The sequence below is a fragment of the Demequina flava genome (genome assembly GCF_000975035.1).
Taxonomy (GTDB): Bacteria; Actinomycetota; Actinomycetes; order Actinomycetales; family Demequinaceae; genus Demequina; species Demequina flava.
Genome location: NZ_BBRA01000002.1, coordinates 673,379 through 724,822 on the forward strand (window position 1 = coordinate 673,379; position 51,444 = coordinate 724,822).

Here is a 51,444-nt window from a genome sequence, read left to right on the forward strand (position 1 = left end):
CATCCACGGTTGATGCGCTTCTCGCGCTCGCGCGTGACCTCCGTCACGACCCCGTCGTGATCGTTGCAACAGTGCGCACACCGTCCTCCGACAGTGCCGCCTCCCACCTGAGCAACCTGTTGAGAGTCCCGGGGTCACGCCACCTGGCGCTGGGACCGCTGGAGTCCGATGCCCTCGAGGGTTTGCTCAAAAGTTCCATGCCACATGCATCACCGGCCAACCGCGCGGCGGCGCTGGAGCGGTCCGGCGGGAACCCGCTGTTCGCCCAAGAGCTAGCGGCCCACCTCCACTCGGAGTCTCCGGGATTGCCAGACCAGGTAAGTGACACCTTCGCCCCCGCAATCCAGACATTGCCGGACGCGGCGCGCGCGGTCGTGGTGATCTGCGCGCTTGCCGGCGGAACCATCACCCACGATTTCCTGGCCCAAGCGGCGGGCACGCCGAGTACGGAACTACAGGCGAGCATCGGCGCTGCACTGCAGTCACGCGTGCTCGTCAAGCGGGCCAATGGCCGCCGGTACAGCCTCCGGCATCCCCTCATGGCGGAGTTCCTCGTGGAAGCGACCCCGTATGACGAAGCGCGATTCATTCACCGGACGCTGGCCAACCTCCTTGACGAGGATCCTTCGCTCGCGCTTCACAGCGCCCCCGAAGAGATCGCCCATCACTGGATCAGCGCCGGCGACGTGGACCGGGGCGCTGCGGCATCCGTCGCTGCGGCTCGGGACGCGCAGCGGCTTGGCGCACAGGGCGCCGCCGCACACCACCTGGAACGAGCCGTGGAGTTGGCCGAGTCCGCGCAGGCCACCTCCACGCCACCGTTAGGCGACTTGCTGAGCGATCTGGCGATGAGCGCCGAACTCGCCGGCCGCAATAGTGATGCCGCTCACTATGCACGCCGAGCCGTCGATGCTCCTGCCGACTCCGATGAGGTCCGAGCGCTCCGAATCCTGGTGCTCGCTGAGATCTTGCGGCGCAACCCGTGGGCGGGCTCCGCTCAGCAGGCGGCGAGTCTTGTCGATGACGCTGCGGAGCTGATCTCTGACGGCACGCCGCAGGCAACTGCCCGCCTTGGCCTCGCACGCACATGGCCCTGGGATACCCACCCGGAGGCGGTCGCGGCCGCATCACAGGACGCCCTCGCCGCGGCTGAGGCAGCTCAGTCTCCAGCGGCAATGTGCCAGGCGCTCGCCCAGACCGGGGCAGCGCTGGGCATGCTCGGTGATCACGCGGAGGGACTCAAGCGGCTGCGGAGTGCGCACGACTTGGCTCAGGCCGCCGGCTTCCGTGTGGGCGTCCACTCCGTCCGCATCCCCACCGCGGCGATGCAGACCTACACCGGAGATGTGAACGGCGGCGCGGATGCGGCCATCGCCGCACTGGCGGAGCTGCGTGGAGTCTCCGATGAGGCGCTCTTCCGCGAGGCCCTGACGGGTTTCGCGGTCCAGGCATTGTTCCTCGCCGGGCGCTGGGATGAGGCCGAGGACGCTACGACCGACGCCACCGGCGACGGGCTCTACACGACGTGGCTGCTCATTTGGCGGGCCCGCCTCGCTGCGTTCCGCGGGGACGCCGCGCTCGCAACAAGCGCCCTGGAGATGGCAGCCGAACGCGGAGCGCGTCGCACCGTGTCCTGCATGACAACGCAGCTGTGGCGCGACCTGCTCACGGATTCCACACGCACCCCCGATCTGGCTGCGGTATCCCGCGCGGCACGCGACCCGTGGGCAGGGCACGCGGGCGCCGTGAACGAACTCATCTTCGTCTCAATCGCGCAGACGGCCGCAAGCCCCCTGGGGTCCGTCCGCAAGGCCGCCGCGACGTTGGTGCCGCTACTGCGGGGCAACCCCGGTGGCGTACCAGAGGCCGATGCTTGGGCCGCATCCGCGTGCGCTTACGCCGCGATGGCGGGCGTGGCGCACGAGGACCCACGCCAGGCCTGGAGGGACGCCTTGGCAATGTGGGAGCCCCTGGACGGGTGGCGTCACGTCACGGCGTTCTTGTCGATCAGGCTGGCTGAAGCACTCAGTGGAGGTAGTGAAGCGCGTGCGCTCCTGGATGATGCCGCGGACACTGCCAAGGAGCTCGGCTCTCCCCCGCTCGAGCGCTTGGCGCGCTCCGCAGCCGTCCACACCTCAATTGTCTTGCCGCCCCAACCCGACGCTCCGCGCGAGCGTCTCACGCCGCGCGAGGACCAAGTGTTGGGCCTGGTAGCTCAGGGCCTGTCCAATCGGCTGATCAGCCGAGAGCTCGGGATCAGCGAGAAGACCGTGTCCGTGCACGTCTCCAACGTCCTCAGGAAGTTAGGAGTCGCGTCGCGCACGGAGGCGGCGCTGCTCGCCTCACGCGAGCGATAAAGAGTGCGGACCTCTACGTCTGCTGAACGCGCTCCGTCTTCGTGAGCGTCTCGCGCAGTTCGTCGGCGTTCATCCGTGGACCATAGCCGGGGGTGTCACGCTCAATGCGCCAGCTCTCCGACAGGCCGCCCATGTCCACGGCGTCGTAGCCAAGCGTGTCCAGGAAGATTCTCGCGATGTCCTTCGCGCCCGGGTCTGAACCCGCGATCGCGAGCGCACGCCGGTCCTCGGTGCCTGCTGGCAGTCCGTCGGTGGGGATCTGCGCGGCGTAGATGTGGTTGAACGCCTTCACGACGTGCGAGTGCGGGAGGTGCTTCTGCAAGAGCTCGGATGTTGTCATGAGGTTGGCGTCGAGGTCCGCAATACGGCCGTCGCGCTCTGGGTAGTAGTTGTTCGCGTCCAACACGACCGTGTCCTCAAGCGGCTCCTTGGGAAGGGACTCGATGGCATGGAGCGGGATCGCGACCAGCACGAAGTCGCCGGTACGCGCTGCCTCGTCGACAGTGCCAGCCTTGGCCTTGTCGCCCAGTTCCTCGATGAGACCCTTCAAGGTCTCAGGCCCACGCGAGTTCGCGATGACCACGTCGTGACCGGCAGCAACAGCCGCCCGCGCCACATTGGTTCCGATGTTGCCTGCGCCAATAATGCCTACTGTGCTCATGTGGGCGGAACGTGTGGGGTGGGGTCAGGTATTCCTGCCGCACAGTGTCACAGGTCCGTGGTGGGATCAGACCCGTGCCTCACGAGAACTACACCGCACGGGTTGCCACAAGTTCCTGCTCCGGCGGCCAGCGGGTCGCAACATCAACTAAGCTGTACGCCATGCCTACCCCTGCCGACGAAGGATTCGAGTACATCGATCTCTTTGCGGGCATCGGAGGCTTCCATGCGATGCTGAAGCACGCAAATGGGAAGTGCGTCTACGTGTCCGAAATCGACGACAACGCGAGCGCGACGTATTTCAGTAACTGGGTCGAGCCTCTGTCCGCAGACGACCGTCCAGTCCTCAATCGTGACATCACCACAGCAGCGCCCGAGGACGAGACTGTCCCGATCGAGGTCCCTGCGCACGACGTGCTCGCTGCGGGCTTCCCGTGCCAGCCGTTCTCCAAATCAGGTGCCCAACGCGGAATGGACGAGACTCGCGGAACGCTGTTCTTCAACATCGCGCGCGTGCTGAAGGAGCGCCGGCCCGCAATCGTCATGCTCGAGAATGTCCGGAACATAGCGGGCCCCAGGCACCGCTATGAATGGCTGACCATCATTCGCACTCTTCGAGAACTCGGCTACCGGGTGTCCGATCGCCCAACGGTGTTTTCACCGCACCTCCTTCCACCAAAGCGCGGCGGAACCCCACAGATTAGAGACCGTGTCTTCATCCTCGGCACCTACATCGGTGCGGACAGAGTTGAGCAGGAACTCGCCGCTGGGGCGGCACCTGATCCAGTCGTCAAGCGCGCGCCCGTCGATGACTGGACCCCGGACATGTGGAGAGCGGAGTGGATTCTGGACTCAGACGACTCGATTAGCAACCTGGGGGACTACGAGCTCTCAGAGATGGAGAAGACTTGGGTGAACGCCTGGGACGACCTGATACATCGATTCCGTGCCGCTACAGGAACCAAGTTGCCAGGCTTCCCGCTCTGGAGCGCCGAGTGGCGTCGCGAGTCAACGGTTAGCGCTGAGGAACTAGATGCGCTTCCAGCGTGGAAGAGGAAAATTGTTCTCAAGAACATCAAGTTCTACGAGCACCATCATGCACTCATCGACTCGTGGCTCGCTGACCATCCTGAGTTCGCCGACTTTCCAAACTCTCGCAAGAAATTGGAGTGGCAGGCCCGCGAACTGGAGTCGCTTTGGAACACTGTCATGCACTTCCGTCCGTCCGGCATCCGAGCAAAGCCTCCCACATACCTACCGGCACTAGTTGCTATCACCCAGACGTCGATTTACGGACCACGTCAACGGCGCTTGACTCCACACGAAGCCGCTCGACTTCAGGGCCTGCCCCGAAAGTTCAGCTTCGGAATTCAACGCGATGCTGCGTCATACAAACAGGCTGGTAACGGCGTCGCGGTTGGGGCGGCTTGGCACGTTTTCCGTGAGCACGTCATGCGAGACAAAGCGGATCTACCTTTGTCACTTGTGACGGCAGTTGAGCGCGCTGAACTGGCACCGCCGGTCGCGGTGTCGGCCCCACCCTCACTTAGGCCGAATTCCGATTCTGCCTGAACAAGCCAAGAACCTTGCTTGCGGCCGACTCGAGGTCTGTAAGCGGATTGAGGTCGCCGTCGATCTGATCTGGTAGCGAGATCCTGAAACTGAGCGAGTCCAGGTCGAGGTGGACATAGTTGACAAGGTCCTGCGAAGAAGGCAACTCAATCCTGGGATCGGCAAGCTCGTAGAGCCGCTCGAACGTCGTGTAAAAGGGTCGCTTCCATTCGGCCGAACTCATGGTCGGCGCGTCTGAATTTTGGAGATCTCCGTACCCAGCCACGGCGGTCTCGAATAGTTGCCTATCCGTCGCATGATCCAACATTGCCCGGATGCTCTCGATTATTCCGGGAAGCGAGTCCCCGTACGTCGCGTCGAGGTCTAGCCATTTCAGGCCCACACTGAGCAGAAAGAGATCGGTTTCTGGCACCGAGTCGACGGAGACCCCGCACTCGATTTGGGCGATGCCGTTGATGTGGTGCCTACTCGCAGCACCTGTCGTCGTCTTGACTTCTACCCCGACGGAATCCAACTGAAAGTCGCGGGTTGTGCGACCTGACCCCATCCATGCCGCCGCAATGAACCCCCGCTCCTCGGGTGCCGCACCCCGGAGAAGCGCACGCAGGAACAGCAGTTCCCCCGCGAGCCCGAGAACGAACGGGCTACCGGCGTGTGATTCCTCAAAGGCCAACGCGATAAGCGGTTCGATATCCGCGTACGCCTGCTGGACATTATCGTTGATCCCTGCGGCGAGCAGCTCAGCCGAAATGAAAGCCGCGACGCGGTCGAAGTGCGGAGCATTGGGGAGCCTGATACGACTTGCGCGCACTACGCCTCCGGTGTTGGATGACCAATCACCGTGCTCTCTTGCCGCTTGCACCACCCGGCTCTTCCCGTGCAGTGGCGGACCCGCCAAAAAGAGCTCGACACGACCGCCCGAGTCACGCGATAGGCCGAGTTTGTGGTCGTTGTCGACCCACTGAACCACACGCGAGCGATCGTCACTCGCGACTGTGAGTCCATCGACCTGCTCACGAAGCCACTCGTACTGGGGATCAAGTGCGTATTCGCTCATGTCAGCCACGTGGGGTTCCTCTCATAGCTTGCACGAAGTCTGGCCCGCCTCGAGGTATCGAGTATCCAACCGCGATCGTCGGCTCCTCGGGCGACCGATCAATGACGTGGAACAGAATGAGGCCATCTTCGCCCACGAGCCGTGTTCGATCTGCTGCCGCGCGAGGCTCCCGCCGAAGCGCCTCGTAGTCGAAAAAATCGTCTCCTCGAATTGGCCCATTCTGGGAGCCCCATGCAGGATCAATAGTCCGGTCATTGTGGACCGTACGGGCCATCGTGCCGACAGGAATCGAGAGATCTCCCAGAGCGCCTGTCGTGACCGGCCCTCCGGGTCCGAAGCGAACTGCTACATTGAACTTTGCAGTGCGCAGAGCGCGTGCGTTGGCGTCGAGTGTTCGCCACATTAGGGGCCTGTGATCTGTCGTATAAAGGCCCGGCACTCTTCGGTTGAGGACCGCCGCCCAAAAGCGGAGGTAGGCCGCCACGGAATACGGCGATGCGTTCATCTCGCAAAACGGCGTATCCACCCGCGGAGCCCGGTATAACTCGGGCATGGTCGGGCTCAGCCCCGCAGCCCGCGCGGCGGACTGCCAACGAGACGCTTCCACACCGTCGCGGTCAGCACCGTGTTCGGTGTATCGCAGACGGTCGAGGAGATCGGCCGCGTCAGGCAGCGACAGAGTCCTGGAGCACAGATAACCCCTCGGGTGACGCGTAGGTCCCACCACGGTGCCCGGTTCGCTCAATAGACTCGCCACGAGAGCACGGTTGTCTTCGTCGGCCTGTGGCCTATTTAGAAGTGGGAACAGTTGACGGCTACCAGGCGACAAGCTTATGCCGCGAGTGTTCGCGATCTTCCCTGTTGCCAGGAAACTCCTCCCCTGCAATACGACTGGGTCGGAGACCCCTCCGCCCTCCATCGCTGCCAGAATGTCTTGTCGCAAAAGTTCATCGTTGTCATGAAAGCGCGTGAACAGGTCAATCTGCTCTTCTCTCATGAACACGCGACACAGGTCGAGATATGCACCCCGGTATCCGAACCACCGCTGCATCTGCATCTGGGTATCCGCGAGCGGATGCTCGGCCGTTCGCGTGAAGACTGTCGTAAGCAGACCTTCCAATGTCAAACCCCGGGACATTACGTTGCCTGACACGAAGATCGTGGACAGGTTTGCTGGCGCACGCCATTCGCCATCGCTTGAGATGGGAGAAAACTGTGGGCGTTCATCGGCGTTGTCATCGCTATTTATGACGGCCAGCGACGTCGCCGGAACAATCTCGTCAATGATGACCTTGCTCACGTCTAGCCATTGATCACTGGATGGCACCGTGCGGTTGCCCGCACCGGGTAGGGCCGCCACTGCGCTGGCAGATCTCCCATAGTTCTCGAGCCAGTGAATCCATTGCGCCGGCTTTCTAGCCATGTCGTCTCGAACACCATCGACACCGAGGTCACGACTTGGCCTCTCCCACAGGGGAGTTTGGGCCTCAACAGCATCCAATCCCATTGACCACGCATGAATCCGCCCTGCTACGTCAAAGTGGTCGCCCAATCCCGACGATGGATTAACCAGCATGCTTGCGACAGGCGGTAGATGGTGCTGCGCAGCCTCCAAAGAGTCGAAAGATGCGCGCTTGGCTTCCGCAGGGGACATCAGCTCAGGCTTGCGCATTCGACGAATTGCAGCAGCCACCAAGAACGCCCGTACTCCGTCGACGAGTTCTTCATCACTGTCTGTACTCGCGACACACAAGGGAACTTTATCGAGCGTCTTATAGAAGGCTTCCCCGCCTGTGTACCAGGCATTAACGCCTTCCGGGGCCTTGTACGTACTCGTTCGCACATCGATGTGGCCATGCGGACCCGGCGTGCGCAGGGCGACGATGAAGTCCCGGGGTGCCAGCGCGTTGTCTTGCTCTTGCAGGAAGTTAGCTTGCGGTGTGGCGGTGTACGCCATGTATGTGGCATAAAGGCTCGCGTCCAGCGTTTGGTCGCTCTGTTTCCGCGACTGCCACAGGTCCAGAATTCTACGCGGAACCTGTTTGGTCTCCACTGTTGCCGCGTCGCCGCCGGGAACGTCGATCAAATTGTCGATTGACGAGTCATCCGCCTCATCATCGATCACAAGCACATGGAAAGGGCGCCCCGCCGCCGCAACTTTGGGCGCGACAACACGTGTCATGAGCACTGAGAGCCGCTCAAGGTGTGCCGTGTTTTTCATCGTGACGGCGATGACAGGCCGTCGCGCCGCGATCGACTGCTTCATTGCCGGCCGAGTCAGCGTGTAAAGACCAGCCGGTCCGGGCAACGCGTCCGCGTCCGCTATCAACGATGGGAGGGGCATCAGCGTGCGGCGCCTCAGCTTGTCTGGATGCGAGTCGACTTGCCCGACAAAGCGTTCAAGGGTCTGCAACCACAGCGAGCGGCGCGTGCCCGCGAGAATCACAACAAAGTCGACACCCTTGTCCAACGCGAGCGCGGTGACGGCCATCATCGACGCCGTTTTGCCTGATTGGACCGCCCCCATCACGACACCGGTGCGCTGGCGTGTCGAGTTCCACGCTTCGGCCCCTGCCTCCGCAACGCACTGGTCGACTATCAGTCGCGAATCTTGCTCGATTGCGGCCCGGCTCGTTTCGCTAATTCCACTCCGCTTGAGTTCATTGGAGTAGGCACCCCACCAGCTCGACGGAGTGGGCGTTAGAGTCTCCTGATCCGGTGGCGTCGGCACAACCATGACCACTACTCGTCAGTCAAAGTCGACATGCGCACGAGCCGGTCGAGACCGGACGAGCCATAACGAGAGACAAGCACATCATGCGCTTCGTCAGGGTCAACATCCAAGATCTCCATGATCGACGCAACGACGCGTCCTGTGTGCTTCCACTGCTCCTTGGACTGGGTCTTTCGCGGTCGCCGCCACTGCTCAGAGGCACTGGCTTCAGCAAGTGCGTTGAGCCGTGCGTCCACAATCGACCGAGTGTCGTCGCCATAGGTCGCGCAAGCCGCCGCAAGTCCGACGAGGGTTCCTACCAACTGAAGCTCTTGCCACTTACCGTGCTTAAAGCCCGGAGCCCACGTTTCCGCCGGAATCACGGCCAACGCGTCAACCGCGTGATCCAAAAGCAGCATCGCATCCAGGACTGTTTCTTCGTCTCGGAACTTTGACCGCCTGTTGTCAGCGACTTGCTTCAACATGAGGTTGATGTGCGCCGCAGTTGAGCGCGTGATTTCCTGAGAGTCGTCTTGGACGACGAGCGCGGCAAGGACCCAGGAAAGCACTTTGGTGCGCTTGTACCCCGCTTTGCCGAAGCCGTAATCATCGAGGACAACTGGAGTCGATTGGAGGTCATCCCACTCGGCCGCCAAGAATGGCGCGACCAACTCAATGTTCTCGCTATCGCCGGCAGTGATGAGGAGCCCGCGCATGAGAGCCAAGTGGTGATACAGCGCGTTGCGGATCTCCTCAGCGTTGAGGTGCTTGCCTTGCTTGTTATAGAGGCTGAAAACCTCGTGAACCTGCGCGGGTGTAGCCGATTCGTACACGATGACCGGAATCTTATACTTCGAGACCTGTTCAAACAGCGAATACAACTTGCGCTTTTCGCCAACGATGGTAATCGCATCCTTGCGGATCTCTGAGTAGTAGTGCCCTCGGAGATGTTGGAGATCACCATCAAGTGACTTGACGTTGCCCTTGCGCAACGCGAACGGGAAATAGTTGCGTCGCTCGACCTTCGCAGTCAGACTCTCGAGTTCGTGTTGCTTCCACAGCTTGCGGAACTTCGGATAGTCCTCATGGAAGATGTCCTCGAGGCCATCAATACCCCACTCCAAGGCCTTGGCGCGGACAGTTTCCAGCGCGACTGGGTGCTTCCCGGTGAATCGAAGAAGTGATGTGAGGCGCTGTTTGCCGTCGACGACGTCGTACCGTGTGCCGTCCTCGGTCAGTTCCTTGAGCAAGATGATGGACGGAAGCGGAATCCCGCGCAAGACTGACTCAATAAGTTGCTGTGCGTCTGCGGTCGGCCACACATCCGCGCGTTGGTACGAGGGACTCAGTTCAAGATCATCATCGGAAGCAAGCTGCACAAACTCAGAGATCGGCCACGTGTCAGCGGAAGCCACAATTGGACCTACGCTCTCACTCTCTTCCTCTTCTTCGAGACCTTGCCAGGCCTCGTTCCATTGTTGGGTTGCAGACCCAATTGTCGCCCCGCCTTCAGACGATGCTTCCAGAGCATCCTCGAAGGCCGTGCGCAGTGTGGCCGCCAGTTCCAGGCGCTCGACCAATCGAGCCGCCACCGCCTCCGTGTCGACGGCATTTGGGTCGAAACCGAGCGCCCTAGCCAGACTTCGATCAAACTCCTCGGCAGACGTCTGATCCAAGTCTTCGGGCAGTGCCAGCCAACCTTGCACGCTCGCCAGGTGGGCACGCCAACTACCGTCCGAAAACTTAACTTCGTCTGCCAGGAGGTTAGCCGCGATAAACTCACGCCCGTTAGGTGCGTCACCTTCCTGGCTGAGTTCCGCGATGAACTCGGCAATGCTGTTTTGCGTGTCCGCCGCGATCGTGTCCATGTGAAGTCCCTTTCCTTGTCCCTCGCTGCCGCGAGGCACGGGTGCGAGGATCATGAGTTCGCGCACCAAGCGCTCTTCTACGCCAGGCTCAGCGGCAACCATGTGCTCGACCACTCCATCAACCAAGCGATTCATGCCCGTCAAAGTGATGGTGTCTCCTGCGCTGAAGCACGTAGCGTCCCAGTTGACACGAAGTCGTGTGGCCAGTACACGACCGCACTCGGCCTTGGTCGAGACTTCGCTGAGGTCAAGCATGATCGCACGAGCCAAGGATTCGAGCGCAGACCGCTTTTCCTTGCTGCCGGGTCCGAGCGCCTCGGGGCCGCGACCTCCCAAGTAATACATCCGCGCTACTGCATCCGCCTTGCTAGCGGCAGTTTCGTACTTCGTCACTCTTGTCCCCTCAGAATGGCGTCGCGACACGATCGCCAGTGTGCCGGCTCGAAAACGAGGCTACAGGTTGTGACCGACGGCGGTCGATCTCGCGCACCGTGTTGGGCAGGAGCCACGAAGGACTCAGCATTTCCTGCGCCTTTGGTGGCCCAGACGCCAAGGCGCTCTGCTCACGTAACTGGCCGGATTACTACCTGGACGTCGAGAGCAAACTCGGTTGGGCATCCTCCCCGAGCAGATGCTCAAGCGATGGACACGGCCCCCTAAATTTGCTGGCCGGTAAGCAACGACCTACCTTCGTCGCGCAACGTGGGCGGCTGACCATTGGATCAGCACCGCACCCTCCGCGAATCTGTGTTGCCGCTACCGACTCCGCTCACGCGGAATCTATAGCACCCTCCGTTCAGCCGCGTGAGCGAGACCGGAAGCGGTTCCCTTGCCAACTCCCGTACGGCCGCTAGCGCGACAGACCACCTCGTGACATCCCCCGCGGTACGGAGTTCTACGTCATGAGCCGCGCCAAATCAGCGGCAAATTGTGGCGCTGTCTCGTCGAGCGTCACGATGAGTTCAAGCACATTGGTCGGAGGGTTTGCATTCTGAGCGAGCATGTCATGCAACGCATGAATGACTGCGACCTGACCGAGGTCCAGCAGATCTAGAAGGAACTCGTCCGGGTGAATCGCCGTGATTCCGTACGGCTCCAGGTGCTCCGGAGCGAAGTCCTTGAGGTTTGCTGTCACGATCAGCCCGGTATTTGCGCGTACCGCCGCTGCCAGCACGTGACGATCTTTGGGGTGATTCGTCATCGCCGGAATGAGGTTGGCGTGGCCGGTGACCGTGGCGTCGGGGAACGCCCGACGCATGGTATCCACCCGCTTGGCAGCTCTTGCTGGCTCCACGTTCACGTGCCTGATGAGGTTCCGCTCGGTTTCCTCGAGAATGCCATCGGACCACAGCGGGCGGTACAGGCCCTTGTCCGCGCAACGAAGCAACACATCGAACAGTGGATACGGGATGAGCACACAGGCATCCAGTACCGCCGAGTACATCGACCGTCCTACCGCGTCTGAACGAACCCGGTCGCAGTGGGCCCCTCGGTTGCCTCGCGCGTCAACGCGTCGAGTGCCTCGCGACGCTCGGCAGCCTGACGGCGCTGGAACGCGTCGAGGTCCACGAGACGCACCCGACGGTGCCGGCCCGGCTTCGTGTACTCGATCTGGCCATCCTCAAGCAGTCTGACCAGGGTCGGACGCGAGATTCCTAGGAAATCTGCGGCCTGCTGTGTCGTCATGATCGTGTCGCGCGGCACGACCGAGATGCCCTTGCCTTGCTGCATCGCGTCTACGACATCCGTGAGAATCTCAAACACATTCAGCGGCAACGTGATCTGCTCGCCATCTGGCCCCACGAGCGCAGGCATGTCATGACCGTGGAGGATGCGCGAGACCGACGCGAGAGCCTCAGACTCGTCTGGCGTCGCAAACGTCACGGAAACTGTTTCAGATGCGGTCACGGCTCAAATTCTAATCGAAAAAAACGAAAGTGGGTAGTGCAGGCTTGGCTCGCCAACAAGGCATCTCCGCCCGCGAACGAGATGGGCATCCCACGCCACGTTACTTCCGTCACTCGCCAGGCTGGGGCACCCGGGCCCCACGCCGGCTCACCCTCCCGAACAGGAGGTAGACGACGGGCCCGAGTGGAAAGGCCAAGACGACGGCAACGGCCCACACCCACTTCGGCAACACTTTCACATCACCACGGGCAATATCTATGAGCACCACAGCCACCAGCGCGAAGATGATCAGTCCCATGCTGGACAGGCCCAACGTCTGGACACTTCCCACGATCTCGGTCGTCATTCATCCCCCAGGCATCAGCGCAACTACGTGCATGCAATGACCCCAAGGTACTCCAGTCGCGGCTGCGACCCGCTACAACGGATGCGTCAGCCGCCGCACAAACTGCCGCGTCCGCTCCTCGCGCGGAGCGCCCAGCACCTGCGACGGCGGGCCCATCTCGAGCACACGCCCGGCGTCGACAAAGGCAACCTTCGCCGCAACCTCACGCGCAAACTGCAGCTCGTGCGTGACGACGACCATGGTCCATCCCTCAGCGGCGAGATCGCGCATCAAGAGCAGCACATCGCCCACGAGCTCGGGGTCTAGCGCGGACGTCGGCTCGTCGAACAGCAACAACTCGGGCTTGAGTGCCAACGCGCGCACAATACCCACGCGCTGTTGCTGGCCTCCGGAGAGCTGGTGCGGGTAGGCATCGGCTTTCTCAGCCAGTCCTACGCGGTCCAACAGGACCAGCGCATCAGCCCGGGCCTCGTCACGCGAGCGTCCCTGGACCACGACGGGGCCCTCGATGACGTTCTCGATGACCGTGCGGTGTGGGAACAGGTTGTAGTGCTGGAAGACCATGGCGGACTGGTCGCGCAGCGAGCCCTTGGCCCGCTCAAGCGCCTTCACTCCCCCACGCCCCTGGCCTGCGGAAGCGAAGTCCACGGAGACGGCGCCCACGGATACCACCCCAGCATCGGGCGTCTCCAAGCCATTGAGGCATCGCAGCAGCGTGGTCTTTCCGGAGCCAGAGGCGCCGATGACGGCCACGACCTCGCCGCGCGAGACGTCCAGATCAACGGACTTCAGCACCTCGTTGTCACCAAAGGACTTGGTGACGCCGCGTACCGACAGCAGCGCTGGCGCGCCACCCACAGATGAATCAGGCGACAGCGACATGGCGATCCAGCCTCCTCTCGAGCCTCATCTGTCCAGAAGACAGCGCGAGGCAGATCACCCAGTAGACCAAGCCTGCCTCGATGTACAGAAGCATGAACTCCTGCGTGAAGGCGGCGATCTCTTGGGCCTTGCGGAACAGCTCGGTCACGAGAATCAGCGATGCGAGCGAGGTGTCCTTCACCAGCGAGATGAAGGTGTTGGACAGCGGCGGCACAGCCACGCGCGCGGCCTGGGGCAGGATGACCCGCCTCAGGGCCGTGCGGCGCGACATTCCGACCATGTAGGCCGCTTCCCACTGCCCCTTGTCAACGGACAGGATCGCGGCACGAACAACCTCCGCCGCGTAGCCGCCGACGTTCAGCGACAGCGCGATGATGGCGCTCGGCCATGGGTTGATGACCAGTCCCAGCGAGGGCAGCCCGTAGAACACCACGAACAACTGCACCAGCAGCGGCGTGCCGCGAATCACCGAGATGTATAGCCGCGCAATCGCGGACACCAGCCGGTTTTTCGACAGCCGCATCAGCGCAGCGCCCACGGCGAGCACCATTCCGAGCGCGAACGATGCCAGCGCCAGCGGGATGGTGCCCACCAGCGCGGCCAGCGCCAGCGGTCCTAGGGAGTCCCAGAACAGGGACCAGTCAATGCCCATTAGTACGTCGACTCCACGGAAACGTTGTCACCGAAGAACTCACCGGACAGCTCGGCCAGCGTTCCGTCGGAGGCGAGGGTGTCGAGCGCCTCGGTCACTGCATCGGCCAGCTCAGAGTCGCCGCCGGTGAATGCGAAAGCGCTGCGCGAGCCGTCCTCGGTCTCGAGCGCGACCTTCAAACCCTCGGCGCCGGTGTCGACCTTGTAGTCCAGCCACGTGAGCTTGTCGTTGATGGTGGCGTCGACGCGGCCCTGGTTCAGCAGCTCGATCGACTGCGCCCAACCTTCGATGGCTTCGATGTTTGCGCCGGACTCCTTCGCGAGCGTGCCGTAGGAGGAGGTGAGCGACTGCGCGAGCGTCTTGCCCTCGATGTCGTCCCAGGTGGTGATCTCCTCGTAGTCGTCGCGGACCACGACCACGCCGTTGGAGAACGTGTAGGGCGCGGAGAACTCGTAGACCTCTTCGCGCTCGGGCGTGATGCCGACCTGGTTGGCGACGGTGTCGAAGCGGCCTGCCTCGAGTCCAGTCAGCAGGGCGTCCCACTGGGTCTCTTCGAACTCGACGTCAACGCCGAGCTCCTCGGCGACCGCGCGGGCCACCTCGACGTCGTACCCGGTCAGGTCGCCGGTGCCGTCTGCGTGGAAGGTGAAGGGGCGGTAGGTGCCCTCGGTGCCGACGACGATGACGCCGGCGTCCTGAACGTCCGTGAGCGAGGTGTCGGTGCCCGTGGCGCCGGTGGCGTCTGCGCTGGTCTCGGTGTCGCCGCCATCCGTGGAGCAGGCGGTGAGAGCGAGCGCGGAAGCGAGACCAAGAGCGGGCAGAGCGGTACGGATCTTCATGGGGAATGCCTTTCGTGGGGCGTGTCAGTGCGCATCGGGGGCCTGGGTGAGGGCCGATGCTCAGGTATTGCCGGGATGGACCGGCAAATGCCGTATGAGGCTGGGGGGCGCGCAGCAGCGCGGCGCGCAAAGGGTTGAGTGGCCGGCAATGCGGCGGGCGCGTCTAGAGACAGCGCATGGGAGCACCACAACAGCACATCTCGCCGCGCGCGGTGAGCGAGGGGCGAGTGTGAGGGCTGAAGTGGATAGTGCTCATGACGGGATCTAACCACGGCGCGGGGCCGCGTATTCCCGGACCTTGGGCCCGGAGTCACGGAGTAGATCTGCCCCGTATCCGGCCCGCAGAAATGACAAGAGGCGGGGCCGATGAGGTTTCCCTCATCGCCCCCGCCTCCCATGTAGCGGACTTCAACTCAGCCGCTACGAAGACTTACCAAAGGCTTAGAACCAGTGTTTGCGCCCGCCAATGCTCTTGCCAGAGCGGCCCAGCAGCATAAACACGAGTCCGACAACAAGAAGGACTGTTCCGATCGTGGTCAGGAGCGGAACTCCTACAAGAAGACCAATGAGCAAGAGAATAAGACCGAGGATTATCAAGATAGATCCAATCTGTCGTGGGTCCGCGTGGGACCTGTGTACTCCTGTCGAGGGGGTTAACACGCAAAGTGCGAGGTATGTTCCCGCAGGGAGGGACGCCAGGGTCGTTCGACGCCCGGTTTCCAACTCGACTCAGTGCACCTCGGGAACGTGGGAATCAGGGCCGATGCTGGGAAAAGCCGGGGTTGTCCGGCAAGTGCCGTATGAGGCTGGGCGCGCACAACGGCGCGGTGAGCGAGAGGCGAGTCTGAGGGTTGATGTGGAGAGTGCTCATGACTTGACCTCATCACGGCGCAGCTCGAACTATTCCCGTAGCTATGTCCCGACCTTGTTAAAGAAAAAATGCGGGCGGACTCGGTGAGAGGGGGATCACCGAGCCCGCCCGCGGAAGGCGACTTACGAGTTGTGTCGTCGACGCAACACGATCAGAACGCCGCCTGCTGCGAGCAGTAGGACAACGATGACCATGAGTTGCGTCACTTGCGCACCGGTAACCGGCAGCGAGTTGCCTTCCTGGTCCGCCGGGGTCACATCTCCTTGGTCGGGAGATGCGTCGCCAGACGGCTCTCCAGGCGCCGGATCGACGCTTGGTGAGGGCGTGGGAATGGTGGGGCTCTCAGGCTCCTCGGCGCCGGGTGGAGTTTCCCCTGGTGGCTCCTCCCCCGGGCTCTGGTCATTGGCCCGCACGAAGCCAAAGTCGAGGGTGAGGTCCTGGGCACCGTCCTCAACCAGTGAAAGCGACGAGGCCGTCCATTCGGAGGAGTCGCCTTCGCGGTCACCAACGGCAGGAACCGTGGGTTCATAGGCTTCGAGCGCGTCCGCACTCGCCGCGGGGTCGATCGAGACCGTGTACTGCTGGCCTTCCTCAAGGACTGGAAGTCCTGTGAAGAGATAGCGGCCATCGCCATCAGTTGAGACCGGCTCAACGGGCGCGCCCGTAACATCCGTGACGGATTCGCCTTCCGGGCCCGTCAGCACCATGACCACATCACTCAGACCTGGTTCGTCATTGTCCTGACGGCCATCGCGAGTGATGTCCAGCCACACGAGGTCCCCGACAGATACCGACGGCGGAAGCGCGACAACACCCGCGTCCCACGTGGGGTCCACACCGAGCAGCGCCTTCACGTCCGCGTGGGGATAGTTGTCATTTGCAACCAACGCAGACTGCTCGGGATCGAGTGTGAACACCTCGGTCAGGCCAGTCGCCCGCACAGCGTCAGAGTCGTCTTCATCGCTCTGACCGATGTTGACGTCCGTGAACATGTACACCGCCTGCTGCTCGTCTGTCAGCGTGAAGCGGACTTGGTAGTCGCCTGCCGGGAGGAGGTCGAACAAGTAGCGACCATTGGAGTCTGTCGTTGTGGTGTTGAGGACCTCTCCCGTGACGCCATCGAGAAGCTCTACCGTCACACCGGACAGCGCTGGCTCGTCGGCATCTTGGATACCGTCTGCGTTTTCATCAATCCACGTGTAGTCGCCGATCGCCATGAGGGCCTCGGGGTCGTTGAAGAGCGTGACCGGGTTCGACGTCCCCTCTGGTGAGATGGTCGCAATGACCGGGTCCTGGGAAAGTTCGTAACCTGCCGGCGGAACCGTCTCAGTGATCGTGTACTTACCAGCTGGCACACCATCGGCTGCCTGCGGGTCTTCGGGGATCACGATGGCGCTGTCTCCGCCATCAGAAGACTCGACCGCGAGCTGGCCGTCAACCACGTAGGCCGCATCGGTGATGGTTTCACCGTCCGGCCCCGTCACGGTGAAACGTGCGTCGCGGTCTGTGATGAGAAGGCTCGGGCGTTCGGTGTCGACCTTTGCCACAGAGAGCGGGTATCCATCAGACGGCGTAATGGTTGCCGATGCGCTACCAATTCTGTTCACAACCGGCAGATCCTCGGTGAACTCGGTAATAGAAACCTGGAAGTTCGCGGATACCTTGGCGCCTTGAGGAAGGGTGGTTCCAGGTGCCTGCTCGATTTCAACAGTCCGGTCCTGCTCATTCCACGTTGCAGTCACGTTGCCGCCCATGTCGACGCTGTCGCCTGGAAGAACGGTGCCGGACTCAAGATCCGCGTCGCTCACGAAGCCGTTGAAACGCATGCCTTCTGGGAGCACATCTTCCAGCGGGATGATCGCAACGCCAGAGTAGTTTCCGTGAGGGATCAGCGACACGCGGTAGATGAACGTGTCGTCGACAAGCGAGCCGTCCGCTGCCAGTTCAGCACGCATGCTTCCGGTCCACTCGCCATCTCCGCCGTACAGAATCTTCTCAACTTCGAGCTCGTCGCCGTAGGTCGTCGCTTGGCCGGACGCTTCCGACACCCATTCGTATGACTCGAGGCCATCGGACTCTACGCGCGCATTGTTGGTGATCTCGAGAGTCTGCTTGCCGTTGATTGGGTGGGTCGGGAGAACCACGCTTACCGTGAGGTGATCGGTCAGCTCTCCGTCGACGTCGACCCAGCTCGGCAGGTCCGCACCGAAGGTGTCCGAGAGGGTGATGACCAAGTCATCTTCGTTCCGCTCAACGACAAAGTCGCTCGACGACAGGCCGTCGGCGTACGCGTAGGAACCTTCGATCGAAGCGTGAATCGCGTCGAGGTCGCTGAGGTCAAACACCACCGTGTCGACCTCGTCAATGAGTCGCGTGCTACGCAGATCTTCAACCGCGCCGTTTGCGATCACGAAGTCGTACCGGATTTGGGCGGACTCGCCCGGTACCAGCACGACCTCTCCTTCCGTGCTCTTCGAAAACTCACTAGGGTCGTCGATCACGCTGCCGGGGGCCTTCGGCTCAGTCAACGTGTCGCTCACGCGTGAACGGCGTGAGGATGTGTTGTCGCTGTAGTCAAAGTACGCGTCGTTAACCGCGGTGTATTGCGCTGCGATCTGCGGAGCCCACGAGGGCTCTTCCGTCACGGGAAGCCCCTCCATCGACACCCACTCCGCGCGAGCCTTCACGGTGGTGTTCACCATGGTGTCACGCCCCATGTTGATCATGAGTGTCTGACCCGCATCAACGTAGTCGTACTGGTAGACGCACTCGTCAGCGGAGAAGTCATCTGCCGCAAGGCACTGGTCAGTTGCAGGGTCGAGATCAACCGAGGACTCCAGCTCGGTCGTGGTGTCCCACCGAGCCGAATCCCTCAGCGTGTCCGTGACGACCACGTTCTTGGTGAGCTCGTGCCGGGTGTCGGCAAACTCCGCGAACTGCGTGAGGTTGAACTTCAATGAATACGTGACTGGAACGGGTTCCAACAGGTTGCCGGCGTCATCGGTCCTGATCTGCGTCGGTGACGCGAGGTCGGAGGTCTTGCGGAAGGCCGCGCCCACATTCGGAGCCGGCTCAGCTGCGATCGACCCGCTCATCGTCACAGTGGCGCCTGACGTCGCGCCGGACAGGTCGAGATCGTTTTCGAACTTGATCGAGTAGGACCCACCTGAGACAGGGTCGACTGCGTCTGCGGATTCTTGAAGCTCCGCTTCGATGGCGTCAACCTTGTCAGCCTTGACATGCGCGTGGTAGCTAATTTCAAGCTGTGACTGTGCGGGGATGTCGACGTTCGGGAACGTGACGGCGTTCCCGGCAATCGTGGGCGCACCCAGGTCAAAGTCCGTCACGGTGCGGTTGAAACCGTTCTCGTCCCAGGTCGTCAAAGCGGCAGAGAAACTCTCCAGGTCGTGTTCGAGGTAGTCGCTCAGCGTGTCTACGAGCTGTACGCCGTCACGAGCACTTTGGCTATCGATACGCACCGTGTAGGGGATCTCGACCGATGTCACTGAAGGGTCGACGGCCACAGTGCCGTCTTCGTCACGCGAAATCTTGCTGTTGAGGTGGTGGCCAATCGCGGACTTGTTGACCGAGTCTGGGATCATCGGGCGAAGTGCGTCGTCTGAATCGCGCACGATGATGTTCACCACTGTGACCTGCTGATCGCCTACGGTCCATGTCACTTCGCGCAATCCTGTGCCAGACTCCGGCTCGTCGAAGACGAAGTCGAACGCGACAATGCCCTGGTCGATTGTGTTGTCGAGCGGGTCTGTGAACGCCATGACAACGTCACCTTCAGCATTCAGCGCCAGAGACTCAACAATCGTGTTTCCGCTGGGAACTACGAGGCCCGCCTCGGGCACGGTGATGCCATCGGGCACTCCGATCACGACCGACCCGCCGGGGGTCAGGTTAGGCACCGAATACTGGAGGCGTGCTGTGTAGCTGGACCCCGGAGCGACCACAGTGTCTCCGCCGTAGGTTTCGCCGCCGTACTCGACGGTCAAAGTCACGCCGCCACTCTCAGCCGCCGTTGCGCTGGGGACAGCCAGTCCCCACACCGCAAGCAACGACACGAGTGCGAAAGCAAGCGCGCGCACCGCGCTTGACGACGCTCGTCTTCCAGGTTCAGAACTAGTCACTTCAATCTCCAAAATCGAGTTCCCTCAGCGCGACATGTGTCGCAGGCCTTTTACTGCGTCTGTCGCAGGCAGGCGTCGGGGCATCACTGCGCAAGCGGGGTTACGCCCACGGAACGGCGCAGAGCATGGCGCGAATGGTGCTCAGAGGCGACCAGACGGACGGGGCCGATTGGCCTCCGTTCCCAGCAGTAGAGCACCGGAAACCCGGCAAAAACCGTGGTGGTAGGGAGAAATCACCCCCGCAGTTCATCCCTTCTCAGCGGGAAACGAACCGGATCCGGATGGCCGTGAGTTACGGTCAATATGGGGGGTGAATCTAGAGAGTTAATGCCGGATGCCGTTCGTTGCGCCGGCCCACCGAGTTGCTGAGGGAGACGTGGAAATGAGGGCCGACGACGCCGAGGGCGCGAGACCCAACTCGTCCGCTTCACCGTGGATTGAACTGCTGCGAGATAGCGCAAAAGTGCACCTGGAAGAACTGCCCACACTCACGGTGATCGCGACGCTGCCCACGTGGGGAGCGTCCACGTGGATGCGACAGTGCGACGATTTCCTTCAGAAGTCTGACGGCGCAGTCACACGCCGGCTGTCGTCGCGACGAGCGTTGTGGGACGCCGCCTCCCAAGGTAAGCAAGCGGCGGTCGACGTGTATTTCGTTAATATCCCGGCGATCACCGATATCGACGATGTGTGGGACGGGGTATCGGCGCTACTTGCCTTGGCAGGCCGGCCCCGCGTCGTTATCCGCTCGCTCGATCATCCTCCGGAAATGGGATGGTCGTCCGTCGACGTTCTGACAGAAGCCGACCTGTCGATGACCGAAGACGAACTCCATGCTCTCGCCCGCGTCAATGGTGTAGAGGGCCCCCCACACATCATTCGCGGTTTGGCTACTGATTTTCGGGGTCACCCCGGTCTCGCTCGGCGCCAAATCGAACTCATGGCAAGTAGCCGTGGTCAGTCCCCCTGGTCAAATCCGGATGCGCGTCTAGACACTCACCTGGCGTCGATACTGATGACTCGCTATCTCGGAACCCACGCAGGCACCCCGCTCAACAGCACCATGTTGACGGTGCTACTTCGCGCTTCTCGGCAACGGCGCGTGACGGCCAATCGACTTGTGAGGGCTGGCGACAAGCCAGCGCGAGTTCACTCATGCTTTGAGCGCATGGCGTGGTTACCCCTGGGCACCGTTGATGTTGACACCGAGAGCGGCGAAACGGTGTTCGAATGGCGCCCGGGGGTATGGAATAAATACATGGCAGAACGAACACCCGAGGAGCAGTCGTCGGTTCTGACGGAAGCTCTCACCATTGCGCGCTCCGAGGGCCACCTCTCGATGCAGGTCTACTACCTCATTGAGTTGAAGAGGTTCAGCGAAGCCGAAGCCATTGTGTGGGCCAACCTCAGACATTTTCTCCTTGCACCACCCGACACAGTCCAACGTGCCATTACCGAGATCTCGTGGGATGACGTCTCGACGCACCCCTCCCTCCTGCTCGTTGCGGGGGAATACCGCTCGCGCGCCACGGCCGACCCCATGCCCTGGAAGCACTACTTCTCGACGGCCCAAGCGTTACTGAACCTGCGCAAGCCTTCGGACGCCTTCGAACATCTCCAGGTCAGCGCCCGTGAACTCATGGCCACAGCGTCGATGGGCAACCGCAAAGAGACCGTGCGACTCCTCGCGACCATTGAAGAACTGTTGCAAGACGAGCGCGAGCCGGGCCTGCTGTCACGTGCCTCTCAAGACCCCGATATAGCGCGCCGGCTCGCTGCGGAGATGTACGTTCCTTTTTGGGCAGCGACACAAGTCGATGGTCAGGCACAGGCGTTGCGCTTTACCCAGGTCATGCGGACGCACTCAAATCCGTTGAGTCTTTCTGCTGAAGCGGACCTGTCGACTGTTGTCACCCACGAGGTTCACATGGGGGTCTCCCACGCCGAGCGCGAAGTGCTCGGAGGCGGGTATACCGACGGTTTCATCGCACTTGAGCACGGAGACGATCAACATGCCCTCGAGCTCACCCGCTTTCTTGAAGCGAGGGCGACTCAGGCTCCCTCACGATCCGCTGCCGAATCCTTCGTTCTCGCTATCCGCGCCCTCGTTGCCCCGGAGACCCTCGACCGGCGCACAGTCATGGGCTCGCTCGAGAGGAGTCGGAACTATTGGGACGACGGACGCCCTAGCAAGGCCATCGTGGCGGCGACAGCCTTCGCGCTTCTCACGATTGGGGACGTCGCGGAGGCTATGAGGCTCGTGCGGGACTACCCCGCAGAACACTGGTTCGGGTTCTTGTCCCGAGCGTTGGTGCTGCTAGCGCTCGATCGTCCTGGTGAAGCGATGGACGCCATCGAACTCGCTGACCGTCGGACCACATCGCCCCGACCTCGGGCCATCTCCGGGGCGATCGCGGCCGCCGCTCACGTTCGTATGGGCTCGGATGTAGCCGCGATCGAAAGACTCGAAGCCACATTGCGGGGCACAACTCCTGGCCTCATGCGAGTGGCCTTGAGGTTTATTCCTGCCGAAGACTTCGATGAAATCGCCTCGCACCAAGGCCGCGCATCACGACAACTCGCGAAGGTGATCGAAGCTTCGGGAACTGATGTCCGCCACTGCCACCGATCCACCGCGGCGACGCTCACGCGTGTGGATCGTGAAAACCTATGGGCCCTTCACTCGGGCATGTCGAATAAAGCGATCGCAGAGCATCGCTTCGTCTCGATCAACACAGTTCGCACGCAAATGCGCATGCTCTACAAGAAGCTTGGGGCCTCGAATCGACTCGACGCTGTTGCATGCGCGGAACGGCTTGGAGTGTTCGAGACGTCGCTGTGACTCACATCTCACTGCATTAGTACGATCTTGCCCACGTGCCCACGCGTGGCAAGTTCTTCCTGCGCAGCGGCGGCTTCAGCGAGCGGGTAGGTCCTGGCGATGACAGGCGAAATGTCGCCGGTACGCGCGAGGTCCATGAGCTCGGCAAACTGCGCGGGTGTGTGCATTGTGGAGCCGATCACCTGGAGGTTTGCCAGGTACAACCGCCGCACATCGAAGTGGACGTCGTAGCCGCCCAGGGCTCCGGCGACAACCCAGCGGCCGTTCTCGCGGAGGGTCTCGAGCCCCTGCGACAGCAAGTCGCCCGCGACGACGTCGATGACCACGTCGATTCCACCGGGAGCGACCTGCTTCACCTGGGAGAGGACGTCGCTGCCGCGGTCGACGACCTCGTCTGCGCCCGCGGCGCGGACCTCGTCGATCTTAGAGCCGCTCGAGATTGCCACGACGTGCGCTCCCCTGGCCTTCGCCAGTTGCACTGCGGCCAGGCCCACTCCGCCGGATGCGCCGGAGACCAGAACCGTCTCCCCCGCCGCGACTCGGCCGCGAACGACCATCCCGGTCGCGGTTCCATACGCGATGGGCAGTGACGCCAGCTGGGCATCGCTCAGCGGCGAGCCCGTGACGTCGTAGACGTGAGTGGCGGGAGAGGTGACGTACTCCGCGTAGGCACCGTCGCGCTCACTACCCATGAGCCCCACGAGTGTCCCCTTCTCGCCGTATGTCGCTGGGTCCAGCACGACGCGCGCGCCCACCAAGCCCTCATCCCCGGCCGAGCCGACCGCAACCACGGTGCCCGCAGCATCGGCCCCAGAAATGCGCGGGAAGTCGACAGGCCCAAGCCACCCGGCCACGGCATCCGGATCGCCTGGCAGTCCGTAGGCGCCCTCGCGAGTCCAGATGTCCGTGTTGTTGAGCGCGGCGGCCGTGATCTTCACGAGCACCTCGCCTGGCTGCGGCTCGGGGACGGGAACCTGGGCCTCTTCGAGGCGATCAAGGCCGCCGTGGGCAGTGAGGCGCATCGCGCGCATGGTCGCAGGGATTGGGGTGCTCATGGCACAGGGAACCGCCGCGGGACCTGTGTGATTCCCGCGCGCTCTCGCTCAATCGCCTAGGGGCAGTACGGCTGCAGCGACGCCTCGTAGCCCGCGACGGCCAGCGCGTCGATCATGTGCTGGCCGTGCTCGGCCTCATTGGGGACCGCGTACCAGGTGGCTCCGTCGCCAACGACTTCCAAATCAGTGGCGACGTAGCCGTTCTCGCAGGCCTCCGCGCGCTCCTCGGTGTCGACGTTCCAGTCGAACGGCAAGACAACCGGCATCGGCACGTCGTCGACATAACAAACAGTGCTCGAGCGCTCCAGGTCGCAGTCCAGGTCCGCGGCCGCGAGCGCTTCGTCAAGGTTCTCGTTCGTGACCGGGGTCAGCCCGCTGTCACTGCCGTCTTCTGACACGGAAGGCGCTGGGCTCGCCGATGCGCCCGCTTCCACCGAACTGTCCACATCGTCGCCGCCACTGCTGCACGCAGCAAGGACCACCGCTGCCGCCGCTGCGGCAGCCAGCATTCGCACCCGCTTCATACCCATGTCTCCATCCTGCCAGCCGCGCCCGGGCATGGCACCCAAGCAAGCATCGGCCCTCCCCTCGCACGCCACGTGCGACCATCAGGCGCCCACGCCCCAGCGTGGCCCAACCGACAGGACTTCCTTGACTGAGACCCCTCCGCGACGCACGCACGCACGGACCGCCGCGATTGTCGTCTTCACGCTCGGCACCCTGCTGTGCTTCCTCGGCGCGCCCATCGCCGTTGATGTCTTCACGGACCACGAGCCGTGGGCCCTGATCACGCTCGCGCTAGTGGAGCTCGCGCTCGCTGTCGCGATCGTGGCGTGGTGGTTGCGGCGGCGCAGGCTTGGGGCCGATGCCGTGGGAGCCACCCGCGCACACTGGAAGCGGGATGCGGCCTGGGGTGCGGCGACGGTGGTCCCGCGCTTCCTTCTCGAGTTTGCGATCTTGATTCCGCTGGCTGGCGGCATCGACAACGACGGTGTGCAAGAGGTGCTGCGCAACATCGCTGACGGCGCACCGGCGTTCGCGGCGGCGCTGATCCTCGGCGTCGTGGGCGGCGGCATCGCGGAGGAACTGTATTTCCGTGGCTTCCTCATCGGGGCCGTGCCGCGTGAGTTTGCGAACCGGAAGCGTGCGCGCGCCGTGGCTATCGCGGTGTCGATTGTGCTGTTCTCGCTGCTGCACTTGCCGGCGACCATGCCGGACCTAATCTCGATCCTGGTGGCCTCGGTCACCTACGTGGCGCTGTTTGCCTGGACTGACCGCCTGACCGCGCCCATCGTGGCGCACTCGCTGTGGAACATCGTTGCCGTGCTCGGCGTCGCGGTGATCTACGGCTGATTTTGATCGGCTAAGCCGTGGCGGCGCGGTCCGCGCGCGCCCAGAAGTCTCGTAGCAACGCGGAGTGGCCTTCGGGGTTATCCAGCCAGGGCTGGTGACCCTCGCGATCGCGCACCACCACCGTGGATTGCGGTGCCTCTTGTGCCCACTCACGCACAGCATCGGGTGTAGCAAACGGATCCTGATCCCCCACGATCCACAGCGACGGCATGGGGAGGTCGCGGAGCGTCTCGGGTCCGGGCGCCCACCCCGGCCGCAGGCCCCGCCAGTCCGCGCCAAGTCCCAGCGCGGCAAGGTCGTGGGTGTAGGTGTCGGTGTAGCGGGCGAGGGCCACGCGCCAGGCCTGTTGCTCGGGGCTCAGGCCACCGCGCGCGAGCAGTTCCGTGTGGCCCATCGTCTTGAAGGACCGCTCAAAGTCACGTTCCGTGACGGGCCAGCGCGCCACGATCGCCGCGACGGGCTTGAACGTTGCGACCCGCATTGCGCGCGGCAACGTCATGCCCTGCACCGCCGGGACACCCTCGAGCGTGAGGCTGCGCACTAAATCCGGCCGGTGCTGCGCGAGGGCAATCGCGGCCATCCCGCCGGCAGAATTGCCGACCACGTGCACGGGGCCGTCTCCCAGCTGGTCGGCGACGGCAGCCATCGCAGCGGCGATCTGCCCCGAGGCACCCGTGGGCGTCAGTGTCGAGGTGTCGAGCGGTTCGCTCAGCGCGCAGCCAGGGCGGTCCAGCACAATGCTGCGATACCCAGGCACAACGGCCACGAGCGGCACATAGACGCCACCCGCCGTCGGCGTGCCATGGATGAAGAGAACGGAAGGCCCCTCGCCGGACACCATCGCGCGGACCCTGATCCCAGACTCGGGAACCGTCACCCAATGCTCTTGGGGCTCCAGACCTTCACTCGCCCACAGCTCAGCCTCAGCGGCCCTGTAGCGAGCATCGTCCCGCTTGGATCGCATCGGCCCTCCCCCGTGCTGTTCCGGCTGTCAGGATCTACTCTCGCACGGCTTAGTCGACCGAGGTCGCGAGATCGTTCTCCTTGACGAACAGCAACGCGATGAACGCCGTGATCGCCAGCGGAATCATGAGCGCGAAGATCGGCAGCAGCGCCTCGTTGTAGGACTCGATGATGGGGACGCGGATCGCCTCGGGCAGCGAGTTGATGAGCGCGGGTGTGAAGGAGTTCGCCGACTCCCCGGTGGACTGAGCAGCCTCGCCCAGTCCGGCGAGGTGCTCGTCGAGTTCGGCGGTGAGGCGGGTCGCGAAGACAGATCCGACTACTGCCGATCCCACCGTCGCTCCTACCTGTCGGAAGTAGTTGGTGGAGGCGGTCGCGGTGCCGACCATGGAGTTCGGGAATGAGTTCTGCACAATGAGCACGATGATCTGCATGCCCAGGCCAATGCCGATACCGAACACGGCCATGTAGGTGCACAGCAGCCACGTGGGTGAGTCGACCTGGAGCGTCGAGAGCAGGTAGAGGCCGATGCCCATGACGACCGCGCTCGCGAGCGGGAACACCTTGTAGCGGCCGGTGCGCGAGACGGCCTGGCCGGCGGCAATGGAGGAGACGAGCAGTCCGCCCATCATCGGCACCATGAGCAGGCCCGCGACTGTTGCGGAGACTCCGGTCACCATCTGGATGTAGGTGGGCATGTAGCCCACGGCACCGAACATCGCGATGCCGATCATGAGGCCGGCGATGGTCGCTGCGGTGAAGTTGCGGTCGCGGAAGAGGGCCAGCGGGATGATGGGCTGCTCCGCGCGGCCCTCGGCCCACACAAACAGGGTTGCGAGGACGACGGTCGCGCCGATGAGGCCCAGCACCTGCGGGCTATCCCACGCGTAGGTGCCGCCGCCCCAGGTGCAGACAAGAACCAGGCTCGTTGTCGCCGCGGACAGCAACGCCATGCCCAGGTAGTCGATGCGTTTGCGCTCGGTCTCTTGGCGCGGGGGAAGCTTGAGGAACGCGAGCGTCGAGGCAATCGCGATCAGGCCTAGCGGGATCGACATCCAGAAGGTCCAGCGCCAACCCGGGCCTTCGGTCATCCAGCCGCCCAGGAGCGGACCAATGACGGAGGAGACCGCGAAGACGGAGCCCATGATGCCCATGTACTTGCCGCGTTCGCGGGCGGGCACAACATCGGCGATAGCGGCCTGGGACAAGATGATGAGGCCACCGCCGCCGAGTCCCTGAATCACGCGACCCGCGATGAGGAGCTCGATGTTGGGGGCCAGCCCGCCCACGATGGAGCCGGCGATGAAGATGGTGATCGCTGTGAGGAGCGCGGGCTTGCGGCCGACGATGTCGCTCAGGCGTCCGTAGATCGGCATCACGATGGTGGACGCCAGGATGTACGAGGTGATGACCCACGTCATGTGATTCATGCCGTCGAGCTCGCCCACGATGGTGGGCAGCGCGGTCGAGAGCACTGTCTGGTTCAAAGCGGCCAGCAGCATGGTGATCATGAGGCCGATGAACAGCAGGGTCAGGTGTCGTTGCGCTTCCGGGGTGCGGGTGGTTGCCGGGCGCGCGACGTGGGCGGTCGTCACTCAATCTCCTTGCGTCTTGGGGTCGCAGGACCTTCGTCCTGCCTTAGTGCAGTTTATGCACTAGTGCAAGTATTTCCAAGTCGGGAGAATAGGGCCGATGCTTGGGTGGCCTTAACGCTCGCCGTGCAGCAGGCGCGTGAACAGGTCGATCGTGTCGTCGATCGTTTCCTGCGAGCGCGGCGTGGTGGCGGTCCCGTCGGGGCCGTCCGTGACCTTGAGGACCGCGCTCGCGAGCAGCACGAGTGACCGGAGTGTGCGCGGGTCGTCGCTCAAGCCGAGGTCGTATCTGGCGTTGCCTTCCACGATCACTTCCGCGACCTGGTCCTCGACCGCGCCTGCGTGCTCCCCCATCCGGCCGCGTACGGGAGGGAACTCATGGACGATGGCGCGGCGGGCGGGGCGACCAATGTCCACGACCACTGTGGAGCGCCACACCGAGGACACCAGCTGGATGACCGCTGGGAAGAGCGACTCCGGGGCCTGCGCGCGGAATGCTTCAACGGCTGAGGTGGCGACCTGCGGGGCGTTGAGCCCCAAGATCGCGTCTTCTTTCGAGGGGTAATAGTTGAAGAAGGTTCTGCGGGAAACCCCTGCACGCTCTGCGATGGCCTCGATCGTCGCACCCTCAATACCGTGCTCGCGCGCAAGCGCCACGGCAGCCTCGTGAAGGTCGCGCCATGTCCGCTCGCGTTGCCGCTGGCGCAGGCCCGGACTGTCCGACATACCCCCATTCTTGCACTGGTGCATCCGGGCGCAGTGCGTTGCGTGTCAGACCCCGGTGAGACGGTGTGGTCATGGCAACGGGAGGCGTTGCCGTGACCTGAGGGAGAGCATCATGACGGATCCGAACTACACGGCGCTATTGCTGGTCATCGACCGGTCAGGGTCAATGACGACCATTCGCGACGACATGCTGGGCGGACTCACCCGCCTGGTCGAGGCGCAAGCGGCCGAGCCCGGGCGCCTCACCATCGACGTGGTCCAGTTCGACGACCAGATCGAGCACACCTATCACCTGTGCCCGCCGGAACTCGTGTCGCTTGAGCTCGAGCCTCGCGGCATGACTGCGTTGTGGGATGCGGTGGGACGCGGGATGGCGGACTTCGGTGCGGAACTCGCGGCCCTTCCTGAGGACGAGCGTCCGGGCAGCGTCCAGGTCGTCATCATCACCGACGGCATGGAGAACTCCTCGCGTGAGTTCACTGGCGAGGGCCTCAGCACCGCGATCGCGCGGCAGCAGGCGGACTACTCGTGGAACTTCACGTTCCTGGGTGCGAATCAGGACGCCATTGCGACGGCCCGCGGCATGGGCATTGCGGCCGAGCACGCCCTGACCTACGCACCCGTCGATGGCGCAGTGGCGGCGGCGAATGACGCCCTCAACATGCATGTGAGTGCGGTGCGTGCCGGAGACGCGTCTGGCTACACCGAGGCGCAGCGGTCCGCGGCCATGCGGCAATAGATCAGAACGCCGGTGCGTAGGGTCGGACCCGTTTACACGGCAACGCCGTCGATAGACTCGCCACATAGGCACCCACCGATAATCTCCACGCGTAACATGGCGACGTAGACAAGACTGTTGCGTGAGAAATTGTTTTTCACGCCGCCCCACGCCCGTCCCCCGAGGGACGTCCCCGAAAGGTCCCCCGTGTCCCCAGCGCCCGCGACCAAGAACGCAATTCTCCATGCGGCCGCAGCAGAAATTCTCGATCGAGGATTCGACGGCGCGTCCCTATCTGCAATTGCAGCCCGCCGGGGCTTAACGAAGGGTGCGCTGGCCTATCACTTTCCGTCTAAGCAGGCCATCGCGGAAGCGCTGATCGCGCGCGTCGAGCACACGATGCGACAGCAAACCCAGCAGGCCAGGGAGCGCTACCCACACTCTCCGTCGCACGCTCTACTCGCGTTCCTGTTGACACTCGGGACCTCGGTCATGAAGGACTCGTTGGTCCGGTCTGGATTCGCACTCTACCTCGATAGATCATTGCCGCCGGAAATGCTGACAGCGCTGTCGGCGGCTTGGAACGACGCCATCGTGTCGTGCATTGAGGAAGCGAACAACCAAGGTGAGTTCACGCTCAGACTCGAAGGTGATCTCGCGGCGGAGTATCTTCTCGCCGTCAACGTCGGAGGAGTTCTCGCGCGCGAGCGCTCAGAACACGGTAGAGATGGCGTGGAATTGCGCTTCACGAGGCTTGCCCTGATCTCGATCGGCTATTCAGCAGACCAAGCCGAGTCGCTGGTAGCAGAAGTGGCCGCAGACCTGGGAACTGTCACACACCCACTCCTCAGCACCACACCGGTCACACAGTCGCACACCTAGCGGCCACCCCGAACGCTAACCTTCCTTGCCATAGCGCCACCGACCAAGCTCAGTGCAGCTGCGACACTGAGCAGTTTCCAAGGCCTATCCGTTCCCGTAGCGGCGAGCACGGAATCCGTAGTTTGTTGAGTGCGCTCAGAAGCCTCGAGGTTGCCAGCATCTTCAGTACCTCCGTCAGCGTTCTCACCGCTGTCGGGGCTCTCACCTGCGCCAGAACCCGCACCGGTGCCAGAGTCCTCACCGCCGTCACCACTGCCAGCATCTTCAGTACCTCCGTCAGCGTTCTCACCGCTGTCGGGGCTCTCACCTGCGCCAGAACCCGCACCGGTGCCAGAGTCCTCACCTCCGTCACCACTGCCAGCATCTTCAGTACCTCCGTCAGCGTTCTCACCGCTGTCGGGGCTCTCACCTGCGCCAGAACCCGCACCGGTGCCAGAGTCCTCACCGCCGTCACCACTGCCAGCATCTTCAGTACCTCCGTCAGCGTTCTCACCGCTGTCGGGGCTCTCACCTGCGCCAGAACCCGCACCGGTGCCAGAGTCCTCACCTCCGTCACCATCAGCACCCTCTCCGCCAGGCGCGTCACTCGCTTGTCCATCAGATCCGTCGAGGCTTAGAAGGCCTCCGAACCCGTACATGTGAATTTCACCCCCGGAGGTGGAGACGTTACCTGCGACGATCTGACCCTCTATCGGGCTCGACGCGTTCAGCGTCAAGGTGTTGTCCTGGGGAGCGAAAATGCTGCCCGAGACCTTCCGACCGGTGAGGGTGAAGTCAATGCCAGTCGCGTCTGGGTCGACGTTGTAGATGACATACGGCGCGATCGGGTTAGGCGACTCGTCGTTTGTCTGATTCGCGTCGGTAAAGGCGGGCAGTTCCACAGTTGCCCCTGCAGTGACGGGAACGTTGAAGATTAGGGTTGTCTCAGGTCCCAATGTCGCAGAGTCCGAACTGAAGGAAATGTTGAAGTTGTTACTCGCATCGGTGAGGGAGACCAAATTAGTCTTGCCTGCGACAAGGGTGACCATGCGTTCCCCTTGGTGGGATCCGGCCTCAAGCGCCACCGGGTGCGCATCGTTAAGATCACCTGCGGCGATACGCGCACTCATCGCGACCGCTTCCTCCTGGTCAGCCCCAAAATAGCTGGCAACTTCAGATACCAACGGGAGGTCACTACTCTCTTGATTGATCTCGTCGGGAACGTAGATTCCTGGTGTACTGCCAGCGAAAGTACCCGCCGCAGAGACCCAAAGCCCTGTGGAGCCACGGACGTTGGACACAAGTGTGCTTGTGTCCTCAATCTTCACAAACCCAAGCTGACTGGCATCGATCCACCCCCGGGACGATACCTCGATGAGCCCTTGGGTGCCGCTGGTATCGAAGGAACCCGCAACGAGGCGCGTCGGTTTACCGTCAATAACAGGGATCTCGTAACCAGGAGGCGTGAGCCCCGAGTTGTGAATGATGGGATACGACTTAGTCGTGGACAAGGCTCCGAAAACCGCGATGCTTCCTTCAGTTTCCGCGTTGTTGAGCGCAGCGTCCCCATAGCTCACAACCGTGAATTGGCCGGCGAACTCCGCTATGGGGTTGATGCCTTGCTCGCCCCCGGCTGCTGGCACTCCAGCGCCGAAAGCGAGCGCGAACCCGAGGAATAGGGAAGCCAGAATTGCAATCCCCTTCGAATGACGCCCAACAAACCGTTCTCGCGACACTGCATGCATCACCTTCACAAGCTCCTCTCAGCTGGCTCTGCGCGGTGGCGTCACTCACGGTGGAGCCTCAGCTCGCCACACACACTTTCTAGACGATCGTCTAGTTCTAGTGTAGACGATCGTCTAGGCGTTTCTAGACGGTCGTCTATGCCGTGCGAAAGTGGCTGAAGGAATCTCAAGAGAACGAGGGGTTTAACAGCAGCTTCTACTCAATCGGCGCGTCAGGCGCACCGGTACAAATCTCCCGCCGGGGGGTGGCTCACGTGGGCAACCGCGCGTAACGTAGACGGAACTATTTACTCACGACGACTGGGTTTACGTGATGGCCAGCAACCATGAGCAAGGCCGCGGGAACCGGTTGCCGCGACGGTATCCGCGACAGTGCGCACCAAGAATATGGCTAGCGACGACTCCGCCCCCACCGCCTCTGTCGCAGTTGCCAAGAGGGCATTCTGTAACGCCTCAGGCGATGCGCTGCATCCAGCCGTAGATGTCCTCGGCGCGACCGTACTGGATGTCGGTGAGGCGCTTGCGGATCGCCATGGTGACGTCGCCTGCTTCTCCCCCGTTGACGGTCAAATCAAACTCGGGTGAGGCAAGGCGGCCCACGGGCGTAACGACTGCAGCCGTTCCGCACGCGAACACTTCGCCGATGTCTCCGCCGTCCACGCCTGCGCGAATCTCGTCGAGCGTGATGTCCTTCTCGACGACCTTGCGGTTGTCGTCTTCGAGGAGCCGAATGACGCTGGAGCGCGTGATGCCCTCAAGGATGGTGCCGGTGAGGCGGGGCGTCTCGATGGTGCCGTCCTTGCGCACCACGAAGACGTTCATGCCACCGAGCTCTTCGAGGTAGCGGCCGTCGCGAGCGTCCAGGAACAGCACCTGCTGGCAGCCGTTCTCGAATGCTTGCTGCTGCGGGAGCAGGCTCGCGGCGTAGTTGCCGCCGCACTTCGCGTCGCCTGTACCGCCGGGGCCCGCGCGGTGATACCCCTGCGCAACCCAGATCGACACCGGCTTCACGCCGCCCTGGAAGTAGGGACCCACGGGCGAGGCGATCAGCAAGTAGTCAATGATGTGCGCCGGACGCACGCCGAGGAAGGCCTCGGAGGCAAACATGAAGGGGCGCAGGTACAGGCTGGACTCTTCTGAGCCGGGCACCCACGCCTCGTCCGCCGCGACGAGCGCCTCAATGGATCCGAGGAAGTCGTCCAACTCCACCTCGGGCAACGCCAAGCGGCGAGCGGACTTGTTGAACCGCTCCCCATTGGCCTCGGGACGGAACAGCCAGACCGAGCCGTCGTCCCAGCGGTATGCCTTCAGACCCTCGAAGATCTCCTGCGCGTAATGCAAGACAGCCGCCGCCGGATCCATCTGAAGCGGACCGTAAGGGTCAACGCGACGGTCCGCCCAACCCTCGCCCTGGCGCCACTGCATGCGCACCATGTGATCGGTGAACTGCGTCCCAAACTGAAGGTCGGAGAGCGCCTGAGCCCGAGCATCGGCCGAAAGCGGCTGTGGATGTGGCTGGACGGCGAAAGCCTCGGCACGCGAGGAGGAAGCGGCGGTCACGTCAAGGCCTTTCTCGAACTGACTGAAATGTGCGCTAGCAGGTGCTGAGTGCTCAAAATCGGGTGATTCGGGCACTCAGCACCTGCCAGGAGGCACGGGGTGCGGCGGGAAGCCGCGGATGCGGGGTTAGCCGCGGATGCGAGCGGCGAGCGCGTCGCCGATCTGAGCGGTGGTGCGGGAACCGTCCTTGTCCGCGGCGTCGGCCGCAACGGCCTCTTCCACGCGAGCGGCGAGCTCGGGGTAGCCAAGGAAGTCCAGCATCAGCGCGACCGACAGGACGGTTGCGGACGGATCCGCGATGCCCTGACCAGCGATGTCCGGAGCCGAGCCGTGAACGGGCTCAAACATGGACGGCGCGGTCTTGTCGGGATTGACGTTTCCGGACGCAGCCAGGCCAATGCCACCGGAGATGGCGGCGGCCTGGTCGGTCAAAATGTCGCCGAACAGGTTGTCGGTGACGATGACGTCAAAGCGGGCCGGGTCGGTCGTCATGACGATCGTAGCGGCATCGATGTGCAGGTAGTCCCACGTGACATCCGGGAACTCCGGCGCGACAGCCTCGACCGTGCGGCGCCACAGGTGACCGGCGTGAACGAGCACGTTGTGCTTGTGCACCAGGGTCAACTGCTTGCGCTCACGCTTGGACGCGGTCTCGAACGCGTAGCGAACGACGCGCTCCACACCGTGACGAGTGTTGACGGAGACCTCGGTCGCGATCTCGTGAGGCGTGTCGACGCGCAGCGCGCCGCCGTTGCCCACGTACGGACCTTCGGTACCTTCGCGCACCACGACGAAGTCGACGCTGTCGACGTCGCGCAGCGGTGACACCTCACCCGGGTACAGGCGCGAGGGACGCAGGTTCACGTACTGGTCGAGCGCGAAGCGCAGCGGCAGCAGCACACCACGCTCGAGCACGCCAGAGGGCACGGACGGGTCACCGATCGCGCCCAGCAAGATGACGTCGTGCTCACGAATGGAGTCCAGGTCATCCTGCGTGAGCGTGTCGCCCGTGTCGTGCCAGCGCTGAGCGCCCAGGTTGAAGTCGGTGGTCTCGAACTCGATGTCGGTCCCCGACGTCGCGGCGGTGAGGCACTTGAGCCCCTCCGCCACGACCTCCGGGCCGATGCCGTCGCCAGCGACGACGGCAAGCTTGTACGTCTGGCTCATCGGGCGGTCTGACCATCCACGTAGTCGGAGTCCACGTCAGCCTTCCAAGCGAACAGCTTGCGCAGCTCGCGGCCGGTCTCCTCGATGGGGTGACCCTCGCCCTTGGCACGCAGCTCGGCGAACTCCTTGCCGCCGTTGTCCTGGTCGCCAATGAAACGCTCGGCGAACGCGCCGGACTGAATGTCTCCCAGCACAGCCTTCATGTTCTCCTTGACGTCCGGGGTGATGACGCGGGGGCCGGACACGTAGTCGCCGTACTCGGCGGTGTCAGACACGGACCAGCGCTGCTTGGTGATGCCACCTTCGTGCATGAGGTCCACGATCAGCTTGAGCTCGTGAAGGACCTCGAAGTAGGCGATCTGCGGCTGGTAGCCGGCCTCCGTGAGGACCTCGAAGCCGTACTGGACCAGCTGCGAAGCGCCACCGCACAGGACGGCCTGCTCGCCGAACAGGTCGGTCTCGGTCTCTTCGGTGAAGGTCGTCTTGATGACGCCGGCGCGGGTGCCGCCGATGCCCTTGGCGTAGGACAGTGCGAGCGCCCAGGCGTTGCCCGAGGCGTCCTTCTCCACTGCGACGATGTCGGGGATACCGCGGCCCGCTGCGTACTCACGGCGCACGGTGTGGCCGGGAGCCTTCGGGGCGATCAGGATGACGTCGACGCCCTCGGGAGCCTCGATGTAGCCAAAGCGGATGTTGAAGCCGTGCGCGAATGCGAGTGCCTTGCCCTCGGTCAGGTGCGGCTTGATGTCGTTGTTGTAGATCGTGCGCTGGTGCTGGTCCGGCGCGAGGATCATGATGACGTCTGCCCACTGGGCGGCGTCTGCGACGGAGTTGACGGTGAAGCCGTCTTCCTCAGCCTTGGCGACGGACTTGGAGCCCTCGCGCAGCGCCACGCGGACCTCAACGCCCGAGTCGCGCAGGTTCTGCGCGTGAGCGTGGCCCTGTGAGCCGTAACCGACAACAGCAACCTTCTTGCCCTGGATCAGGCTCAGGTCAGCGTCGTCCTCGTAGAACATTTCAGCCATGCTGGGTATCTCCTTCGTGTTAAAGCCGGGGTTGACGGGCCGATGCTCGTGTTGCCTCGGTCGTCAGCGTTCAGTTGTGAGGTTCGTGCGTACTGCTGCGTGCGTTGCGGATGCGGCGCGCGCGGTGTGCGTTCAGGCGGAAGCGCGCTCGAAGGCGCGCTCCGTAATGGAGCGGGATCCACGGCCGATGGCCACGGTGCCCGACTGGACGATCTCGCGAATGTCGTGCGTACTCAGCGCGGTCAGCAGCGCCTCAAGCTTCTCCGGGGCGCCCACCGCCTCGATGACGAGCGAGTCAGCGGCCACGTCGACCACGTGGGCGCGGAACAGCTCGACGATCTGGAGGACATCAGCGCGCTGGCGGGCATCCGCCCGGACCTTCACCAAGATGAGGTCGCGCTGCACGGACTTGTCGCGCTCGAGCTCCACGATCTTGAGCACGTGCACAAGCTTGTTGAGCTGCTTGGTGACCTGCTCGAGCGGAAGCTGATCCACGTCCACAACGACCGTGATGCGCGAAACCTCGGGGTGCTCGGTCTGGCCCACCGCGAGCGAGTGGATGTTGAAGGCCCGGCGAGAGAAGAGACCCGCAACGCGCGCGAGCACGCCGGGCTTGTTCTCTACGAGGACAGAGAGAGTGTGCCTAGTCATCGTCTTACTCCTCCTCGCCGCGGTCCCACTCAGGGGCAATTCCGCGTGCGTACTGGATCTCGTCATTAGAGGTGCCGGCGGCCACCATTGGCCACACCATGGCGTCGCGCGAGACCGTGAAGTCAACGACGACGGGCTGGTCGTTGATTTCCATCGCGCGCTTGATTGTGGCGTCCACGTCCCCATCGGACTCGCACCGCAGGCCAACGCAGCCCATGGCATCCGCGAGCTTCACGAAGTCGGGGATGCGCTTGGTGCCGTGACCGGTGTGCAGGTCCGTGTTGGAGTAGCGCTCGTTGTAGTACAGGGTCTGCCACTGGCGAACCATGCCCAGCGACGAGTTGTTGATGATCGCCACCTTGATGGGGATGTTGTTGATCGCGCAGGTCACGAGTTCCTGGTTGGTCATCTGGAAGCAGCCGTCGCCGTCGATGGACCACACCGTGCGGTCGGGCTCGCCGACCTTGGCGCCCATGGCGGCAGGAACCGAGAAGCCCATCGTGCCCAGGCCACCGGAGTTGATCCAGGTGTTGGGGCGCTCGTACTTAATGAACTGGCTGGCCCACATCTGGTGCTGCCCCACTCCGGACGTGAAGATCGTGTCCGGGCCGGAGATCTCGCCCAGGCGCTGGATGACGTGTTGCGGGCTCGACAGTCCGTCGTCGGTCGGGACGTAGCCCAGTCCGTAGGTGTCGCGCCACTGGTCGATCTGCGTCCACCATGCCTCGAGGTCGGGCTTGCCGTGCTTCTTGTGCTCCTCTTCGAGGGCGGGCACCAAAGCGGCGAAGACGTCCTTGAGGTCACCCACGATCGGGACGTCGACGGCGCGGTTCTTGCCGATCTCGGCGGGGTCGATGTCCGCGTGCACGATGGTCGCGTGCGGCGCAAAGGACTCGAGCTTGCCGGTCACGCGGTCATCGAAGCGCGCACCCAGCGTCACCACGAGGTCCGCCTTCTGCAGCGATGCCACAGCAGCCACGGTGCCGTGCATGCCGGGCATACCGACGTGCTGCGGGTGGGAGTCGGGCAGTGCGCCGCGTCCCATCAGCGTGGTCGTGACGGCAGCGCCGGACAAGTCGGTCAGCTTGCGCAGACCCTCCGAAGCGCCCGAGCGGATCACTCCACCACCGACGTACAGCACCGGGCGGCGCGCAGTGGCCAGCAGGCGTGCGGCCTCCTGCACCGTCTTCGCGTGCGGGCGTGCGCCGGAGTTGAAACCGGGAAGTTCGATGTGGTCGGGCCAGTTGAACGTCATGGGCGCCTGCTGGGCGGACTTCGTGATGTCCACCAACACGGGGCCGGGACGGCCGTGCGTGGCGATGTAGAACGCCTCCGCGATGGCCTGCGGGATCTCGTTGGGGTCCGTCACGAGCACGTTGTGCTTGGTGATGGGCGCCGTGATGCCGACGATGTCCGCCTCTTGGAACGCGTCCGTGCCGATCAGCGACGCACCGACCTGGCCGGTGATGGCGACCATTGGGATTGAGTCCATGTTCGCGTCGGCGATCGGCGTCACGAGGTTGGTGGCACCGGGGCCCGAGGTCGCGATGCACACACCTGGCCGTCCGGTGGCGTGCGCGTAGCCCTGAGCGGCGTGACCTGCACCCTGCTCGTGGCGAACCAGGATGTGACGAAGGCGCTGAGAGTCCATCAGCGGGTCGTAGGTCGGCAGAATCGCGCCGCCCGGAAGCCCAAAGACATCCGTGGCTCCGGCGCATTCAAGCGACTTGATGATCGCCGCTGCGCCACTCATCTCCTGGCCAGTGGCCGCTTGAGCGAGGGCCTGAGGCTGCGCGGCGAGCGCGGAAGGCTTCGGGGCCTTGACCTGTGCCATCTTCTCTCCCATTGAGTCGATCGGTGAAGAGGCGATTCTCGCGTCCGCCTCCTACATGGAAAAACCCCACAACCTCAGGTGGCTGTCGGGTTAGCGCGCGGACGTTGCCTGGGCTTGGACTAGATGTCCGCGCGCCCGGCAACTACGAGAATCGTCTGCATGGGAAAGACTCTACGCCCGCCAAAGCGCGCATGTCACCATCTGGACATACAATCTCACATAGTGGTTCACCATATCGAATAATGAGACACTGGTCCCCTTCTCCCCTGGCCGTACATACTCGGCGGGGTTTGGGGCTCGCGAGCCTCCTGGCCGTACGTCTCCGACGGTTTCCCCGCCTCACTGTCCCCGTCCCCACCTGGCACGTCCCAGCCAGGCCAGCCCCAGCATCGGCCGGATGCCTTGCCTCAGGCCAGACTCAGGTGCGCCGCCGCGTCAACGTCACCGTGACATCGTCGCCGACGCCCTTGCCCAACTGCTTGCGCACCTTGGCGTTAAGCGACAGCATGTGGCCGCCGCGCCCGGTGACCATGAGGCCTACGTTCTCGAGCGCCACGCCATCGACGGTCGCGTCGACGCGCACGGCTTTGCCGGTGCCGAACAGTTCCGCGGAGTCGGGCATCTCGACGCACGGCCACGTCTCGCCCTTCACGTCGACGCCGATGGGCGCGGTGAAGGTGTGATCCAAGGGGCCGATCTCGAGTTTCATAGGGCCGATGCTGTCACGGCTTGGCAACGCTCGCCCGGCGAAACCGACGGGAAAGCACGGCCAGGGGTCGCGTGAGTCCGAAATCCCGCCGAGTATGTACGGCCAGGGGAAGAGGGCGAAGAGTTACTGCAGCACTGCGCCCTTCGACGCGGACTGCACGAGCTTCGCGTACTTGGCGAGCACGCCGCGGGTGTAGACGGGCGCCAGGGGCTCCCAGCCTTCCTTGCGAGCCTCGAGCTCATCCTCAGACACCTTCAACTCCAAAGCGCCGCTGGCCACGTCGAGCGTGATCTTGTCGCCGTCGCGCACGAACGCGATGGGGCCACCATCGACGGCCTCGGGCGCCATGTGACCGACGCACAGGCCGGTCGTTCCGCCGGAGAAGCGACCGTCAGTGACGAGCAAGACGTCCTTGCCAAGCCCGGCGCCCTTGATGGCAGCGGTGATGGCCAGCATCTCGCGCATTCCCGGACCACCCTTAGGGCCCTCGTAGCGAATGACGACGACGTCGCCGGCCTGGATGGTGCCATCAGCCAGGGCGTCCAGGGCTGCACGCTCACGGTCAAACACGCGCGCCGTGCCCTCAAAGACAGACTCGTCGAAGCCAGCGGACTTCACGACAGCACCTTCGGGTGCCAGCGAGCCCTTCAGGATTGTGATGCCACCGGTCTTATGGATCGGGTTGTTGAGCGCGCGCACCACGCGGCCGTCGATCTTCTCGGGCTTGAGCTCTGCCATGTTCTCGGCGAGCGTCTTGCCCGTGACCGTCATGACGTCGCCGTGCATGAGTCCGGCCTCGAGCAGCGTGTTCATCACTGCGGGCACGCCGCCCACGCGGTCAACGTCGTTCATCACGAACTGACCGAAGGGCTTGAGGTCTCCCAGGTGCGGAACCTTGGCGGCAACGCGCGCGAAGTCGTCGAGGGTAAGGTCGACCTCGGCCTCGTGGGCAATCGCGAGGAGGTGGAGCACAGCGTTGGTGGAACCACCGAAGGCCATCACGACGGCAATGGCGTTCTCGAACGCTTCCTTCGTCATGATGTCGCGCGCGGTGATCCCGAGGCGCAGCATGTTGACGACGGCCTCGCCCGACTTCACCGCGTAGTAGTCGCGGCGGCGGTCGGCGGAAGGCGGCGATGCGGAGCCCGGGATAGACATGCCGAGCGCTTCGCCCACGGAGGCCATGGTGTTGGCGGTGAACATTCCGCCGCAAGCACCTTCGCCGGGGCAGATGGCCTTCTCGATCGCGAGGCGGTCCTCTTCGGACATCAGTCCACGCTGGCACGCACCCACGGCCTCGAAGGCGTCAATGATGGTGACGTCCTTCTCGGTGCCGTCGGAGAGCTTCACGTGGCCGGGCATGATCGATCCGGCGTACAGGAAGACAGAGGCGAGGTCGAGGCGAGCCGCGGCCATCAGCATGCCCGGAAGCGACTTGTCACAGCCGGCCAGGAGCACGGAGCCATCGAGGCGCTCGGCGCTCATGACGGTCTCGACGGAGTCAGCGATGAGGTCCCGCGACACCAGCGAGAAGTGCATGCCCTCGTGGCCCATCGAGATGCCGTCGGAAACGGAGATGGTGCCGAACTCGAGCGGGTAGCCGCCACCGGAGTGCACACCGTTCTTGGACGCCTTCGCGAGGCGGTCAAGGGAGAGGTTGCAGGGCGTGATTTCGTTCCACGAGCTCGCAATTCCGATCTGCGGCTTCGCAAAGTCGTCGTCACCCAAACCGACAGCGCGGAGCATGCCGCGCGAGGCGGTGGCCTCCAGTCCATCGGTGACCTGGCGGGAGCGGGGCTTCATGTCCGGCGTCGTTGTCATGGGCACGAGTCTAGAACGGGCCGATGCATGGGTGTCGCGGGCAAGCAAAAAATTCGCCTTGACATTGACGTAGCGTCAACTTCTAGGCTGATCTCCATGAGCACCACAGAACCGGACGCACTCCTCGACATCGCACAGGTCGCACGCCTGAGTGGCGTGACATCGCGGACCCTGCGTCACTACGACAGCATCGGCCTCCTCTCCCCCGCGACCACGGGGCACGACGGCCGCCGACGCTACGGCCGCACCGAGATCCTGCGCCTGCAACACATCCTCGTGCTGCGCGAACTCGGCACGCCCCTGGCTGACATCGCCCACATCGTCGACTCCGACGATCCCGCGGTGACCGCAGCCACCCTCCGCGACCATCTCTCGGCCCTCACCGCCGAGCGCGACCGCTACGCGAAGCTCGCATCCACCGTCGCGGCGACCATCGACTCACTTGAGAAAGGCACCACCATGACAAACGAAGAGATCCTCAACGGATTCGACCACACCGCGTACGAGCCCGAGGCCCGCGAGCGCTGGGGCGACGACAGCGTCGACAAGTCCAACGCGAAGTGGGAAGCGCTCGGCAAGGATGGCCAGCAGCGCCACCTCGACACGCACCGCGAGGTCGTCGAGGCGCTGGGAGCCGCGATCCGCGTGGGCTTCACGCCAGACAGTCCCGAGGTCCAAGAGATCGTCGCTAAGCACTACGCGTGGGTGTCGCTGTTCTGGACCCCGAAGGCGGAGACGTACCGCGGGCTCACGCAGATGTACGTCGACGACGAGCGCTTCCGCAACAACTACGACGAGGTCGCACCCGGCGCCGCAGCACTCCTGCGAGATGCCGCCGACATCTACGCGGGGCGCGAGCTGTCCTGACCCTTTGCGGCGACAGTGGGACATCTGTGCACGTTTGAACGCTCACACGAGCACTCATGTCCTACTGTCGCTTGCCGGTGGGGATTCAGGGTGGGAAGCGCGCAGAAATTTACATGCGTCGGGAATAGTTGAGACATCACGTATTGTTAGACCTGACGCCGACGCAGAAGACGGCGAACACACCCCACCCCGCTGTGAAAGGAACACCCATGCCCAAAATCGGCATCCTCGTCGGCTCCGTTGCTGACGCTTCCATCAACCGCGTTGTCGCCAACGTTCTGCCTTCCCTCGTCACCGACGAGGACGTGAGCTTCGAGTTCATCGACATCAAGGACCTGCCCGTCTACAACTACGAGCTGGATGGCAACTGGCCTCAGGTCGCCACAGACTTCAAGAACCAGGTCGAGGGCGTTGACGGCGTCATCATCGTCACCCCCGAGTACTCGCGTTCAATCCCGGGCGCTCTCAAGAACGCGCTGGACTGGGCATCACGCCCGTGGGGCCAGAACTCGTTCACCGGCAAGCCGACCGCCATCATGGGCGCGTCCATCTCCACTGTCGGAACCGCGGCCGCCCAGCAGCACCTGCGCGCGATCCTCGGGCACTTCAACTCGCCCACGATGGGCCAGCCTGAGACGTTCTTCCACTTTGCCGCCGACTCCTTCGGCCAGGATGGCTCGCTCCAGGACGAGAACCAGCGCGCCGTGCTAAGCAACTTCGTCAACGCAGCCGTGGCACACGTGAACCAGTTCGCGCCCGTCAGCGTTTAAGATTTCCTTCTGACTTTTTTCAACCGTGGGCACGTCTGCGCCCTTACCCCTCCCGCGTAGACGACGACGCCCATGAGCGTGTGCGGCAACACCATGCCGCGCCCGCCCCTCAAGGCAACGGCCGTCCGGGAACACCTGGGCGGCCGTTGCTGTTTCTCCTCACATGAGCGACTCCGCTGGTACCGGCCTGTGGTGGGCACGTCGCGATCTGCGCGTCAGCGACAACCCAGCCCTCCTCGAAGCGACGGGGAGGGCCGATGCTCGGGCCATCTTTGCCTGGACCCCCGCCATTCACTTCTGGTCGGGCCGGCGTATCGGTCATCTTGCTCGCGTGTTGTGGCAGCTGCGAGCGGGACTGGGCGGGGGCTTGGCGGTCCGGCGCGGAAGCGCTGCGGACGTGGTGGCCGAGGCCGCCCGTGAGGCCGATGCTCCGGTGGTGTGGGCAGCACGCGAGTTCAGCCCCTCAGGTGTCGCCGAGCAGGACGCTGTGGCCGCCGCGCTGATCGCGGATGGTCGGGAGCTCCGGCTCACCGGGTCTCCGTACGCCGTTGCGCCTGGCCGCGTGACCAAGGCCGACGGCACCGAGTACAAGGTCTTCACGCCCTTTCGCAATGCATGGCGCCAGCACGGGTGGCGTGCACCTGCGCCCGCGGCGGACCTCACCGCGATGAGCACGTGGAGTCGCCACGACGGGGACGTGGACCTCGATCAGATGGCCGCCCACGGCGACACCTCCGATCCATGGGTGCGGCACCCAGAGTTTCGGGAGGACCGGATCCTCTCCCATCTCGAGGGCTTCATGGCCGGTGGCATCGAGCGCTACGCCACCGAACGCGACCGGCCCGACCTCGACTCCACCTCTCACCTGTCGATCCCCCTCGCATTCGGACAGATCCACCCGCGCACGGTGCTGGCCGCGAGCGCGGCGGTCCGGGGCGACGGGCCCAGGGTCTTCGAGTCGGAGCTGGCCTGGCGCGACTTCCATGCGGACGTTCTCCACCACCATCCCAGTGCGCGCCGCGAGTCACTGGCCTCCGTGCTCAGTGAGGAGGACTGGCTGACGGGCCGCGAGTCCGATGAGGTCTTCATGGCCTGGCGCGATGGCCGCACAGGCTTCCCGCTGGTGGACGCAGGAATGCGCCAGCTTCAGCAGACTGGATGGATGCACAACCGGGTGCGCATGGTTGTCGCGAGCTTCCTCGTCAAAGACCTGCTCATCCCCTGGCAGCGCGGCGCGGACCACTTCCGGCGAACGCTCCTGGACTACGACCACGCGCAAAACCAGCTCAACTGGCAGTGGGTGGCAGGGACCGGCCGCGACGCTTCACCGTTCTTCCGCATCTTCAACCCGACCACGCAGGCCGAGAAGTTCGACCCTGAGCGCCGCTACGTCGAACGCTGGGTGCCCGAAGTCGACACCCCGGCTTACCCGTCTCCCATCGTCGACCACAAAGTCGCCCGTACGGAAACGCTCGCCCTGCACAAGCGAGCGAAAGCGGCCAGGGCGGGCGAGCATCGGCCGGATTAAAGCGGGAGCGCCGCGGCGCTAGTTGACGCGGTGAACCGGGCCATCTCCGGCGCGCAGCGACTCCACCTGGCGGTGGACGAGCGCGACGTAGCGAGGGTCATCCATTTGCGCGAAGCCCGCGACGTGCGGCGTAAGGATCACGCCTGGCGCGGAGTACAGCGGGTGGTCGTCGGGAAGCGGCTCGGGGTCCACGACATCGAGTGCCGCGCGCAGGCGGCCGGCCTCGGCTTCAAGTACCAGCGCGTCCGTGTCGACCACCGCACCGCGTCCCACATTGACCAGCAGTGCGTCATCGGGCATCGCCGCAAGGAACTCTTCATTCACGAGCTTGTGGGTGGAGTCGTCGTGGGGCGTCACGATCACCACGATGTCAAAGCGCGGCAGGATCCCGAGGATGCTGTCGATGGGGTGAACGCGAGTGCCATCGGGCGCCGTGCGCGCTGAACGAGCCACACCCTCCACCTCAGCCTCACAGGCACGCATGCGCGCACCGATCCCCGTACCAATCGCCCCGTACCCCACGACCAGCACGCGCTTGTCTGCCAGCGACGGCGCGGTCTCGAATGGCTCCCACGTCGCACGGCGCTGAGCGTCCATGAAGCGCGGCAGCTGGCGCTGGCTTGCAAGCGCCAGCAGGAGGGCCATCTCCGCGGTGCGGGTGTCGTGCACGCCGCGCGCATTGCACAGCGCCACCCCCTCTGGCACGAAGGGAAGAGCATGTTCGTAGCCAGCGCTCGGGATCTGGATGCCCTGCAGGTTTGGCAGTTCGCCGAGGCGTCCATAGGCGGTCCGGCCACCCGTGCGGTGGGCCAGGCACGCGAGAGTGATCGCGTCGCGCTCGCTGTCGGGCGCATCTTCCTCAGCCGGGTCCCACACCACGAGGCGGGCTCCTTCGCCCAGGTCGCCCACAGCATCGGCCGTCTTATTGTCAGGAACGGAAACGGTGATCATCTGGCCAGTGTCCCATGACGCAACGCGCGCAGCCCTACGCACCCGCGTAGTCTCATCACCACAGGTAGATGGGCGAGAGGGGCCAGGCGCGGTGGACTGGATTTTCGTGCTGGAAGTGCTCGTGGTGCTAGGCGCCATCGTGATGGGCACGCGGGCTAGCGGCGTTGGCGTTGGGGTCTGGGGCGGCGTGGGCACATTCGTGCTGGTCTTCGTTTTTGGCGAGGCACCCGGCGAGCCACCAGCCGACGCGATCGCCATTATTCTGGCCGTCGTCACCGCCGCAGCGCTCATGCAAGCAGCCGGCGGAATCGACTGGATGGTCGCGATGGCCGCCCGGGTCATCGAGAAACGGCCACGGCAGATCACGTTCCTCGCTCCCCTGACCGCGTTCTTCTTCTCGGTGGGCGCAGGCACCGGCAACATCATCTACCCGCTGCTTCCCGTCATTTACGACGTCTCGTATCGCAACAACATCCGCCCCTCGCGGCCGCTCACGGTCACCGTTGTGCAGTCCGGCATCGCGCTGGCCGCGTCCCCGGTGTCCGCCGCGATGGCCGCCATGCTCACCTTGACCGACGTCGCGCCGTACAACCTGGGGCTGGGTGCCATCCTCGCGATCACGTTCCCCTCGTGCATCATCGGTATCTTCGTCACCTCGCTCGTCGTTCACGATTGACGGCGAGACTCAGGCGGTGGGCATGACGGTCGTGATCGTGCTGATCATGCTGGTGGCGGCCGCCGCGATCATCTTTGTGGGGCGGCCCAAGGTCGACACCGTGCCCGGGAAGTCGGTGTTCAAGGCCGGCATGGTGTCCGCGATCGCGCTCTTTGGTATCGCGTGGTTGACCGCGACGTTCATCCAGGCGCACGAGGACTACATCGTCGAGACTGTGGGCGCGTGGGTGACGGACTGGAAGTTCCTGTTCGCGGTGGCGGTGTTCCAGGTCGCTGCGATGACGACGAGCCAGTCCACGGCGACCCGCGCGATTGTGCCGATTGGCCTGGCCGCGGGGCTTCCGCCGGGCATCGTGACCGGCATGTGGGGCGGCGCGCTGGGCGGTGTCTACACCTTGCCCGCCAACGGTCCGCAGATTGCGGCCGCAAACTTTGACCAGACCGGATCGACCAAGCTCGGAACCAAACTCATCGATCACAGTTTCTTCATCCCCATGCTCGTTCTCGTGGTGACTACGGTCGCAACGGGTGCGGCCATCGGCGCGTTCTTCTAGTGGGCGCGTGCGCCGCGATCGACTCTCTTCAAGCGAAAGGTTCTCCCCCATGTCTACTGACGACGTCTCCACCGGTGTCCGCGAACTCATGCCCCAGGTCGTTGCAGACCTCGAAGAGCTCACTGCTATCCCGTCGATCGCGTTTCCGGGGTACCCGTCCGAGCCCGTGCACCGCATGGCCGAGCGGACCCTCGCGCTGATCCAGGAAGCCGGCATCCCTGACGCCCACCTGGCCGATGTCCCGCACGGCTACCCGCCGATCTACGGCGAAGTACGTGGCCCCGAGGGTTCGCCGACCGTGGTGTTGTACGCCCACTACGACGTGCAGCCGGCTCCCGAGTCTCAAGGTTGGACGTCGGACCCGTGGACCCCCACGCGCAAGGACGATGGCCGTATCTACGGGCGCGGCGCAGCTGACGACAAGTCCGGACTGGTCTCGCTTCTAGGAACGCTGCGCGCGTTCGACGGCGACTTCCCCTGCACACTGCGGATCATCATCGAGGGCATGGAGGAGACTGAGAGCAACCTCGAAGAGTTTGTCGAGGCGCATCCCGAGCTGTTCGAGTGCGACCTCTTCGTGATCGCCGACATGGGCAACCTGCGCGTGGGCGAGCCGGTCATGACCACGGCGCTGCGTGGGGACGTGTCCTGCACCGTCACCGTGCGAACGCTCGAGCACCCCCTGCACTCCGGCGTCTACGGCGGGCCCGCTCCCGACGCCATGATGGCTCTGGCCCGCTTGCTGTCAACGCTGCACGACGACGCCGGCGACGTGGCTGTCGCCGGAGTGAGCGGGGCACCCTGGGAGGGCTCGGACATGACGGAAGAGGACTTCCGTTCTGGTGCGGACCTCTTGCCGGGTGTCTCCTTGACCGGCACCGGCACCATCGCCGACCGCCTGTGGTCCAAGCCGTCCATCAACGCCATCGGCATCGACACCACCTCGATCGCCGAGTCCTCCAACGTCGTTCTCCCACATGCCAGCGCCAAGATCTCGATGCGCATCGTCCCCGGCACCGACCCCGAGGCCGAGCTCGACGCCCTCGTCAGCCACCTCGAAACCCACGCCCCGTGGGGCGCACACGTCGAGGTGCAGCGCATCAAGGCCGCTCACCCCTTCCGCGTCCCCACGGACGGACCCGGCTACGCCGCAGCGCGCACGGCCATGGAGGAGGCGTTCGGGATGACCGCGAGCGAGGCGGGCTCCGGCGGCTCGATCCCGCTGCTTCAGACCTTGCAGCACGCCTCCCCGGACGCGGAGTTCGTGTTGTGGGGCCCAGAAGACGTGGCGCAGTCGCGGATCCACGCCTCCGATGAGTCCGTCGACCCCGAGGAGATTGAGCGCATGATCGTCGCTCAGGTGCTGCTGCTCAAGCACCTCGGTGGCGATTCCTAGAACGCGAAACACCGGGCCCCGCTCCCTCGAAAGGGGCGAGACCCGGCGTCTCGGATTTGTCTTAGTGCGGCGCGTAGAGCGCGGTCAGCCCTCGACACCTGCCCGCTGGAGGATGATCTCCCGCACACGACCAGCATCGGCCTGTCCTCGGGTGGCCTTCATGACCGCACCGACGATAGCGCCGGCGGCCTGAACCTTGCCGTCCTGGATCTTGGCCAGAACATCAGGCTGCGCTGCGAGCGCCTCGTCCACGGCTGCCTCGAGGGCTGAGTCATCGGATACGACCTCGAGACCACGCGACTCGACAACCTGGGCCGGGGATCCTTCACCGGCGAGGACGCCCTCGAGCGCCTGGCGCGCGAGCTTGTCGTTGATCTTGCCGTCGTCGATCAAGCTCTGAAGCTCGGCGATGTGGCCAGGCGTGACGGGCAGGTCGCAAAGCGAGACCTCACGGTCATTAGCGGTGCGGGCCAGTTCGCCCATCCACCACTTGCGCGCGGCCTGGGGCGTGGCACCCGCGTCGACGGACGCCAGGATCAGGTCGAGTGCATCCGCGTTGACGGCATCGCGCATCTCCATGTCGGAGAAGTTCCAGTCCTCCTTGAGGCGCGCGCGCATCTTGGCGGGGTGCTCCGGAAGCGTTCCACGCAGTTCCTCAACCCACTCGCGGCTGGGCTCGACGGGAAGGAGGTCGGGCTCTGGGAAGTACCGGTAGTCCTCCGCCTCTTCCTTGGAGCGGCCGGGCGTGGTCGAGTTCGTGTCCTCGTGCCAGTGGCGGGTCTCCTGCACAACCGGCTTACCGGCGAGCAACAGGTCAGCCTGGCGGCCGGCCTCGTGATGGATTGCACGTTCGATGGCGCGCAGCGAGTTGACGTTCTTGGTCTCGGAACGCTTGCCGAAGGGCACGACGTCCTGGTCCTCGCCCGGGGCCGCCTTGGGGCGCAGCGACAGGTTGACGTCGGCGCGAACCGAGCCCTGCTCCATGCGGCCGTCGGAGATCCCGAGCGCCTTCACGATGTCGCGGATGGTGGCAACGTAGGCACGCGCCACCTCTGCAGTGCGGGCGCCGGCACCCTTGATGGGGTGCGTGACGATCTCGACGAGCGGCACGCCGCCACGGTTGTAGTCCACGAGCGAGTGCGAGGCCCCCTGGATGCCACCGGTGCCACCCACGTGGGTGTTCTTGCCGGCGTCTTCCTCCATGTGGGCGCGCTCAATGCCGATTGTGAAGACTTCACCGTCGTCGAGCACCACGTCGAGGCTGCCCTCGAAGCAGGTCGGCTCGTCGTACTGCGAGATCTGGTAGTCCTTCGCCAGGTCCGGGTAGAAGTAGTTCTTGCGCGCGAAGCGGCTGGACTCGCGAATGTCGCATCCGAGCGACAGGCCAAGGCGGATCGCGGACTCCACGGCCTTGTCGTTCACCACAGGCATCGAGCCGGGCAGTCCCAGGCATACGGGGCACACCTGGGTGTTGGGCTCGGCGCCAAACTCGTTCGCGCAACCGCAGAACATCTTGGTCTTGGTGTTGAGCTCGACGTGGACCTCGATACCGAAGACCGGGTCGAACTGCTCCATCGCGCTGTCGTAGGTCATGTTGCTCACTTGGCCACCTCCAACTCGGGCGCCTGCGAGGACAAGGTGCCTCCCCATTCGGCAGCCAGTGCCTTCTCAAGTGCAGCACCGATGCGGTACATCCGCGCGTCCTCATGCGCTGGTGCCAGGATCTGGAAGCCCGTGGGCAATCCGTCTTCAGGTGCGATTCCCGAGGGCAAGGACATGCCAGGGATGCCGGCGAGGTTCGCCGGAATCGTGGCGACGTCGTTGAGGTACATCGCCAGCGGATCGTCGATGCGCTCGCCGATCTTGAATGGCGTGGTGGGCGTCGTGGGGCTGACCAGGACATCCGCCTTCTCAAACGCGGCTTCGAAGTCGCGCTGGATGAGTGTGCGCACCTTCTGAGCCGAGCCGTAGTAGGCGTCGTAGTAGCCCGCGCTCAACGCATAGGTACCCAGGATGATGCGGCGCTTGACCTCGTCGCCGAAGCCCTCTGCACGCGTCGCACCCATGGTGCGCTCGACGTTGCCCTTCTCGACCCGCATGCCGAAGCGCACGGAGTCGAACTTCGCGAGGTTCGACGAGGCCTCCGACGGCAGGATCAGGTAGTACGCGGCCAGCGCATACTCGAACGATGGGCACGAGACCTCGACGATCTCGGCACCCAGGCCCTTGAGCTTCTCGAGGCTCTCGTTGAAGCGCTGTTCAACGCCTGCCTGGTACCCCTCGCCGGACAGTTCCTTGATGACGCCGACGCGCACACCGGTCAGGTCGCCCTCGCGCCCCTCGCGCGCTGCGGCAACGCAGGATGGCACGGGCTCATTGAGGCTCGTGGCGTCCATGGGGTCGTGTCCGCCCATGACCTCGTGCAGGAGCGCGGCGTCTTCGACCGTGCGGGCGCAGGGCCCCAGCTGGTCGAGCGAGCTCGCCAACGCAATAGCTCCGTAACGGGATACGCCACCGTACGTGGGCTTCACGCCCACCGTGCCGGTGACGGACGCGGGTTGGCGAATTGATCCGCCGGTGTCCGAGCCAATGGCGAGCGGGGCTTCCCACGACGCGATGCTCGCGGAGGAACCACCGCCGGAGCCGCCTGGGATCCGCTCGAGGTCCCACGGGTTGTGGGTTGGCCCGTACCCCGAGTGCTCCGTCGACGAGCCCATGGCGAATTCGTCCATGTTGGTCTTGCCGAGAATCGGCATGCGCGCTTCGCGCAGCTTGCGCGTCACCGTCGCGTCGTAGGGAGGCTCCCAGCCTTCGAGGATCTTCGAGCCGGCGGTGGTCGGCATTCCCTGCGTGACGAGAATGTCCTTCACCGCGATGGGAACGCCGGCGAGTTCAGGGAGGTCCTCCCCTGCTTCCCGGGCAGCGTCAACGCCGCGCGCGACCTCAAGGGCTTCCTCACCGTTCACGTGAAGGAACGCGTGAACTGCGCCGTCCACGTCCGCGATGCGGTCGAGGTGCGCCTGCGTCAGTTCGACAGAGGTCACCTCGCCTGCCTTCATGGCGGCGATCATTTGGGCGGCCGATGCTCGGGTCCAGTCGGTCATGCTTCCTCCCCAAGGATCTGGGGCACGCGGAAGCGGCCCTCTTCAGCTTCAGGGGCGCCAGCAAGTGCCGCCTCCTGCGTGAGCGACGGCCGTACCTCGTCGGGACGGTGCACGTTGCTCATGGGGATGGGGTGGCTCGTCGCGGGAACATCCTGGCCCGCGACCTCCGCGACCTTCGCCACTGAGTCCACGATGGCAGCGAGCTGCCCGGACAAGCGGTCGAGGTCCTCATCGGTCATATCAATGCGCGCTAGCGCCGCAAGGCGCTCCACGTCAGAGCGTTCGAGGGAAGACATGGACGCAAGTCTAGTAGCGGCCGTTGGGACTCCGTCACGCTCAGCGGTCAGAAACCTGCCGGCGGAAAACCGCTACTCGGAGGAGGCCTCCCACGAGTAGCCAAGGAGTCGAATGGCCACACCTGCTTCTGCGTCGCCCACGGGCTCACCGCCCATTACCTTGCGCACGGTGCCGTCGTCGTTGTCGATCACAGTCCAGTCGAGGTCCGGCCGGCGCTCGAATCCCATGCGCTCGTAGAGCCGGTGAGCGATGTTCATGGACTCCATGGTCGACAACACGATGCTCTTGCCCCCATGCTCCTTGACGCGTTCCATCGCGGCTTTGGTCAACTCTGCTCCGATGCCACGGCCCCGTTCCAGGGGTGATACCGCGAGCATGCGCAGTTCATAGGCGTCGTCAGTGCCCAGTTCTGCAAGTTCAGATCCTGGAGGAACCACGGTGATGGTCCCGATGACCGCCCCGGAGCCGTCGCTGCCGTCAGTCATCATGAGGAGTTCAGCGACCTCCGCGCGCGCTTTGGCGTCCTTGAGCTGCGGAATGTATGGATGGGCTTGATCAACCAAGCCGTCCGACAGGTACGCCAGCGCAGTCAATTGACCAATCTCAGTCAGACGCGTCGCGTCGTCTGGCTTGACTGCTGCGATGTGGTGGCTCATGAGTCTCCTGTCGCTAGTTCAGACATGGGGCAACTGTGCCCGCTGTCCTCGGTCAGACCAATCTACATACAGGAATCACGACACGCTAGCGGTGTGGAGAGTCACACCACACCCCAGAAATGACGAAAGCCCCCACCGAATGGTGGGGGCTTTCGTACTA

General features: G+C 63.9%; 42 protein-coding genes (1 of these 42 running past the window's edge). 12 read left to right on the forward strand and 30 right to left on the reverse strand.

The window, feature by feature from the left end:
- Positions 1–2,357: the 3' portion of a helix-turn-helix transcriptional regulator gene (locus AOP74_RS11765; RefSeq protein WP_061962541.1), read on the forward strand. The gene continues 427 nt to the left of window position 1, outside the view; 2,357 of the gene's 2,784 nt are visible here — the last part of the coding sequence; the start codon falls outside the window, past its left edge; its stop codon occupies positions 2,355–2,357.
- A 13-nt stretch (positions 2,358–2,370) separates the two neighbouring features.
- On the opposite strand, the gene AOP74_RS11770 is transcribed toward AOP74_RS11765, so the two are convergent.
- Positions 2,371–3,018 (reverse strand): NADPH-dependent F420 reductase, encoded by a 648-nt coding sequence (locus tag AOP74_RS11770; RefSeq protein WP_061962542.1) that lies wholly within the window; start codon positions 3,016–3,018, stop codon positions 2,371–2,373.
- 161 nt (positions 3,019–3,179) lie between these two features.
- On the opposite strand from AOP74_RS11770, the gene dcm reads away from it, so the two are divergent.
- Positions 3,180–4,589, forward strand: coding sequence for a DNA (cytosine-5-)-methyltransferase (gene dcm, locus AOP74_RS11775; RefSeq protein ID WP_082096357.1), 1,410 nt, complete (start codon positions 3,180–3,182; stop codon positions 4,587–4,589).
- Here dcm and AOP74_RS11780 read toward each other — a convergent pair.
- From AOP74_RS11780 to AOP74_RS11825, 11 genes are all read right to left on the reverse strand, one after another.
- Positions 4,564–5,646 carry a PD-(D/E)XK motif protein gene (locus tag AOP74_RS11780; protein WP_236683827.1) on the reverse strand — a complete coding sequence of 361 codons (1,083 nt, stop codon included), beginning with the start codon at positions 5,644–5,646 and terminating at the stop codon, positions 4,564–4,566. The two genes, dcm and AOP74_RS11780, sit on opposite strands and share 26 nt — an antisense overlap.
- Position 5,647: 1 nt before the next feature.
- Complete coding sequence (locus tag AOP74_RS11785; RefSeq protein ID WP_236683818.1) at positions 5,648–7,867, reverse strand: Z1 domain-containing protein; 2,220 nt, start codon at positions 7,865–7,867, stop codon at positions 5,648–5,650.
- 521 nt (positions 7,868–8,388) lie between these two features.
- Entirely contained in the window at positions 8,389–10,620 is a 2,232-nt protein-coding gene (locus AOP74_RS11790) for a DUF262 domain-containing protein (protein WP_152649285.1), read from the reverse strand.
- Positions 10,621–11,122: 502 nt separating this feature from the next.
- On the reverse strand, positions 11,123–11,671 hold the full coding sequence (locus AOP74_RS11795) for a PIN domain-containing protein (protein WP_082096325.1): 549 nt from the start codon (positions 11,669–11,671) through the stop codon (positions 11,123–11,125).
- Between the two features lie 8 nt (positions 11,672–11,679).
- Entirely contained in the window at positions 11,680–12,135 is a 456-nt protein-coding gene (locus AOP74_RS11800) for a helix-turn-helix domain-containing protein (RefSeq protein WP_061962546.1), read from the reverse strand.
- Positions 12,136–12,244: 109 nt separating this feature from the next.
- The gene (locus AOP74_RS11805) at positions 12,245–12,481 is read right to left on the reverse strand and encodes a PLD nuclease N-terminal domain-containing protein (RefSeq protein WP_061962547.1); all 237 of its coding nucleotides are present in this window, start codon (positions 12,479–12,481) and stop codon (positions 12,245–12,247) included.
- 72 nt (positions 12,482–12,553) lie between these two features.
- Positions 12,554–13,363 (reverse strand): amino acid ABC transporter ATP-binding protein, encoded by an 810-nt coding sequence (locus AOP74_RS11810; protein ID WP_061962548.1) that lies wholly within the window; start codon positions 13,361–13,363, stop codon positions 12,554–12,556.
- A complete protein-coding gene (locus tag AOP74_RS11815) occupies positions 13,347–14,015 on the reverse strand; it encodes an amino acid ABC transporter permease (protein WP_061962549.1) in 669 nt (222 codons plus the stop codon). Before AOP74_RS11815 ends, AOP74_RS11810 begins: the two co-directional genes overlap by 17 nt.
- The gene (locus AOP74_RS11820) at positions 14,015–14,854 is read right to left on the reverse strand and encodes a transporter substrate-binding domain-containing protein (RefSeq protein ID WP_061962550.1); all 840 of its coding nucleotides are present in this window, start codon (positions 14,852–14,854) and stop codon (positions 14,015–14,017) included. The genes AOP74_RS11815 and AOP74_RS11820 overlap by 1 nt, the downstream gene beginning before the upstream one ends.
- 441 nt (positions 14,855–15,295) lie before the next feature.
- Entirely contained in the window at positions 15,296–15,514 is a 219-nt protein-coding gene (locus AOP74_RS12375) for a DUF6131 family protein (RefSeq protein WP_236683819.1), read from the reverse strand.
- 333 nt (positions 15,515–15,847) lie between these two features.
- A complete protein-coding gene (locus tag AOP74_RS11825; protein ID WP_152649286.1) occupies positions 15,848–19,864 on the reverse strand; it encodes an SdrD B-like domain-containing protein in 4,017 nt (1,338 codons plus the stop codon).
- Positions 19,865–20,246: 382 nt separating this feature from the next.
- Here AOP74_RS11825 and AOP74_RS11830 point away from each other — a divergent pair, with 382 nt between their 5' ends.
- Positions 20,247–22,706 carry a helix-turn-helix domain-containing protein gene (locus tag AOP74_RS11830; protein WP_061962552.1) on the forward strand — a complete coding sequence of 820 codons (2,460 nt, stop codon included), beginning with the start codon at positions 20,247–20,249 and terminating at the stop codon, positions 22,704–22,706.
- Between the two features lie 8 nt (positions 22,707–22,714).
- On the opposite strand, the gene AOP74_RS11835 is transcribed toward AOP74_RS11830, so the two are convergent.
- Positions 22,715–23,761 carry a zinc-binding dehydrogenase gene (locus AOP74_RS11835; RefSeq protein ID WP_061962553.1) on the reverse strand — a complete coding sequence of 349 codons (1,047 nt, stop codon included), beginning with the start codon at positions 23,759–23,761 and terminating at the stop codon, positions 22,715–22,717.
- 56 nt (positions 23,762–23,817) lie between these two features.
- Complete coding sequence (locus AOP74_RS11840) at positions 23,818–24,285, reverse strand: hypothetical protein (protein WP_061962554.1); 468 nt, start codon at positions 24,283–24,285, stop codon at positions 23,818–23,820.
- Positions 24,286–24,412: 127 nt separating this feature from the next.
- On the opposite strand from AOP74_RS11840, the gene AOP74_RS11845 reads away from it, so the two are divergent.
- Entirely contained in the window at positions 24,413–25,114 is a 702-nt protein-coding gene (locus AOP74_RS11845) for a CPBP family intramembrane glutamic endopeptidase (RefSeq protein WP_201774333.1), read from the forward strand.
- A gap of 10 nt (positions 25,115–25,124) precedes the next feature.
- Here the strand turns inward: AOP74_RS11845 and AOP74_RS11850 are convergent, their stop codons facing one another.
- The 3 genes from AOP74_RS11850 to AOP74_RS11860 form a co-directional block, all read right to left on the reverse strand.
- Positions 25,125–26,078, reverse strand: coding sequence for an alpha/beta fold hydrolase (locus tag AOP74_RS11850; RefSeq protein ID WP_061962555.1), 954 nt, complete (start codon positions 26,076–26,078; stop codon positions 25,125–25,127).
- Between the two features lie 49 nt (positions 26,079–26,127).
- Positions 26,128–27,672, reverse strand: coding sequence for an MDR family MFS transporter (locus AOP74_RS11855; RefSeq protein WP_061962556.1), 1,545 nt, complete (start codon positions 27,670–27,672; stop codon positions 26,128–26,130).
- A gap of 111 nt (positions 27,673–27,783) precedes the next feature.
- Positions 27,784–28,395 (reverse strand): TetR/AcrR family transcriptional regulator, encoded by a 612-nt coding sequence (locus tag AOP74_RS11860; RefSeq protein ID WP_061962557.1) that lies wholly within the window; start codon positions 28,393–28,395, stop codon positions 27,784–27,786.
- A gap of 112 nt (positions 28,396–28,507) precedes the next feature.
- On the opposite strand from AOP74_RS11860, the gene AOP74_RS11865 reads away from it, so the two are divergent.
- Complete coding sequence (locus AOP74_RS11865) at positions 28,508–29,134, forward strand: vWA domain-containing protein (RefSeq protein WP_061962558.1); 627 nt, start codon at positions 28,508–28,510, stop codon at positions 29,132–29,134.
- Positions 29,135–29,320: 186 nt separating this feature from the next.
- Entirely contained in the window at positions 29,321–29,995 is a 675-nt protein-coding gene (locus AOP74_RS11870; RefSeq protein WP_061962559.1) for a TetR family transcriptional regulator, read from the forward strand.
- Here AOP74_RS11870 and AOP74_RS11875 read toward each other — a convergent pair.
- The 8 genes from AOP74_RS11875 to ilvD all read right to left on the reverse strand — a co-directional run bounded on the left by AOP74_RS11875 (position 29,992) and on the right by ilvD (position 40,486).
- A complete protein-coding gene (locus AOP74_RS11875; RefSeq protein WP_236683828.1) occupies positions 29,992–31,719 on the reverse strand; it encodes a collagen-binding domain-containing protein in 1,728 nt (575 codons plus the stop codon). The two genes, AOP74_RS11870 and AOP74_RS11875, sit on opposite strands and share 4 nt — an antisense overlap.
- Before the next feature lie 453 nt (positions 31,720–32,172).
- A complete protein-coding gene (locus tag AOP74_RS11880; RefSeq protein WP_061962629.1) occupies positions 32,173–33,279 on the reverse strand; it encodes a branched-chain amino acid aminotransferase in 1,107 nt (368 codons plus the stop codon).
- A gap of 126 nt (positions 33,280–33,405) precedes the next feature.
- Complete coding sequence (locus tag AOP74_RS11885) at positions 33,406–34,446, reverse strand: 3-isopropylmalate dehydrogenase (protein WP_061962561.1); 1,041 nt, start codon at positions 34,444–34,446, stop codon at positions 33,406–33,408.
- A complete protein-coding gene (ilvC, locus tag AOP74_RS11890; protein ID WP_061962562.1) occupies positions 34,443–35,471 on the reverse strand; it encodes a ketol-acid reductoisomerase in 1,029 nt (342 codons plus the stop codon). Before ilvC ends, AOP74_RS11885 begins: the two co-directional genes overlap by 4 nt.
- Before the next feature lie 132 nt (positions 35,472–35,603).
- Entirely contained in the window at positions 35,604–36,122 is a 519-nt protein-coding gene (gene ilvN / locus AOP74_RS11895; RefSeq protein WP_061962563.1) for an acetolactate synthase small subunit, read from the reverse strand.
- A 4-nt stretch (positions 36,123–36,126) separates the two neighbouring features.
- Positions 36,127–37,956 (reverse strand): acetolactate synthase large subunit, encoded by a 1,830-nt coding sequence (locus AOP74_RS11900; protein ID WP_082096361.1) that lies wholly within the window; start codon positions 37,954–37,956, stop codon positions 36,127–36,129.
- A 418-nt stretch (positions 37,957–38,374) separates the two neighbouring features.
- Complete coding sequence (locus AOP74_RS11905; protein ID WP_061962565.1) at positions 38,375–38,665, reverse strand: DUF1905 domain-containing protein; 291 nt, start codon at positions 38,663–38,665, stop codon at positions 38,375–38,377.
- Between the two features lie 123 nt (positions 38,666–38,788).
- The gene (gene ilvD / locus AOP74_RS11910) at positions 38,789–40,486 is read right to left on the reverse strand and encodes a dihydroxy-acid dehydratase (protein WP_061962566.1); all 1,698 of its coding nucleotides are present in this window, start codon (positions 40,484–40,486) and stop codon (positions 38,789–38,791) included.
- Between the two features lie 96 nt (positions 40,487–40,582).
- Here ilvD and AOP74_RS11915 point away from each other — a divergent pair, with 96 nt between their 5' ends.
- The 3 genes from AOP74_RS11915 to AOP74_RS11925 all read left to right on the forward strand — a co-directional run bounded on the left by AOP74_RS11915 (position 40,583) and on the right by AOP74_RS11925 (position 43,651).
- Positions 40,583–41,353: a MerR family transcriptional regulator gene (locus AOP74_RS11915; RefSeq protein ID WP_160297492.1), complete on the forward strand. Its 771-nt coding sequence runs from the start codon at positions 40,583–40,585 to the stop codon at positions 41,351–41,353.
- 209 nt (positions 41,354–41,562) lie between these two features.
- Positions 41,563–42,123, forward strand: a complete 561-nt coding sequence (locus AOP74_RS11920) for an NADPH-dependent FMN reductase (RefSeq protein WP_061962568.1) — start codon at positions 41,563–41,565, stop codon at positions 42,121–42,123.
- A gap of 163 nt (positions 42,124–42,286) precedes the next feature.
- The gene (locus AOP74_RS11925; RefSeq protein ID WP_061962569.1) at positions 42,287–43,651 is read left to right on the forward strand and encodes a cryptochrome/photolyase family protein; all 1,365 of its coding nucleotides are present in this window, start codon (positions 42,287–42,289) and stop codon (positions 43,649–43,651) included.
- A gap of 18 nt (positions 43,652–43,669) precedes the next feature.
- On the opposite strand, the gene AOP74_RS11930 is transcribed toward AOP74_RS11925, so the two are convergent.
- Positions 43,670–44,602 carry a 2-hydroxyacid dehydrogenase gene (locus tag AOP74_RS11930; RefSeq protein WP_082096362.1) on the reverse strand — a complete coding sequence of 311 codons (933 nt, stop codon included), beginning with the start codon at positions 44,600–44,602 and terminating at the stop codon, positions 43,670–43,672.
- Between the two features lie 91 nt (positions 44,603–44,693).
- Here AOP74_RS11930 and AOP74_RS12450 point away from each other — a divergent pair, with 91 nt between their 5' ends.
- The 3 genes from AOP74_RS12450 to AOP74_RS11940 are packed head-to-tail and all read left to right on the forward strand — an operon-like array spanning position 44,694 to position 47,227.
- Positions 44,694–45,278, forward strand: a complete 585-nt coding sequence (locus tag AOP74_RS12450) for an anaerobic C4-dicarboxylate transporter family protein (protein ID WP_369345503.1) — start codon at positions 44,694–44,696, stop codon at positions 45,276–45,278.
- 22 nt (positions 45,279–45,300) lie between these two features.
- Complete coding sequence (locus AOP74_RS12455) at positions 45,301–45,831, forward strand: anaerobic C4-dicarboxylate transporter family protein (protein WP_369345504.1); 531 nt, start codon at positions 45,301–45,303, stop codon at positions 45,829–45,831.
- A 49-nt stretch (positions 45,832–45,880) separates the two neighbouring features.
- Positions 45,881–47,227: a dipeptidase gene (locus AOP74_RS11940; protein ID WP_061962571.1), complete on the forward strand. Its 1,347-nt coding sequence runs from the start codon at positions 45,881–45,883 to the stop codon at positions 47,225–47,227.
- A gap of 84 nt (positions 47,228–47,311) precedes the next feature.
- On the opposite strand, the gene gatB is transcribed toward AOP74_RS11940, so the two are convergent.
- The 4 genes from gatB to AOP74_RS11960 form a co-directional block, all read right to left on the reverse strand.
- Positions 47,312–48,820: an Asp-tRNA(Asn)/Glu-tRNA(Gln) amidotransferase subunit GatB gene (gatB, locus tag AOP74_RS11945; RefSeq protein WP_061962630.1), complete on the reverse strand. Its 1,509-nt coding sequence runs from the start codon at positions 48,818–48,820 to the stop codon at positions 47,312–47,314.
- Positions 48,821–48,825: 5 nt separating this feature from the next.
- A complete protein-coding gene (gene gatA / locus AOP74_RS11950; RefSeq protein WP_061962572.1) occupies positions 48,826–50,331 on the reverse strand; it encodes an Asp-tRNA(Asn)/Glu-tRNA(Gln) amidotransferase subunit GatA in 1,506 nt (501 codons plus the stop codon).
- Positions 50,328–50,627, reverse strand: a complete 300-nt coding sequence (gene gatC / locus AOP74_RS11955) for an Asp-tRNA(Asn)/Glu-tRNA(Gln) amidotransferase subunit GatC (RefSeq protein ID WP_061962573.1) — start codon at positions 50,625–50,627, stop codon at positions 50,328–50,330. The genes gatA and gatC overlap by 4 nt, the downstream gene beginning before the upstream one ends.
- Before the next feature lie 72 nt (positions 50,628–50,699).
- Positions 50,700–51,284, reverse strand: a complete 585-nt coding sequence (locus AOP74_RS11960; RefSeq protein WP_082096331.1) for a GNAT family N-acetyltransferase — start codon at positions 51,282–51,284, stop codon at positions 50,700–50,702.
- Positions 51,285–51,444: the final 160 nt, after the last annotated feature.

Excerpts from the sequence above, each read along its gene's own strand:
- AOP74_RS11830 (WP_061962552.1), top strand. The coding sequence starts at position 20,247 with ATGAGGGCCGACGACGCCGAGGGCGCGAGACCCAACTCGTCCGCTTCA.
- AOP74_RS11865 (WP_061962558.1), top strand. The coding sequence starts at position 28,508 with ATGACGGATCCGAACTACACGGCGCTATTGCTGGTCATCGACCGGTCA.
- AOP74_RS11810 (WP_061962548.1), bottom strand. The coding sequence starts at position 13,363 with ATGTCGCTGTCGCCTGATTCATCTGTGGGTGGCGCGCCAGCGCTGCTG.
- gatA (WP_061962572.1), bottom strand. The coding sequence starts at position 50,331 with ATGACCGACTGGACCCGAGCATCGGCCGCCCAAATGATCGCCGCCATG.
- AOP74_RS11925 (WP_061962569.1), top strand. The coding sequence starts at position 42,287 with ATGAGCGACTCCGCTGGTACCGGCCTGTGGTGGGCACGTCGCGATCTG.
- AOP74_RS11905 (WP_061962565.1), bottom strand. The coding sequence starts at position 38,665 with ATGAAACTCGAGATCGGCCCCTTGGATCACACCTTCACCGCGCCCATC.
- AOP74_RS11930 (WP_082096362.1), bottom strand. The coding sequence starts at position 44,602 with ATGATCACCGTTTCCGTTCCTGACAATAAGACGGCCGATGCTGTGGGC.
- AOP74_RS11785 (WP_236683818.1), bottom strand. The coding sequence starts at position 7,867 with ATGAAAAACACGGCACACCTTGAGCGGCTCTCAGTGCTCATGACACGT.
- AOP74_RS11885 (WP_061962561.1), bottom strand. The coding sequence starts at position 34,446 with ATGAGCCAGACGTACAAGCTTGCCGTCGTCGCTGGCGACGGCATCGGC.
- AOP74_RS11940 (WP_061962571.1), top strand. The coding sequence starts at position 45,881 with ATGTCTACTGACGACGTCTCCACCGGTGTCCGCGAACTCATGCCCCAG.
- AOP74_RS11770 (WP_061962542.1), bottom strand. The coding sequence starts at position 3,018 with ATGAGCACAGTAGGCATTATTGGCGCAGGCAACATCGGAACCAATGTG.
- AOP74_RS11900 (WP_082096361.1), bottom strand. The coding sequence starts at position 37,956 with ATGGCACAGGTCAAGGCCCCGAAGCCTTCCGCGCTCGCCGCGCAGCCT.
- AOP74_RS11915 (WP_160297492.1), top strand. The coding sequence starts at position 40,583 with ATGAGCACCACAGAACCGGACGCACTCCTCGACATCGCACAGGTCGCA.
- AOP74_RS11860 (WP_061962557.1), bottom strand. The coding sequence starts at position 28,395 with ATGTCGGACAGTCCGGGCCTGCGCCAGCGGCAACGCGAGCGGACATGG.
- AOP74_RS11820 (WP_061962550.1), bottom strand. The coding sequence starts at position 14,854 with ATGAAGATCCGTACCGCTCTGCCCGCTCTTGGTCTCGCTTCCGCGCTC.
- gatC (WP_061962573.1), bottom strand. The coding sequence starts at position 50,627 with ATGTCTTCCCTCGAACGCTCTGACGTGGAGCGCCTTGCGGCGCTAGCG.
- AOP74_RS11840 (WP_061962554.1), bottom strand. The coding sequence starts at position 24,285 with ATGAAGCGGGTGCGAATGCTGGCTGCCGCAGCGGCGGCAGCGGTGGTC.
- AOP74_RS11805 (WP_061962547.1), bottom strand. The coding sequence starts at position 12,481 with ATGACGACCGAGATCGTGGGAAGTGTCCAGACGTTGGGCCTGTCCAGC.
- ilvN (WP_061962563.1), bottom strand. The coding sequence starts at position 36,122 with ATGACTAGGCACACTCTCTCTGTCCTCGTAGAGAACAAGCCCGGCGTG.
- AOP74_RS11795 (WP_082096325.1), bottom strand. The coding sequence starts at position 11,671 with ATGTACTCGGCGGTACTGGATGCCTGTGTGCTCATCCCGTATCCACTG.
- dcm (WP_082096357.1), top strand. The coding sequence starts at position 3,180 with ATGCCTACCCCTGCCGACGAAGGATTCGAGTACATCGATCTCTTTGCG.
- gatB (WP_061962630.1), bottom strand. The coding sequence starts at position 48,820 with ATGACCTACGACAGCGCGATGGAGCAGTTCGACCCGGTCTTCGGTATC.
- AOP74_RS11780 (WP_236683827.1), bottom strand. The coding sequence starts at position 5,646 with ATGAGCGAATACGCACTTGATCCCCAGTACGAGTGGCTTCGTGAGCAG.
- AOP74_RS11920 (WP_061962568.1), top strand. The coding sequence starts at position 41,563 with ATGCCCAAAATCGGCATCCTCGTCGGCTCCGTTGCTGACGCTTCCATC.
- AOP74_RS11850 (WP_061962555.1), bottom strand. The coding sequence starts at position 26,078 with ATGCGATCCAAGCGGGACGATGCTCGCTACAGGGCCGCTGAGGCTGAG.
- AOP74_RS12455 (WP_369345504.1), top strand. The coding sequence starts at position 45,301 with ATGACGGTCGTGATCGTGCTGATCATGCTGGTGGCGGCCGCCGCGATC.
- AOP74_RS11875 (WP_236683828.1), bottom strand. The coding sequence starts at position 31,719 with ATGCATGCAGTGTCGCGAGAACGGTTTGTTGGGCGTCATTCGAAGGGG.
- AOP74_RS11835 (WP_061962553.1), bottom strand. The coding sequence starts at position 23,761 with ATGAGCACCCCAATCCCTGCGACCATGCGCGCGATGCGCCTCACTGCC.
- ilvD (WP_061962566.1), bottom strand. The coding sequence starts at position 40,486 with ATGACAACGACGCCGGACATGAAGCCCCGCTCCCGCCAGGTCACCGAT.
- AOP74_RS11960 (WP_082096331.1), bottom strand. The coding sequence starts at position 51,284 with ATGAGCCACCACATCGCAGCAGTCAAGCCAGACGACGCGACGCGTCTG.
- AOP74_RS11815 (WP_061962549.1), bottom strand. The coding sequence starts at position 14,015 with ATGGGCATTGACTGGTCCCTGTTCTGGGACTCCCTAGGACCGCTGGCG.
- ilvC (WP_061962562.1), bottom strand. The coding sequence starts at position 35,471 with ATGGCTGAAATGTTCTACGAGGACGACGCTGACCTGAGCCTGATCCAG.